Origin of the sequence: Pseudoalteromonas sp. SG43-7, from assembly GCF_014164295.1 — a bacterium.
GTDB classification, from domain to species: domain Bacteria; phylum Pseudomonadota; class Gammaproteobacteria; order Enterobacterales; family Alteromonadaceae; genus Pseudoalteromonas; species Pseudoalteromonas rhizosphaerae.
In genome coordinates this window covers 1-57,671 of record NZ_JACJEY010000028.1, presented here as the reverse complement: position 1 = coordinate 57,671, position 57,671 = coordinate 1, and the positions used below count along the sequence as shown (strand labels likewise).

General features: G+C 39.0%; 45 protein-coding genes and 1 pseudogene (1 of these 46 running past the window's edge). 17 read left to right on the top strand and 29 right to left on the bottom strand.

Annotated features, from left to right (window positions below; genetic code table 11):
• The 9 genes from H5200_RS13815 to H5200_RS13775 form a co-directional block, all read right to left on the bottom strand.
• Positions 1-341, bottom strand: the 5' end (the start) of a protein-coding gene (locus H5200_RS13815; protein ID WP_182740150.1) for a PepSY domain-containing protein. 1,279 nt of this gene lie to the left of the window's left edge; the window shows 341 of its 1,620 coding nt (coding positions 1-341); its start codon is at positions 339-341; the stop codon falls past the left edge of the window.
• A gap of 144 nt (positions 342-485) precedes the next feature.
• Complete coding sequence (locus H5200_RS13810; RefSeq protein WP_182718831.1) at positions 486-2,876, bottom strand: TonB-dependent receptor; 2,391 nt, start codon at positions 2,874-2,876, stop codon at positions 486-488.
• Between the two features lie 284 nt (positions 2,877-3,160).
• Positions 3,161-4,156, bottom strand: coding sequence for a FecR family protein (locus tag H5200_RS13805; protein WP_182718830.1), 996 nt, complete (start codon positions 4,154-4,156; stop codon positions 3,161-3,163).
• Positions 4,157-4,300: 144 nt separating this feature from the next.
• Positions 4,301-4,837, bottom strand: coding sequence for an RNA polymerase sigma factor (locus H5200_RS13800; protein WP_182718829.1), 537 nt, complete (start codon positions 4,835-4,837; stop codon positions 4,301-4,303).
• Between the two features lie 152 nt (positions 4,838-4,989).
• Complete coding sequence (locus H5200_RS13795; RefSeq protein ID WP_182761685.1) at positions 4,990-6,297, bottom strand: DEAD/DEAH box helicase; 1,308 nt, start codon at positions 6,295-6,297, stop codon at positions 4,990-4,992.
• A 337-nt stretch (positions 6,298-6,634) separates the two neighbouring features.
• Complete coding sequence (locus H5200_RS13790; protein WP_182718827.1) at positions 6,635-7,786, bottom strand: MFS transporter; 1,152 nt, start codon at positions 7,784-7,786, stop codon at positions 6,635-6,637.
• Between the two features lie 5 nt (positions 7,787-7,791).
• Positions 7,792-9,396: an ABC-F family ATP-binding cassette domain-containing protein gene (locus tag H5200_RS13785; protein WP_259399216.1), complete on the bottom strand. Its 1,605-nt coding sequence runs from the start codon at positions 9,394-9,396 to the stop codon at positions 7,792-7,794.
• 432 nt (positions 9,397-9,828) lie between these two features.
• Positions 9,829-10,431: a hypothetical protein gene (locus H5200_RS13780; RefSeq protein WP_182761684.1), complete on the bottom strand. Its 603-nt coding sequence runs from the start codon at positions 10,429-10,431 to the stop codon at positions 9,829-9,831.
• A gap of 362 nt (positions 10,432-10,793) precedes the next feature.
• Positions 10,794-11,498, bottom strand: a complete 705-nt coding sequence (locus H5200_RS13775; protein WP_064435637.1) for a type 1 glutamine amidotransferase — start codon at positions 11,496-11,498, stop codon at positions 10,794-10,796.
• A 160-nt stretch (positions 11,499-11,658) separates the two neighbouring features.
• Between H5200_RS13775 and H5200_RS13770 the strand changes: the two genes are divergently transcribed.
• Entirely contained in the window at positions 11,659-12,390 is a 732-nt protein-coding gene (locus tag H5200_RS13770; RefSeq protein ID WP_259399215.1) for an AraC family transcriptional regulator, read from the top strand.
• A gap of 77 nt (positions 12,391-12,467) precedes the next feature.
• Here H5200_RS13770 and H5200_RS13765 read toward each other — a convergent pair whose 3' ends face one another.
• Complete coding sequence (locus tag H5200_RS13765) at positions 12,468-13,646, bottom strand: alpha/beta hydrolase-fold protein (RefSeq protein WP_182761683.1); 1,179 nt, start codon at positions 13,644-13,646, stop codon at positions 12,468-12,470.
• A gap of 269 nt (positions 13,647-13,915) precedes the next feature.
• Here H5200_RS13765 and H5200_RS13760 point away from each other — a divergent pair, with 269 nt between their 5' ends.
• The gene (locus H5200_RS13760; protein WP_182718833.1) at positions 13,916-14,368 is read left to right on the top strand and encodes an excisionase family DNA-binding protein; all 453 of its coding nucleotides are present in this window, start codon (positions 13,916-13,918) and stop codon (positions 14,366-14,368) included.
• Positions 14,369-14,777: 409 nt separating this feature from the next.
• Here H5200_RS13760 and H5200_RS13755 read toward each other — a convergent pair whose 3' ends face one another.
• The 8 genes from H5200_RS13755 to H5200_RS13720 all read right to left on the bottom strand — a co-directional run bounded on the left by H5200_RS13755 (position 14,778) and on the right by H5200_RS13720 (position 24,865).
• Positions 14,778-15,782, bottom strand: coding sequence for a transposase (locus H5200_RS13755; protein ID WP_259399214.1), 1,005 nt, complete (start codon positions 15,780-15,782; stop codon positions 14,778-14,780).
• A gap of 171 nt (positions 15,783-15,953) precedes the next feature.
• Entirely contained in the window at positions 15,954-16,421 is a 468-nt protein-coding gene (locus H5200_RS13750) for a type II toxin-antitoxin system death-on-curing family toxin (protein ID WP_182761682.1), read from the bottom strand.
• A gap of 1 nt (position 16,422) precedes the next feature.
• Complete coding sequence (locus tag H5200_RS13745) at positions 16,423-17,436, bottom strand: DNA-binding protein (protein WP_182761681.1); 1,014 nt, start codon at positions 17,434-17,436, stop codon at positions 16,423-16,425.
• The gene (locus H5200_RS13740; protein WP_182761680.1) at positions 17,433-18,824 is read right to left on the bottom strand and encodes a Shedu immune nuclease family protein; all 1,392 of its coding nucleotides are present in this window, start codon (positions 18,822-18,824) and stop codon (positions 17,433-17,435) included. The genes H5200_RS13745 and H5200_RS13740 overlap by 4 nt, the downstream gene beginning before the upstream one ends.
• Positions 18,825-19,038: 214 nt before the next feature.
• Positions 19,039-20,859 carry a glutamine--fructose-6-phosphate transaminase (isomerizing) gene (gene glmS, locus H5200_RS13735; protein ID WP_182761679.1) on the bottom strand — a complete coding sequence of 607 codons (1,821 nt, stop codon included), beginning with the start codon at positions 20,857-20,859 and terminating at the stop codon, positions 19,039-19,041.
• Positions 20,860-20,965: 106 nt separating this feature from the next.
• The gene (locus H5200_RS13730; protein ID WP_145240141.1) at positions 20,966-21,724 is read right to left on the bottom strand and encodes a DeoR/GlpR family DNA-binding transcription regulator; all 759 of its coding nucleotides are present in this window, start codon (positions 21,722-21,724) and stop codon (positions 20,966-20,968) included.
• A gap of 117 nt (positions 21,725-21,841) precedes the next feature.
• Entirely contained in the window at positions 21,842-22,483 is a 642-nt protein-coding gene (locus tag H5200_RS13725; protein WP_259398520.1) for a helix-turn-helix transcriptional regulator, read from the bottom strand.
• A 312-nt stretch (positions 22,484-22,795) separates the two neighbouring features.
• Complete coding sequence (locus H5200_RS13720) at positions 22,796-24,865, bottom strand: winged helix-turn-helix domain-containing protein (protein ID WP_182761678.1); 2,070 nt, start codon at positions 24,863-24,865, stop codon at positions 22,796-22,798.
• Positions 24,866-25,052: 187 nt separating this feature from the next.
• Here H5200_RS13720 and H5200_RS13715 point away from each other — a divergent pair, with 187 nt between their 5' ends.
• The 11 genes from H5200_RS13715 (at position 25,053) to H5200_RS13665 (ending at position 37,850) form a co-directional block, all read left to right on the top strand.
• A complete protein-coding gene (locus tag H5200_RS13715; RefSeq protein WP_169021172.1) occupies positions 25,053-25,247 on the top strand; it encodes a hypothetical protein in 195 nt (64 codons plus the stop codon).
• Positions 25,247-26,359 carry a hypothetical protein gene (locus tag H5200_RS13710; RefSeq protein ID WP_182761677.1) on the top strand — a complete coding sequence of 371 codons (1,113 nt, stop codon included), beginning with the start codon at positions 25,247-25,249 and terminating at the stop codon, positions 26,357-26,359. Before H5200_RS13715 ends, H5200_RS13710 begins: the two co-directional genes overlap by 1 nt.
• 92 nt (positions 26,360-26,451) lie before the next feature.
• Entirely contained in the window at positions 26,452-26,640 is a 189-nt protein-coding gene (locus H5200_RS13705; RefSeq protein ID WP_182718814.1) for a hypothetical protein, read from the top strand.
• Positions 26,641-26,701: 61 nt separating this feature from the next.
• Positions 26,702-27,736, top strand: a complete 1,035-nt coding sequence (locus H5200_RS13700; protein ID WP_169021169.1) for a radical SAM protein — start codon at positions 26,702-26,704, stop codon at positions 27,734-27,736.
• 3 nt (positions 27,737-27,739) lie between these two features.
• Entirely contained in the window at positions 27,740-28,435 is a 696-nt protein-coding gene (locus H5200_RS13695) for a hypothetical protein (protein WP_149982299.1), read from the top strand.
• A gap of 10 nt (positions 28,436-28,445) precedes the next feature.
• On the top strand, positions 28,446-30,560 hold the full coding sequence (locus tag H5200_RS13690; RefSeq protein WP_149982300.1) for a peptidase domain-containing ABC transporter: 2,115 nt from the start codon (positions 28,446-28,448) through the stop codon (positions 30,558-30,560).
• Between the two features lie 36 nt (positions 30,561-30,596).
• Positions 30,597-31,823, top strand: coding sequence for an efflux RND transporter periplasmic adaptor subunit (locus H5200_RS13685; protein ID WP_149982301.1), 1,227 nt, complete (start codon positions 30,597-30,599; stop codon positions 31,821-31,823).
• Between the two features lie 11 nt (positions 31,824-31,834).
• A complete protein-coding gene (locus H5200_RS13680) occupies positions 31,835-32,569 on the top strand; it encodes an ABC transporter ATP-binding protein (protein WP_149982302.1) in 735 nt (244 codons plus the stop codon).
• The gene (locus H5200_RS13675; RefSeq protein WP_182740164.1) at positions 32,563-34,956 is read left to right on the top strand and encodes an ABC transporter permease; all 2,394 of its coding nucleotides are present in this window, start codon (positions 32,563-32,565) and stop codon (positions 34,954-34,956) included. Before H5200_RS13680 ends, H5200_RS13675 begins: the two co-directional genes overlap by 7 nt.
• Positions 34,949-37,318, top strand: a complete 2,370-nt coding sequence (locus tag H5200_RS13670) for a prolyl oligopeptidase family serine peptidase (protein ID WP_182718810.1) — start codon at positions 34,949-34,951, stop codon at positions 37,316-37,318. Before H5200_RS13675 ends, H5200_RS13670 begins: the two co-directional genes overlap by 8 nt.
• 1 nt (position 37,319) lies before the next feature.
• The gene (locus H5200_RS13665; RefSeq protein ID WP_182718809.1) at positions 37,320-37,850 is read left to right on the top strand and encodes a sugar O-acetyltransferase; all 531 of its coding nucleotides are present in this window, start codon (positions 37,320-37,322) and stop codon (positions 37,848-37,850) included.
• 365 nt (positions 37,851-38,215) lie between these two features.
• Here H5200_RS13665 and H5200_RS13660 read toward each other — a convergent pair whose 3' ends face one another.
• From H5200_RS13660 to H5200_RS13635, 6 genes are all read right to left on the bottom strand, one after another.
• Positions 38,216-40,633, bottom strand: a complete 2,418-nt coding sequence (locus H5200_RS13660; RefSeq protein WP_182761676.1) for an ABC transporter permease — start codon at positions 40,631-40,633, stop codon at positions 38,216-38,218.
• 92 nt (positions 40,634-40,725) lie between these two features.
• Positions 40,726-42,027: an ABC transporter permease gene (locus tag H5200_RS13655; protein ID WP_182761675.1), complete on the bottom strand. Its 1,302-nt coding sequence runs from the start codon at positions 42,025-42,027 to the stop codon at positions 40,726-40,728.
• Between the two features lie 96 nt (positions 42,028-42,123).
• Complete coding sequence (locus H5200_RS13650) at positions 42,124-43,155, bottom strand: ABC transporter permease (protein WP_182761674.1); 1,032 nt, start codon at positions 43,153-43,155, stop codon at positions 42,124-42,126.
• Positions 43,156-43,240: 85 nt separating this feature from the next.
• A complete protein-coding gene (locus tag H5200_RS13645; RefSeq protein WP_182718806.1) occupies positions 43,241-45,637 on the bottom strand; it encodes an ABC transporter permease in 2,397 nt (798 codons plus the stop codon).
• Position 45,638: 1 nt separating this feature from the next.
• Positions 45,639-46,343: an ABC transporter ATP-binding protein gene (locus H5200_RS13640; RefSeq protein ID WP_182761673.1), complete on the bottom strand. Its 705-nt coding sequence runs from the start codon at positions 46,341-46,343 to the stop codon at positions 45,639-45,641.
• Positions 46,344-46,356: 13 nt separating this feature from the next.
• Positions 46,357-47,610 carry an efflux RND transporter periplasmic adaptor subunit gene (locus H5200_RS13635; protein ID WP_182761672.1) on the bottom strand — a complete coding sequence of 418 codons (1,254 nt, stop codon included), beginning with the start codon at positions 47,608-47,610 and terminating at the stop codon, positions 46,357-46,359.
• Between the two features lie 224 nt (positions 47,611-47,834).
• On the opposite strand from H5200_RS13635, the gene H5200_RS13630 reads away from it, so the two are divergent.
• Entirely contained in the window at positions 47,835-49,232 is a 1,398-nt protein-coding gene (locus H5200_RS13630; protein ID WP_182761671.1) for a sigma-54 dependent transcriptional regulator, read from the top strand.
• Positions 49,233-49,234: 2 nt separating this feature from the next.
• Positions 49,235-50,551, top strand: coding sequence for a PAS domain-containing sensor histidine kinase (locus H5200_RS13625; protein WP_182761670.1), 1,317 nt, complete (start codon positions 49,235-49,237; stop codon positions 50,549-50,551).
• On the opposite strand, the gene H5200_RS24075 is transcribed toward H5200_RS13625, so the two are convergent.
• Positions 50,548-51,021, bottom strand: a complete 474-nt coding sequence (locus H5200_RS24075; protein WP_259399213.1) for a hypothetical protein — start codon at positions 51,019-51,021, stop codon at positions 50,548-50,550. The two genes, H5200_RS13625 and H5200_RS24075, sit on opposite strands and share 4 nt — an antisense overlap.
• Positions 51,021-51,824 (bottom strand): acyltransferase family protein, encoded by an 804-nt coding sequence (locus tag H5200_RS24070; protein ID WP_259399212.1) that lies wholly within the window; start codon positions 51,822-51,824, stop codon positions 51,021-51,023. The genes H5200_RS24075 and H5200_RS24070 overlap by 1 nt, the downstream gene beginning before the upstream one ends.
• A gap of 182 nt (positions 51,825-52,006) precedes the next feature.
• On the opposite strand from H5200_RS24070, the pseudogene H5200_RS13615 reads away from it, so the two are divergent.
• Positions 52,007-52,870: pseudogene (locus H5200_RS13615) on the top strand (LytR/AlgR family response regulator transcription factor).
• Positions 52,871-52,936: 66 nt separating this feature from the next.
• Positions 52,937-54,211: a LysM peptidoglycan-binding domain-containing protein gene (locus tag H5200_RS13610; protein WP_182761669.1), complete on the top strand. Its 1,275-nt coding sequence runs from the start codon at positions 52,937-52,939 to the stop codon at positions 54,209-54,211.
• Between the two features lie 111 nt (positions 54,212-54,322).
• Here H5200_RS13610 and creD read toward each other — a convergent pair whose 3' ends face one another.
• The 3 genes from creD to H5200_RS13595 all read right to left on the bottom strand — a co-directional run bounded on the left by creD (position 54,323) and on the right by H5200_RS13595 (position 57,562).
• Positions 54,323-55,621: a cell envelope integrity protein CreD gene (creD, locus tag H5200_RS13605; protein ID WP_182761668.1), complete on the bottom strand. Its 1,299-nt coding sequence runs from the start codon at positions 55,619-55,621 to the stop codon at positions 54,323-54,325.
• Positions 55,622-55,701: 80 nt separating this feature from the next.
• Positions 55,702-57,183 (bottom strand): two-component system sensor histidine kinase CreC, encoded by a 1,482-nt coding sequence (gene creC / locus H5200_RS13600; protein ID WP_182761667.1) that lies wholly within the window; start codon positions 57,181-57,183, stop codon positions 55,702-55,704.
• Entirely contained in the window at positions 57,170-57,562 is a 393-nt protein-coding gene (locus tag H5200_RS13595) for a winged helix-turn-helix domain-containing protein (protein ID WP_259399211.1), read from the bottom strand. The genes creC and H5200_RS13595 overlap by 14 nt, the downstream gene beginning before the upstream one ends.
• Positions 57,563-57,671: the final 109 nt, after the last annotated feature.

Here is a 57,671-nt window from a genome sequence, read left to right as displayed (position 1 = left end):
TACTCCCGAACATGGCGACGAGGCTTTTTATATGAAGCCGCTTTGATTACATATGGTATACGCTCACGCGGTAACACAATTGTCCAGTAAGCAGCTCCATTTTGCTGCTCACTCAATGGCTGAATAATATCTTTATCTACCGATAACGAAGATGTCACTTTCATTAAGTTAATGCGAGTATCTGGCATCATCCAGCGGTCTATTTCTTTGTCAAATACAGACAAAGTGCCAGTCCAAAATATTGCAAAAATAAGCCCACTTAAAATCAGCCCCACCCATGTATGAACAGGACCCATTCTTACTCGTATGTTAAGCTTTGCGTTTACTGCTTTTCTACTCATGCGCAAGACCAATTAATCAACCAGTCTCTAAACCATGTCGTTGTTAATGTGCAAGTAACGTCACATGGCATATTCAATAAAAAAGATGGAGTGTTTAAAAAGCTTACAGCCATAATCATTTTTCCAACTCGCTATAAGCCGTAATCAAAACAACACTTTCATGTTCATGAAGTAACTACGTCCACGCTCTGAAAACCTAAAAGCGCCAGTGTCTTCACGTACTTTAAAACGCTTTGCATCTGTAAAATTATCAATTGTGAAATTTAGACTAAGCCACTTATTAACGTCATAACTCAATCCAATATCTAAAGTCGCTAAATCTTTTTCACTTTTATCAACCGAGTTACGATCAAAATCAACTCGGGTAATTTGCCCTTCATAATTCGCTCTTATGTAACTAGATAACTTATCGGTTGGATAATAATTAAGGACAACGGAACCGGTGTGATCAGGAACACCAACTAACGAATTACCATCTAATTGCGCCAGAGTATCGCCAAAAGGGCGCGCGCCTGCAGGTGTATTAATAACAACATTACTGGCATCTATGGAAGAATCGGTATAGGTATAGTTAATTTTCAGCGCCAACTTTTCAGCTATATCCCAATTTCCCTCTAACTCAATACCTTGAATTGTTGCTCCATCAGCATTAAGCCACGTAGCCCAAGCTGGACATTCCTGCGAACCGACACTCCCAGAGTCGCAATACGCTGCAATAACGCCGTCATTGCCATCACTAAAGTAGTAAGATTGCGTGCTGAGTATTTTATTGGTGAAATCGTTGTAGAAAAAAGTTGTGCCAAAACTCAGGTTTTTATTGTTGTTATACATAGCACTAACCTCATAGTTGGTGCTTTTTTCTGGTTTTAAGTTTGGATTACCCATGATCACAAATTGATCATTACCGCCGCCGCGTGATGAGCCCGTAGTTTCATCAATTTGAGTGATTTTTGGACTTTTATAGCCCGTTGCAATACCGCCTTTAAAAGTTAAGTTTTCACTATAATTAAAAACAAAATAAGCACGTGGGGAAGTATGTTTGCCAAAAAATTCATTGTCAGTTAATCGAGCGCCTAACGTTAAATATAACTTTTGGCTAATAAGCTCCCACTCATCTTCAGTAAAAATAGCCCAATCAGTGACCTTTCTTGTGCCAAAACTACCTGAATGACCTCCGCCCAAATCACTATTGGCTTGTTCATCGTTAGTCCACTGCAAACCCGTAGTTATAAGGTGACGACCAAAACCGGTTAAAAAGCGCGCATCGGCAACTTTATTTTCCGAACTTGTGGTAAATTCGTAAGTTTTTGGATAACGATATCTTTCATAACTTTCTTGGTAATATTTGACTTCTAAATCACCCAGCTCAAAACGCTTATTGTAGGTTATACCCCAAGAGTCTCGTGTCCACTCTCGATCAACAGCGGACCGACTTGTTTGTTTTAACACGCCACCAGGATTGCTGGTATAACGCTGCTTTGAGGTTGAAAAATCAAATGTTAAATCGGTATCTTGATTGGCTATAAGGTTTAACTTACCGCCTAAAGTACGCTTTTGAGATTCTTGGTAACCGCCTAAATATTTATCCTCATCTTGCAGTATTTCACTACCCCATAAAGAAACACCCATAGTGTTTTTAATAATCGGCCCAGATAAGTAAAAATCCGCTTGGCGTTTATTCGACATCACACCACTATCAGGTGCTTGAAAGCCATACCCTACGCTGCCGCCCCATTTTTCAGGCGTTTTTTTGGTAATAATATTAATTACCCCACCCATAGCATCACTACCATATAGCGAGCTCATGGGCCCGCGAACAACCTCAACACGGTCAATAACTGATACCGGTGGTATGAAACTGCTATCTAGATCTTCATTATTTAATTCTCTTGGGTTAGCTGTTTCTGAGCGAACGCGTTTTCCGTCAACCAATACCAATGTGTACCCTTTAGGCATGCCCCTAATTGATATACCACTATTAGCACCTGAGCCAACAACGTTAACACCTGGCACTTCATTAGTAATATCTTGTAAAGAACTAAACGGGCGCTTTTCCAGAGTATCATTTGAAAGCACGCTAATACTTGCCGGTGAATTTTTGATTTCTTGAGAATATCCTGCAGCAGTCGTTACCGTTATTGGCCCTAAAGACAACGGCTGACTGTTAGTTTTGGCCTTTACTTTCTCTAACGTTACCGCATTTGTAGTGACAAACCGGTAACGTATATTAGTGCCAGACAATAAAACATTAAGCGCTTGAGCTGGGGTCAAATCACCTTTAACTTCAGCAGACATATACTGTGCTGTCGGTATCCCCGTGTATAAAACCTGAACGTTAGTAATAGCAGAAAAATCAGTAATAGCCTTTGACAATACTTTAGCTTCAAGATCAAATTGATAGCGTGCTGCGTGCTGGTGAGCAGTATTTTCAACTTGCGGTTTAACTGCAGTATTAGCCTGCAGTGAATGACTGGCTATGAACGCCAAGGTTAGTATTGAAAACAACCCAATACGTTTATTAACACGAAAATCCATTAAGCGCCCTTTAGTAAAAGTAATACGAATAATTTACACCTACAATTAAGACGTATCTCACTCACACTTTCCCCCAGTGCGGTTAAAAAAAATTATGCAGCTATTACAGCCAGAAAGAATTTAACTAGGGTGTGCGCTATTTGAAAGGTAAGAAAGAGGAGAAAAACTAACGCTTATTTAACCTGATCTTTAGTCAAGTTATTCACTAACACATTAATTTATTGTATTAATATTCGTTTTACTCTCAAGCCGGAGATAAATTTATTATTCGAAGTTCAGGTTCTTTAGTGCAACATGACTAAATAATCAGTTAGGCGAGTTTGTTTTAACGCTAAGGTTTCAGTGATCATTTCCAACGCAGCATCGGGGTCATTAATAGAAAACACACCACTAATCTGCAAATTATTAACTGAATCATCAGTAATAATTATTTTCCCTTTACGATAACGATTCAGTTTAGCAACAACCTCACTAAGCGCAGCGCTATAAAAAACAAGCTGCCCACGCTGCCAAGCATTAACCACTGCTGCATCAAATTCACTAACGGCGCCAATGCCCGTTGAAAAAAGCTTAGCTTGTTGATTTGCAGATAAGTTTTTCCTAAGTTTTCTAGCTTGATTCGACGTCAGTGCAACGCTTCCTTCAAACAGACTGACAGTGGCTGAGTCGCTATACAAACTAACATTAAATTGAGTGCCAGTAACAGTGACCGTCCCTTGTGTTGTATTTACCACAAAAGGGCGTTCACTATTTTTAGCAACATTAAATCTAGCCTCGCCTTGAAGCAATACCACTTCCCGTAACTGTTTGGTATAATTAACTTTAATTGCGCTATTAGTATTAAGGATAATTTCGCTATTATCATCCAGTTGCACAACTTTTTGCTCACCAACGTTACTGTAATAGTCACTTTGTAAGCGCAGCGGCCAGTTTTGTTGCCAACCAACACCTGCTATAGCAACAAAAAGCGCAACACTTGCAACGGCTGCATAAAATGGCCGTGATACACGCTTAATGAAGGTTTTTTGAACGGTTGGCTCTAATATTAAATCGTTTTCAGATAGTTCCGAGTGCGTCAGTACATCCCATAACGAACTCATATCATCGTATGCTACCCGATGTAAAGGGTCTGCAAGTAGCCAAGTATTGAACTGTGCTTTTAACTGACAGCCTTGTGATTCTTGAAGATCACTGTCGTGCATGCGGGCATGCCATACTGAAGCTTGCTCTAAGATAGCCTCCGGTATCTCAGCTGTATACTTACTTGCCATCTCAACCATACTGATTAAGCCTTACAAAAATACAACTTAACAAAAAGCAAATACCAATCAGAAAGTTTATTATAAAAATAACTTTTACTTGGTTGACCAACTTGATAAATGCGTAGTTAAAAATCGTTAAAATGGGTGAATAAATAAAAAAACTCAAACCTGTCGCCCCGCCTCTCGCAAGCATTGACGACAATGAACCATAGCTTTTGCAATGTGCTTTTCAACCGTTTTAATACTGATACCCAATATCTGCGATATTTCTCGCATTGTTAGTCCTTGCCTGCGATACAGTATAAATACTTCTCGGCATTTGTCTGGTAATTCGGCTATGGCCTGCTCTAATACAGCCAGTTGTTGTTTAGAAATTAATACATCAGTATGTGTAGGGGAAGGGCAAGCCACTTGCTCACATTGCCTTTGCTCTTGAGGCGACACTATTTGCGCTTGCCACTGCTGGGCTGTTTGTTGTTGACGAAATTGATCTACCAGCAGATTACTAGCCATGCGATATAAGTAAGCTTTTGGGTTACTGGGTAACTCAATATGCGTATTAACAGCACGTAGCCATGTTTCCTGAACGACTTCCTCTGCAACGTCAACAGAACCCGCACGCAAGCGAATGTGTTTTACAAGCTCACCATAATAAGTCTCAACGGCTTGTGCTAAGGTTTGAAAAGGAAATGAAGCCAAGGTCTACTACTCACCTTAAATGCAATGTTTCGTCAATAAACGCTAATAATAACTTTTTGCATTAGCAGATGTAAAGAACTCCAGCAATTAAAGGCCATACATAAGCAACAGTAGCTTACCCACTTATGCTTATGTATTTAACTATTTTGGCATTACTTACCTTTGCCTCGCCAGCCGCTCCATACATCATCTATATCATCGGCTTTATTTCTGTTCTTTTTCTTACCAGTACCTTCAGGCTTGGCCATTGGCTTGTCATTTTTAAGCGCCTCGGCGGCATCAAGGTTGGCTTGGTTTACGGCAAAGCCTGTTACTTCTTCACGCTCTAGGCGTAGTTTGTTTTTCTTTTCGATAATTTTAAAGTGATGAAAGTCTTCATAATCAATCAGTGATAACGCTAAACCTACTTCACCAGCACGGCCACTTCGGCCAATGCGGTGCATGTAATCAGCAGGGCTACGCGGTAAGTTAAAGTTAATCACTACTGGCAGTTTGGCAATATCTAAACCACGGGCGGCAATATCCGTGGCTATTAGTACTTCTATTTCGCCATCTTTAAACTTTTCGATTACCCGAGTACGTTCACTTTGGCCTTTATCGCCATGGAATACTTGCGTGTTAACGCCACGTTTTTCGAGCTTACTGGCTAAGTGCTCACAATCTTTTTTAGCGTTTACAAAAATCAGTGCTTGGCGCCATTGCTGCTGTTTAATTAAATGCGCTAAAACCGTGGTTTTTTCACCTTTATTTACGGTAAACACACGCTGTACTAAAGTGCTTTCGTCTTTGTTTTGAACTTGTATTTCAACCGGATTAGTTAACAGCTCTTGGGTTAATTGCTTAACTTGCTCTGGGAAAGTCGCAGAAAACAACATGGTTTGCTTTTTAGCAGGCATAAGCGCTAATAAATTAGCCAACTCTTCGGTAAAGCCTAAGCTTAATAAGCGATCGGCTTCATCAAGCACTAAGGTGCTGACTCTATCGAGCTTAATCGCATTACTTGAAATCAAATCAAGTAACCGCCCAGGGGTTGCCACGATAATATCGGCGCCGCCACGTAATGCCTGCATTTGCGTATTAACCGACACCCCACCAAACACCGCAACGGTTTTTATTGCGCCATTAAAATTTGCAGAATACGACTTAACACTATCAGCCACCTGCGTTGCCAGCTCTCGCGTTGGCACTAAAATCAGCCCTGTTACAAAATTACCTTTGCTAGCAGCTTTTTTAGCACCTTGCTCTAAAAAGAGTTTTTGTAATATAGGCAATGCAAACGTTGCTGTTTTACCTGAGCCGGTATTTGCACCAGCAATAAGGTCACTGCCCGCTAATATACTTGGTATTGCCTTAGCTTGAATTGGCGTAGGCTGGATATATTCCAGCTCGGTTAAACGAGCCAGTAGCTCTGGGATAAGGCCAAGTTCGTTGAAATTACTAGGATTTGCGGCTGAGGTCATAAAAGGTGCGGGCTCATTACTAAAAATAGCCTGCAATTTTAGCGTATTTATTGCCCGTTAAGTAGAGATTAGTGATTTAAATGTAGTTTAGGTAACAGCTGAGCGCTTCGAGCTACAAATTACGAGCAGGTTTGTGATTTTTGTAAACTCGGATTTATCCCGCGCTTTTATTATTATGTTTAGAATAATCTTTTTAAACAAAGTATTTGGCTATGTTCCCAAGCTTTGTTGCAAAATAAAATCTGTAAGCCAGTAATTTGAAATTCCAGCCCCTTTAGAGCGGAGCTGGATTAAGTTTATTGATCTTTATTTATGTTAACTCCAGCGAATATCATGCTTACTTTTGGGCTTTGCTAATAGGGCGCAACACGACAATGGCCATTCCGAATAATAAGGTAGCAAGAATTACCATTCCTATTGCTCCAAAACTGTAAGCAAACCCTGCGATTCCAGACCAAATAGCGACACCAATATGCATCATGGTGATTCCCATAGACATTAATACGCCACGATGAGTTACCGATAATTCAGCGATATAGCTTTGTAAGGCCGGCGATCCGATCCCACCTGCCATCGACCAAAACGCTAACAACAAAAGCAGAATAGCCCAATGCTCTGTGGGATAAGAATAAAACCCGACACTAACAAGCAAACATACAATCAAAGCAACTCTCATTATTTGACGTCCATTGCCAAAACGCTGCATCAAACGGGGCATCAACATATTGCCAATCACACTTATTACCCCCAAAATGGCATATAAGCTCCCCACTAACCACATTGATACATTTAAGCTGTCACGTAAGTGCTGGCCAATAAGATTAAACAAACCAATACCGCCACCGAGACCAAAGCACATAGCAAGCAAGGCGCCTGCCGCACCTGGAATCGCCCATATTTTAACAGGTTGCTCTTTACTTATGTTTTGTGGACTCACCTTTTCAACTGGTAATTTGTTAGCAGCTAGTATTCCAAGTAAAGCAGCTACACACCAAGCACAAACTCCAAGAACGATAAATGCAGCGCGCCAAGAAAGCCATTCAGCTAAAATAGCTCCCACTGCAGGGCTCGCTATCATACCCAGAGTAAGGCCAGCTTGAACCCAAGCAATCCGTTTTACAGCATCTGCACCTGAAGAATCAGCGGCAATTGCAAAGGCAATAGGTAGCATACCTGCACTGGCAAGCCCTGTAAGTACTCGGGTCGTTAATCCCCATTCAAATGTATCTACTAATCCGGTCGCAATCGACGCAGCACCAAATAGCAATGCCGCAGGTAATAGCACCCACAAACGACCATGGCGATCAGATAATGCTCCCAATACAGGTGCAACCATTGCCAAAGCCACACTGTAAGCTGTAATAAATAAAGTGACCCGCTCTGGCTCAACTCCTAAATCGTTACCGATTGGAATCAAGATTGGCCCTAGCATCAGTTCATCCGCGCCCACTAAAAAAGCAATAAAGAATAATAATATTTTTAATAACATAGCATTTAACCTTTCACTACTTCTGCATATTGGGTATTAATAATAGATTGAATGTCCACTATTCGGTCTGGCCAATCAGCAACAAAGCTCTGCTCGTGTGAAACGATAATCACTGTTCCAGTGTATTCCATCAAGGCTTGTTTAAGTGCAGCTTTTACTTCCATATCTAAATGTGTTGTCGGTTCATCAAGCACTAATAAATTAGTCGGTTTTAATGCTAAAAAACATAGCTTTACTTTAGTTTGCTCACCACCACTTAGCGATTCAATGGGCTGTATTGCTAATTTCCCCGCCACACCAAAACGCGCAAGCTGCTCTCTTGCGGTCTTATCATCCAACCCATCGCACACCGATTTGAGCAAATTTACCGGTGTCGCTTCAGGATAAGACCAATACAACTCTTGCTCAAAATAACCCAACTGCAAAACAGGTGATAATGCAATCACTCCCGATAATGGTGCTAATTCTCCGACTAAGGTTTTTAATAACGTTGATTTACCAATACCATTAAAACCTGTAATCACCACTTTTTCGCCACGCATAATAGTAAGAGAAATCGCTGGCAATAATGGCCTAGAGTAACCAATTACCAGATCCAATGTTTTAAGCATCTCTTGCGCATTAGAGGTTGAGCTTCTAAACATAAACGTTATTGGCTTATTTTGCTTAGGAGGCACCAGCCGTTCGATACGTGTTAGTTGTTTTTTGCGCCCATTAGCAATGCTGGCATTCACTCCAGCTCCATTTTTTGCAATGAACAGCTCCAACTTATCGATATGCTTTTTTTGAGCTTGGTATTGCTTAATATAAGCCGCATCATCATTGGCTTTCTGAGCCATAGACTTTGCCACATTACCTTTGTATTTTCGGATAGTTTGTCTATCTATATCGCATATATTAGTTGCGATACTATTCAAGAAGGCTTGATCGTGTGAAACCACCATAAACGCACCTTCAAACTCATTTAAGTACTCTGTTAGCCACTTAATATGTATAACATCTAAATAGTTAGTAGGCTCATCCAACAAAAGCACATCAGGTAAAAGTAATAATATCCTCGCCAACATCACCTTATGACGCTGTCCACCACTTAATTTAGCAAGTTGAGTCTGCATTCCAAATGCCGTGATCCCGAGCCCTTCAGCCATAGCATTAATTTTATTATCGATCACATAAAATGACTGACTTTCTAACTTTGTCTGGATCATTGCAGCTCGATTAAGCTGGCTTTGCTGAGTACTTTTTTTTGAGCAAGCATAAATATCTAACATTTGCGCTTCGAGTAAATACAGCTCAGAAAATGCTGTTCGCAAATAATCATATACCGAGAGCAAATCATTCATTTGAGCATGCTGATCAAGATAGCCAATTTTAATTGCAGGTTGCCAAATAATATCGCCCTCATCAGGTAATAACTCTGCTTGAAGCAGTTTAAGTAGGGTGCTTTTACCTACACCATTTGCACCGGTTACACCAACATGCTCACCAGCTAAAAGAGTAAACTCAGCATTTTGATATAAAGCTTTATCACCAATGTGGTAAGTAACACTTTTTAAATTTAATAAACTCATTGTTTTTACACCAAAAAAACGAGGGGCGGTATATGACATACCGGCCCCTCGTTTCAAGAATCATCGAAACTTTGTTTATGATTTTTTCTAACCATCAAAAACAAAAAAGGCCGACGATGAAGTTCATCGTCGGCCTTTTTCTGTAATGATCAGATACAACTACCCCTCCCTTATTTTAGAGGGATCACGTTATACCTGATGAAGATTCAGAAAACATCAAGCTCCGAGCAACACTTCATCGTGATAGTGCGCGGAGCAAAGCCTCCTGACAAAGTTCTTGAATAAGATGTAAAACATTACAGATAACTATAAAATTGAATAGTGCGGATTCTAGCTAAATATCTTTTTTCGGTCAATAGTTGAGCTGCGACGTATCCAAAGTATGCCTCTTTTACAACTGCCGGCTTTGGTTGATCCCGGTTCATTTTTGCTAATTTACTTTAAAATAAGACATACAAGCTCACACCAATGCTAGGCCTGTGTTTTTATCAATGGGGTATCTTGACTTTTTAAGAACTCAACGGCCTTTGCTTGATATTCTTTAATAAAAGATTCTGAGGTTAATTTTTCTACCGTTGATAAAGCAGACTTCGCATATCCAACAACTTTACTAAAAGAGCGAGGGTGCTCTTTTCGCATTTGTTGTGCTTCCTTAACACCAAGTTCAAAAAATGCTGTTATATCGATTTTATCACTTGAAGAAAAACCTCTGTTCTGGAAGTTGATCCCTTCAAGAGAGCCCTTTACATCCATAACATCCCCCCAAAATGTTCCTCTGAGGCTTTCTGTGTTACCGCTTGCTCTTTGTGTGTCCGACTCAAGTTTTCTCACCGCATCAACTATCCCTTTGAATTCATTGATCGACATATTACTAAAATCAAAGCCTTCAGGATTAAGCAGCGCACTATAGGGTGAGCTTTTTTGTGCTTCGCCAGTAAATGCAGCAATCGCTTCTGGTTCTGCCTCTACCTCTTTTTTAGCATCTGTCACTTGCTGCTGAGGAGCTATCGGCGCTTTGGGTTGATTTGTGGTAGTAAGACTTACCGCTTGATGAATATTAAAATTGATTGTCATAAAAGTTCCTTTTTTAGTTGTTCTGCATTCAAGTATTTCTGTATCGGCTGACTTACTTATTAGTTTAGGACTTATTTTGGGTACTTCACCTAAATCATTTTGCTAGACAGATATCGCCATATATACATTGTAGCCATGACGAAAAAAGCCTGTATTTCTGGCACGTTTATTAGCTACTCTGTAGGGGTTAGTGGTTTTAAAAATGGCTTTGATGAAAATATTCGACCCACTAGTTAGAACGAAGCGACGTTGTTCATTGATTTAGCTAGATAAAAACCATAGCACGACGGCTAAAGTAACTCTATCTGACTTCAGGTTAGAGAAAAACGATAGAAACAGGCAGCGCAGCACATACTTTTGAGCTAATAGGTATTTACTAATTTATCTAAAAATAAATAGATCTTTTGGTTCATAGCATCATAGTCATGAGCAAGTAATACTTCTGGCTCCTCAACAAAGCGGTATTTTGCAGTTTCACTAAGATCATCATGCTCAATTAGCAAGGCTACAACCTCTTTAGTTAGCTCCATATGACATTGAAAACCAAATACTCGCTCATTATAAGCAACGATTTGCCTTGGGCAGCCCTCGCTATATGCGATGATCTTTGCATCAGGTGTCAGCCCCGGCATATCATTGTGCCAATGACCGACTTCTAACACTTTATCGAAGTGCTCAAACAAGGGGTGCACTAAACCTGCTGGTGTTAAAGTAATTGGAAATTTACCAATCTCACGCTCAGGACTATGTTCATAATGAGCACCTAATGCTTCACCAATCAACTGAGCCCCTAAACAAACGCCAAGTACAATTTTCCCAGCAGCAATCGCTTTTAAGATTAGGGCTTGCTCACCTTTTGCATCAAAATAAGGGCATTGTTCAATTGTTGTATTAGGACTTTGAGGGCCACCCATTACAATTAAAATATCAATATCTTTAATCGCATCTAACAGAGGGCTACCTTCATACACCTTAGAATAACTAATAGTATAACCCTGCATTCTAGCCCAAGTTTCGTATGCACCTGGCGCTTCAAAATACTCATGGATAATAAAGTGAATATGCATTTTTTTGCCTTTTAAATAACAGAGGCTCACGATGATATACCAAATCAGAGCTATGCGTTTTATACTAACAGACACAAAACATCGATAAACCGCCACCATGCAAGCTAACGAGCTAATCCAAAGTTATACTCATAAACAGCTAATAACAAAAACAATTCATATGCCTGCTGGTTACGTTGATGATTTTCACTCACACCCATGGCATCAAATAGTGTTCCCATTTAAAGGTTTACTACAATCAAGCATTGGTGGTAAAAGCATAATCGTGCCTCACAATGCAATGCTATACATACCCGCAAACACGTCTCATAAATCTGTAGCAGTCACGAATACTGAGTTTTTAGCCGTTTATCTTAATCCTGATGTATGGGTAGAGTATGCAAGTGAAGCTAAATCCTGCCTTGTAACTCCATTCATTAAACAGCTCATATTGCTCTTGTTTGAAAATGATATGAGCCAACAATCAGAATCCAATACTACTCATTTATTACTCGTGCTCAGAGATCAAACTGTCATGGCTAATAGTTATGACATCCCATTATTACTGCCAACCGATAAACGCCTGCTAGCAATTTTCAAACAACTCAAGCAACAACCTGATTTGTCATTCACGCTAAAAGAATGGGCTAAAAAAGTAGGGGCATCAGAACGCACTTTATCGAGAGTTTGCGCAAAAGAATTTAATCAATCTTTCTCATTGTGGCGGCAAAATATAAGACTCGTTTTATCTTTACAACTTTTGGATTCAAAGAGGTCGATTCAAGATATTGCATTAGAGTTAGGCTATACCTCTGATTCAGCTTACATTTACGCATTTAAGAAATTATTTAATCAGACCCCGAGTAAATATCGTCGCGATAGCTTAGCTCATAACTTAACGTTGAAAATTTAAAAAATCATTTAGAACTACTGGATGCATAATAGGACTTTTTATCGATAAAATATCGAAAAATTAAGTACCTGCTTGTATTACAGGTTTTTATTAAGCTGAGCTTCTAGCCGAATGCGTGTATCTTGTAAGTAATCTACATAAGGGTATGAGCCGTCTGCAATCGCTAAAGCAGATTCCACCTTTTCAAGAGCTTGGCGAGTATCACCTTGTATTTCATAGCCATAAGATAAAGCTGAAAGCGCATCGACTGATTTGGGGTGGTTTTTTATATTGTACTTAAACACCTCAATAGCACGGGTAAACTGCTTGCTGCCCGTTAAGTTATAACCGAGTGATCTAACAGCGCGATCTGGGGGCGATATCTGCTCACCCCATTGTTGAGATAAGTTTTGATAATAAGCATCAATAGACGCTACATCGTCAGTTAAAGCACTGATTGGCATTTGTTTAGGTAAAAATAAGTTGTGATAGGCATTAAATGCCCCAGCAACGGAAGTCAGGTTATGCGACACACCATCAAACACATCACTAAAGAAGCGTAGCCCCTGCACTTTATGCGATTGTATAGCTTGCTGCAATTCATCGTACCTTTCGCGCATGATGCCGGCTTCTTCGCCAATATTGATGTAAACGTAACTGTTAAGCTCTTTCGTTTTAGCTATAAACGACTTTGTGCTTTTTACCGATGCGCCATAGTTCCACCAAACTGCAGGGCTATAAGCAATATGCGCTTGGAATAACTCAGATTTGGCCTGCAACGCATATAACGCAAATACACCACCCGCAGATGCGCCAGAAATCACTTTATAATTATGCGTACGATAATTCTTATTAACTAAAGGAATGAGCTCTTGTTCAAAGAACGCTAAAAACTTATCAGCACCGCCCCCTTCACCAACTGGGCCCTGTGGCTCCTTGTTCACGGTAGGATACATATCTCTAAGTCGATTAGTGTTTTCAATAGCGACAATAATAACCTCAGGCGCACGATTATCATTTTGTAAACGCTCAATAACAGCACTGGCAAGCGGTATATTACCCGCTCCATCTAAGCGATAAATAACTGGATATACCTTATTTGGCTCAGATTGATAGCTTTTAGGCAACTGAACTACAACTGTGCGCTGTTCGTTTAAAACAGCCGACTTAAAGGTATGTGTATGCACAGAGTAATCAGCACGTTGCTGTTTCGTATCCGATTGTGCAAAAGCACTCAGTGAACTAAAAATAAAACAAATGGCAGCAAATAAACGCATGACTAATCCCTTAGAGAATAATGAGTTATTTAAGCTAACAGAGTTTTAAGCATAAAAAAAGCGCATTAATTGCCTTTTATTAATTGTGAAATGAGAACTAGGTATTTTAAGTAATGGCTAGAAGTTTCGAGCTACAAGTTGCAAGCAGGTTGGTACTGTTTATCGTCTTTAGTTTTGTTTTCGAATATTTCGAATGTTGACTTTATTGCGAATATTTCGGATACTTACTGCATTGTACAATTTGTACTCGTCAATGTAAGAGAGAAAAAATGAACACAGCTACTAAATTACCCAGCGCTGAAGAAATAGCACTCGCTAAGCTTGGTAGCCAAGAGCTATCAGCTGTTATACAAGCCAATGGCGAGGCGCAAAGAATTAATGTGGTTGATCAACTAGGTAAATCTCATGAAGTAACGATTCCTGCAAGCGCATTAAATATGATGATCGAAGTGCTTACTCAATTAGGGCAAGGTAACTCCGTTAGCATCACCCCTATTCATGCTGAGCTAACAACGCAAGAAGGTGCTGATATGCTGAATATGTCACGCCCAACATTTATAAAACTCCTTGATTCACAAGAAATCCCATTTACTCGCACGGGGAATCGAAGGAAAGTCGCTTTTGCCGATCTTATGCAATATAAACAACGCCTAGAAGAGCAGCGTTTAGCATCACTTGCTGAATTATCTGCATTAGATCAAGAAATGGATATGGGCTACTAATGTCATCATATACGGTAATCTTAGATGCATGTGTTATGTACCCTGCTCCACTTCGTAGCTATTTGATGTACTTAGCCAATACACCATTATTAATAAAAACGAAGTTTATTTTTTAAAAATGGCCTCTTACTTTATCTCTAAATGCTTTACCAAATTTAGAATGATCATCAAGCTCATGACGAATCCTGCCCGCAACAAAGAAGGTAAAAAAAGACAAACACATATTTTGTCAGAAAATTTAGCACCTATGCCGTTGTGGGTAACCGTATCATTATTTTTTTGCACACTGTTAATTACAGAAGTTAGAATTGAGTGGCTTGGAAGGAGTTTTAGGCAAATAAGGGCAAAGCTAGGTCATCACTTTGTTTAATAGCGTGTTTTTTAAACAAACCAATAAAGATGCAACTGTTCAGCCTGCGCCTTTGTACCATTTTACATCGTTGCTGGCGGCTTGTTGCTTTAACCGTTGTTTGCTGCCTGCAAAATTTGAGTACTGCTGCCTAAAATGTTGAATTGATTCAAACCATTGCGCTTCTTCTATATTCAACGTCAGGAGCACTTTTGGTATGCTTTTGTTGATATGCCCTTTTTTCTTTGGATCTATGTGGCGGCCACTCCAGTCGACTAATTCAATGTAATCCAGTAAGGCAAAGGGGATCGTGCCTTTAATATGATTACCACCAAATGGCTTTAGCTGTGCTGGTTGACTTTCATGTTGAACAGTATCTTTTTGTTTGAGGGGTTTATTTGCTTTAACCGTGTCTGTGGTAAAGGCTTTGAAATGCGCTATACGTTCTTGAATTGAGGTGAAATCACTGTCTTCAAGCGTATCGGCTATATTTGCTCTGATGGGGTTCAAATCAACGTAGACCATGCAACTGAGTACTGCGGTTTCATCTAATAATGCTTGTGATTTATAGCGCCCTTCCCAGTATTTGCCCGTGCAGTTATCTTCTTTATTGGCTTCGCGGGCAATGTACTCATTGAGGTTTTTCATATACCAGCTGATATCATAAAGCCTTGCACGCCATTTAGCGATGATCTCATTGAAAAAGAGCAAACTCGGCTTATCTAACTGCTCACCATTTAAATAGCGGTCGACTAAAACATGGCCGTTATAAAGTTGATACCAGCGTTCAATTACTTCATCATCAGACCAATCTAGTGCTTGACGTCTATTGACGTTCACAACAAGGTGGTAGTGATTGCTCATTATCGCGTAAGCAGCAATTTCTATGACGAACACGCTACTTAATAACTTAATTCGCTCTACTAACCACGCCCTACGGTGATCAAAGTTTTTACCTGTGTATTTATCATCACCACACAAGAATGCGCGTCTCACGCATCGTGAGATTAAGTGATAATAAGATGTGGACGCTAAATCAATCAGCTTTTTCCTTGCGCGAGTCATAAAATACCAACCTTATTTACACTGTATGTAATAACAGTAGTTGATACTATAGTTTTTGCCAAAAAAAATTGTGCCAGTCCTGTTTTACTCGCTATTTTACTCGTTTATTTTAATATCTACTGACTATTATTCTCAACTTTCAAGGGGCTGTGATTCAAAACAGGTATAACTTTATTGATCCTGCTTTAATAATTCAGCAGTTTCTACAGCTTCAAAAATAGCTAGTTTAATACCTTCAGAGTAGTCATCTTCATATAAAATGGAGATAATTATTTTATGTAGCAAATCTTTATCAATCACATTGTCGGCTACCCAAACGGCAATGTTCTCCATATCTCTTACAAAACGCTTCACGATATAGTCAAAACCATTTAGCTCAAGAAAATACGCACCTAAAGCTAGCGATGAACGTTTATTACCATCAGTAAAGGCATGATGCTTGTTAATAGAAAAAACCAAATGGGTTAGTTTATCTTCTATTTCTGGGTAGTAGTCATCATTTTGGATATGCTCAAGTGGACTTTCTAATTGCCCGATGTCTTTTGTGCCAGACAACCCCCCTGAGTTCTCAATTACCCAATCGTGGGTATGTACAGCATGGCCTATATCAAAATATAGAAATCGCATAGTGTCCGTCATATCAACGATCCTTCAAGCGTTTAAATACCGCTAGCGTATCAGGATCACTTAGTTGCTCTTCTAACGATTTACTCTTTTCTCCCAGAAAACGCTCAAAATCCCCTTCTGGAACAGACTGAATATAAGCTTCAAGTTTTTCATGCAGAGCATCTCGAAAGCATAAATCACGACTAGCCATTTTAGTTCTAGCATCCAAAATCAAAGGTCTGAATAGAGGGTGCTTCTCAAAACCAAGAAATAATCCCTCCGCTTCTTTTTGAGTAAGTTTCTGCCCTTTAGCTTCGCTAGCTTTTTCAAGTTCATAAGCAATACCCGATTCAAAACTAGCAATAAGGTTAAGTACCTCTGAATACATTGTTTCTCGGATATTATCTTTTGCTGCTAAATTCAAAACCTTTTTATATTCAGTCGCATTTTCATGGAAAATACTTTTATAGATTAAATTAGTGAAACGGGCATATTTCCAATGGTTACCTTCCACAAAATTATCTAACGCATTTGTAAACTGACGACGATAATTTTCTTCTTGAAATGCAGCTAGTAAATAAGTTTCATCTCGCTGATTGATATGCTTGGTATGTCCACCAGCACGTTCAGCCATGACATCTAGAACAATATCAAGTACTCTGGAACGAAGCAGGCGTGCAGGTTCACTTTCGGTTAAGAGCATTCCAAGGTTTAGTACCGCCCGAAATGTAAATACACCTAGAATACTCGTTTTGGTACCGTCATAGATGTCGGTACCATAGTTCAATGCCTTGAATTCTTTAAGTTTGGTACCTTTTAAAAGATGATAACCATTATTTTTAAGTTCATCAGCATAACTAGCCAAATAACGCTCAATTGTACGATCACTAATATCAAATAGCCCCATAACCTGTTGCTTAGTGAACACTGTTTCCTCTTGAAACAGAACGCCTCCTAAAGCGAGGTGTTGCTCAGCCTGCTGTAAAGCATAACGATTGTTGAGAATATTTTGGCGATCGTGAAGTGATTCTGTTAAATCTTTATTCATAACTTATCCTTTTCTTCGTTAGCATCACTATCATTCAAAAATCCATGTAATTGTTTAAGTTTGAGTAACAACTCATCGAAAGTGATTATTTGTACATTTTTAGAATTACGACGATATAGCTCAAATGATTTTCGCTCATCTTCATCACTTGGCATGGTGCCGATGATCAAAACACAATGAACGGCATAAGATTCTATATCGTAAATTCTATTATTATTTTTTATCGACGCGATATTTTGTTGTAGTTGATAACACTGATCTAAAACTTGAGTTACAGAGCCCGTTAGCTCGGTTGATGCACAATACACTGCACCTCGGTAAGCTGTTTTATTAAGTAATACTGATGAGGGCTTTTTAATCTCTATAAGCGCGAGGTTATTGCTAACGCCATTCTTAATTAAATAATCGGTAATCTTTTCGCCATCACCAGACAAGCGTTTACCGCCAACACTGGCTTGATCTGATATTTTTATCGCTGGGTAACCAAAGGCAAGGCTCAATATAAATGGGTTTTCATTAAATAAGCGCTGCCATGTATCTTCCTTGGTTTTTTTAGTCAGTAACTCCTCATAAGAAGAAATTAGCCGTTCTAAAGAAACAAGTTCAATATCATTTTTTAACTTTGTTAACGTTACAGGATCAGTTTGTTTAACCGTCGATTTGTCTTCCACGACTAAACTCATTGCAGCCTGTTTATCGGTATCGTTTATCTTAATCCGGAGCATTTTACTAATAGCATCATTATCCGTGGGTAGTATTCTTTGTTCATTTCCCAATCGATAGGCTAACAAGTTATATATTGTCGCTGTTTTAGTTGCTTGAGCTGCTTGTCTCGCTCTTCGTGTGATACGGTCACAATTACGGCGCATTTCATCAAAATCACTCGCATTTAAATTAAATAAGTCGCGATTAAAGTCCCAACCTGTTTTTTCTTGTCCAATCCATATTTGATTAAAATCTGTTTGCTCTTCTATTGCCGAAATAATAAAGCGGTAATCTTTTATTAAACCTAATCCATAGCGTAGGTCTTTAATAAATCCACTTGGTAAGAGCTGTAAGCAATTAACAACCTCCTCTTTAGTATAAGGCGCTGAATTATAGCCAAAATCAACGTCCAGTATAATTGATTCAATCTGATCGTATTTTTGCTTTAAATAATTAGGATATGTAGGTAAGGTAATAATAGGGGTTATGGATATAGTTCCATCTTGACCGCTAAAAGTTGCGATACTTTTTCGATGTTGGCTAGGTTTTTCTGTACCTTTACCGGCTATTTCTAATTCAGCTTGAGTTGGTAGAAAAAACACTTCTGTACAGTTTGGAAAAACTTCTTCGAGTTCAATGTTTAGTTTTTCTGGGCTGAAATTTTCGGGTAAAAACCTAGCCATAGTATTTCCTTATAGCTTACCTTTAAAGTCTGAGTTCTACGATTATTTTGGCGCGGGAACACGAAAGTCTTTCATTAATAGGCTTGAGTTATTCTGGTAAATTCAGAATAACTCAAGCCTAAATAGTATGAAACTATTTTGTAAGATATGAATCTTTATTATCCAAAGTGATACTTTCTTGTCAATTTACACGGCCAATCATAACACTTTGATTTTATTCAACCGTAACTGATTTTGCTAAGTTACGTGGTTGATCAACGTCGGTGCCTTTAATGACCGCTACGTAGTACGAAAGTAACTGTAGTGGGATTGTATATACAACTGGCGCTATCACGTCATCAACATGATTTACGTTGATAACACGCATGGTTTCGTCTGACTCAAAGTGTGAGTCTTTATCAGCGAATACATAGATGATGCCGCCGCGAGCACGGACTTCTTCTACGTTTGATTTAAGCTTTTCAAGCAATTCGTTGTTTGGTGCTACAACAATAATTGGCATGTCTGCGTCAATCAATGCTAATGGACCATGTTTAAGCTCACCTGCTGCATAGGCTTCTGCGTGAATGTATGAAATCTCTTTAAGCTTAAGTGCGCCTTCCATTGCGATTGGGTATTGCGACCCGCGACCTAAAAACAGTGAGTGGTGTTTATCAGCAAACTCTTCTGCAAGGTCTGCAATGCCATCAGCCAATAGTAGCGTTTCTTCTAATTTAGCTGGAAGCAATTTAATAGCGTTAACAATCGTACTTTGATCTAAGCCTTTCTCTTGCGCAATAGACGCAGTAAGCATTAACAAACCAACAAGCTGTGTAGTAAATGCTTTAGTAGAGGCTACACCAATTTCAGCACCGGCTTTGGTCATAAAGGCAAGGTCTGATTCGCGTACTAGTGATGAGCCAGGTACGTTACAAATGGTCATTGATGCCATGTAACCTTGCTGTTTTGCTAAACGCAGTGCTGCTAAAGTATCAGCCGTTTCACCCGATTGAGAAATAGTAACCAGTAAGCTGTTTTCATGTACAAACGACTGGCGGTAACGGAACTCAGAGGCAATTTCTACGTTACAGCTAACACCTGCAAATTGCTCAAGCCAGTAGCGGGCAACCATACCTGAGTGGTAAGACGTACCACAGGCAATAATTTGTACGTGTTTTACGTCTTTAAATATTTGCTGAGCGCTTTCACCAAAGGCATCAATCGCTACGCGGTCGTCGTTTAAACGTCCTTCAAGGGTGTTACGTACAGCAAGTGGCTGTTCGTAAATCTCTTTAAGCATGTAGTGACGGTATTCACCTTTACCTGATGCATCTTGTGTGATGTTTGATTCAATGACTTCACGTTCAACGGCATTGCCGTCTACATCAAAAATTTCCACACTGTTACGGGTGATACGCGCTACATCACCTTCTTCAAGGTAGATAAAGGTACGAGTTACTGGTAATAATGCTAATTGGTCAGAGGCAATAAAGTTTTCGCCAAGACCTAAGCCAATAACTAATGGACTGCCTGAACGGGCAACAATAATTTCGTTATCGTTGGCTTTATCAAATACTACTGTACCAAATGCGCCATCAAACTGCTTAACCGCAGCTTGTACTGATGCAAGTAAAGTGGTGTGTTGCTGGCGAAGTTGATGAATTAAATGCACCATTACTTCGGTGTCGGTATCTGATAAAAACTCGTAACCATCGCCTTTCAGCGCTTCACGTAAGCTGGCGTGGTTTTCAATAATACCATTGTGCACTAAGGCAATTTCGCTGTTTGAAATATGCGGGTGCGCGTTTGCTTTCGTCACGCCGCCGTGAGTTGCCCAGCGAGTGTGTGCAATACCGGTAGTACCTTTTACGCCAGCTTCATCAAGCGCGTTTTCAAGGTTAACTACTTTACCCACTGCTTTTACGGTATTAAGTGTATTACCATCTAAAAGTGCCACACCAGCTGAGTCGTAACCACGGTATTCAAGGCGCTTAAGGCCTTCAACTAAAATTTTATTTACTGGGCGTTCTGCAACTGCCCCAACTATTCCACACATAATTTCTCCTTTTGTACATGCCAAAGCGTCAACTTTGGGTTTGTATGTGTTGTTTAATATTTAAATGAACATCACAGGTGTTGTCGGCCTGTAATAAACACGAATTTTATAGCTCAGCGCAGATCAACTGCACACCACACGCTTGTATTGCTTGGCGAGTATCGAGTGCTAAGTTGCTGTCGGTGATAAGCGTAGTCACTTGCTGCCAAGGTAATTCTAAATTAGGGATTTTTCGGCCGATTTTTTCTGACTCCACCAGCACTATAACTTCACGAGCAGCGCCCGCCATAACTTGGCTTAGGCCTACAAGTTCATTAAAGGTAGTGGTACCACGCTCAACATCAATGCCATCTGCACCAATAAATAGCTGATCAAAATCATAAGAACGTAAAACACTCTCTGCAACCTGCCCCTGAAACGACTCAGAATGCGGGTCCCACGTACCACCGGTCATCAAAAGTGTTGGCTCGTTTTCCAGCGCCAATAAGCGATTAGCCACTTTAATTGCATTAGTCATCACCACTAAACCGCGCTTATTACCCAGTTCAGGGATCATTGCTGCTGTAGTACGACCACTGTCGATAATAATGCGGTTATGATCTTTGATTAGTGCTGCTGCGGCTTTTGCAATCGCCACTTTACGTTTTGAATCAATATCATCGCTTACAATTTCTTGCGGCAATGCTATCGCGCCACCATAGCGGCGCAGTAATAGTCCGCTTTTTTCAAGCGCTGTTAAGTCTTTACGAATGGTTACTTCAGAGGTTTGAAACTGCTCAGCTAAAATATCTACGGCTACTTCACCTAACTCATTAACTTGAGTAAGAATAAGGTGACGACGTTGCTGGGTGTTTCGTTTAGTCATTAAGCAAACCATTTAAGTTTCGTTTCGAAAGTTATGGGATTTTAAACGAAACTATAAAAATGGCAAGGTGTAGATCAAAAAAAGCGCAATATGCGCTTTTAATTGGTCAGGGAAATTTTATTGAGGATTTAGCAATTCTCCACTCAAAATACATTTAACAATGGCATGCTGTCGGTTTGTACTGTTTGTCTTTCTAATACAATTTGTTAAATGGAAATCAACGGTTCTTTGGCTAATGCTGAGTATTTGGCTGATCTCCCAAGAGGTCTTTCCAATAGAAGCCCAACGAATACATTCTTTTTCACGTCGCGTAATTTTTACAGCCTCAAGATTTGTTGAGCGTCGATAAGCTTCAAATATTTCAACTAAAAAAATTCGCCAATAATCCCCTAGCATTTTCACTTTACGAGGTTCAGCGCCTAAATTTGACAATTCCAACACTAGACAAGCAAATTTATTTTTATGTAAACCCGTAGGAATTATTAATACCGACTCAAAGCTGCCAATTAACTCACTAAGCTGAATTGCTCTTGTTTCATTTAAGCAATAATGAAGCAACCCCTTACGGGAATGAACATCATTCAAAAAAGAGTCATCAAGTTCACCGAAATAATGAGTATTAAACTTAAATAAATCAGAGAAATCAAAAATAATAAACCCTGCTTGAACATAGCTATAACAATTTTTTATATCTTCAAAAAAACCATTAAAGCTATGTATTGAGTTTATAAGCTCAATTCTAGAATGTAGTTCATTCATATTTATCATATGCAAAACTCGATTTAGACTCATCTTTACAGAGTATAGGAAATACGACACAAGAAGAACTTGGCGAGTCATTACCAATAATTTGAGTGTTAATACCTATGTACGAGTCAGCGGAATATATTACTGTTAAGAAAGTAAAAATAGCTGTATAGATAAATGATGCCTTATATATATTATTCATCGTGGTGTAGCCCCTAATTCATGTTGTAGTTATATTGTTCACATTAAATTTGAGCTACACGATAGATTTTATCAATAATAATGAGATAACTTTTCTATAACTTTACAAAAACAAAATATAACCTATTGAATGTTAATGGAAATAATTTCACTAGTTCTACCACCTAAACTTTCAACGATAATTAAACCATTCACCTTGTCCACATAAAACCTTGGTCTAATCACACTAAAGTCAAACGTTTTTGACTTTAGGCTAGAAGTATCCACATCATTTAAGTCTATTTCATAGAAGGTTGTATTTATCAAATTATGATTACTCCATAATACTTTACCGTTTATTACAGCCCAATTCGTGTTTGTCTCAGTGGACATGCTTACCGGCATTGGAGTCATCGTTTCTTCATTCGCATCAAACCGTGATAACCTCCCCGTATTATCACCTAATACATATCCCCCTTCAAATTGTCGAATAAAGCGGTAACCTTTAAAGATAAGGTTTTTAGTTTTTTCTTCAATAACATACTCAAATACTTGCCATTCACCATTACTTTTTCGCGTATATAGAATGGATTTTTCATTTAATGAAAGAGTAACATCGCCAATCAACTCATCAGCCTTAGAGAGGTATGTCAGGCTATTATCAAACGTATTAAGAATTGTTATGCGGTCTTGAAGCTTTAATAATACATATTGTCCAGACAGAGAGGCGCCGAGCAACTCTAGTGGGTTTTCAGTGCTCATTAGTGTTGCTTTTTTCGTAACCTTACTTTTTTCATAAAAAATTAAGGAGCTAACACCTCCCTCATTTATTACCGTCCAGATTTTGTTACCTAAAGGTTGATACGCAATAATGCTACTATCTTGCTCAGGTTGTTTTTTTTGAATCATTTCAACATTTTTAAAATCACTTAATGGCAGCTTTTTCTCTATCAGAGTATTGATAATATCATTATCTCTGATAGCTAATAGTGTATTTGGGGTTACTCGTTCTAATGCGATAAGGCCTTTGTTTTTATCGATAATAATATTTGAATCACCTGTTTTAACATTTATTTTAGCTAGCTTTTTATCATCTAATAAAATGATATGCTCATCATCAAGCCAATGAACATCATAGATAGTTGTATTTTGATCATGGTGAAAAAGAGTTCTGCCAGTCTTTAAATCGTGTACTCGAATAGAATTACGCTTACTACCCAAATAAATTCGCAGTACAACCAACTTACCAGAGTCTGGAGAAATATCCGCACGACTATCATGAAATCCTTTTTGAGGAACAGAAGTAATCTCTTCAAGCAAGCCTTTTTCAGAGTTGAATTTATAGATAAGTAATGCACTTTGCTGATCTTTTTGCCCAGAAAAATAAATTACGTCATTTTCATTTTTGTCGATAAACACATCTGTGATGAAATAAAAATCAGCTACTAACGTACCTACTCCATGCGCTTTATTTGTTAGATCTATCTGCTTTAATAAAGCAATATCACCTAAATTATCGGAAAAGTACAAGCGCTCCCCATCATTAGAGAAAACCAAACCTGTAGGCAGGGTTGTATTATCTACAAGCACCTCTATAGTCTCTGTTTTCTGGTCTTTTAAATAAATATGATAATTCTTTTCATGACTTAATTTACTAGTGAATGCAATGTATCGACCTTCACTGGAGGCTGCAAAGGCTTTTTTGTCTGAGACGACAGTATTTACCACCCTAGCAGTAACTGAAACTTCATCGACATTGTATTTAAATAAAAGATAAGCTAACGAAAGAAAAAGAATCGCTATTGCAATAAGGTAAAAATAGACCTTAGCTTTTTTAACATTCTTGTGCTCTGTTTTTTCTATACTTGTTTGTTTTTCTTCTATAGGGGAAGGAATTGTTGATACAGGACAAATTAATTTATATCCACGTTTAGAGAGCGATTGAAGATACTTAGGATCTTTATAATCATCATTCAAAATTATGCGAAGTTTACTTATAATTCGCCTTACTGCGGCATCAGAAACACAGCGGTCTTTCCATAAGTTATCATGCAATTCATCCATTGAAATATAACGCTCATGATGCTCAATAAAATACATCAATACGGCAAATACTTTTGGTTCAAGTACAACTAACTGCTCATTAATTTGAAGAGACATCTCTTCAGTGTCCAAACAGTACTCACCAAATTTAATCAACATAGCATTTGCCACTTACAAACCTTAACAGTCCCTTAACGTTCATTATAATAACGTACTGCAATAGTAATTACCATAAAGTTAATGCATTGATTTAAATGAAAGTTACATTTTGGTTACGTAGATATCATCGCTTAATTATTGCAAAAAAAAAACGACCTTATACGCTCAATTTTAACCCCAACATTATAAGGTACAAGCAATGCAGAACAGCATAAAAAATGAAAAACATGCCATAGCAGCCCACAGAACAAATGATGGATTAATAGAAATCACCAATCTTGAGTTACTTGATGCGTTTGTTGGAGGATTTATAAGCCCTGAAGAAGTTTATTGTCACGTGAGTGATAATGATGAGAAATCTACAACCACGACAAGCCAAGAAGGCATCAGTTAATGAATACTGAAACTTGCAAGCCGTATAAACCAAAACTGAAGCGTTTGGGTGAAAAAAGAGCTCTAATCTCTTTATCGAACCTCGAAGACTGGTGTGAAGAAATGTGCCTTGCGTTTGATAGGGATGTTCTTAATCAAAACTCAAGCTCCAACAAAACCCTACATTGGTTGTTTAATGCCTATCCTCTTATTTTAGCCTACCAAGGAAAAACACAAGAAAGTGAATTGTTTTTACACAGAGTAATAACTTATTGGTCAGATAAATTTTTACAGGATAAAAACAATCAAAATCTTATCAACTTAATAGATCCCACAATCAACTTATTACGTCTTTATAAACTGACAAATAAACACTCAGCATTCCTAAAGCTGATGGGTGAAGCCGCTATTCTAGATAATACAGGCAAAGCAAAACTAGGGCCTATAAGTGTAAACAAAGAAATACTAGGTGAGCAATGGAATACATTGTATGTAGCTACACTCGATGAAACTTTAAAACATTACCTCTTAAAATCAAAATATAATGAAGTTCTTAAACTTAAAGAAACGATACCGCAATATTACAGGGAAAAAAATTTATATATAGAAGCTGAAATTGTAGCCCTAATCAGCTTAGAAAGATTTGAAAACGCAATGCAACTTTGCTGGCGTCAAATAAATAAAAGTACGTGTATAAAAAGTGGCGTATATAGCTATCGTTTATATGAAGCTTTCAAATCTATGGGGCTAGCAGTTAAAGCTGAAACAGTAATGAAACACTTAATTTCAAATATGGAAAAGACCCCCTTAGATTCTTTGTCTAAACTAAATTTCTCTTCATGTATTATCGAGGAAAAAAAGCTATCTATTGAATCTCTATTAGTAAAAAAAACACTGAATCAATATGAAAATATAAAAGATGAATTTAATTACGGGATGACTCTTTGTAATTTGCAATCTAATCACCCAACTAATCAAAATAAAGAAAAAATACTTAAACTATATGAGAAAACGGATTATAAAATATTAAAAAATAGAATTGAAATTTTATTTAACATCAAAAACAAAAAAAAACCGACTTCGAACGTTTGGCTACCTAAAATATCAAACCATTTAAATGAGATTATTGTATAAACCTCGTAGTTATTACAGTTATCTATTTCTTTTTTTAAGCTCATACTAACTTCACCCCATTAAGGGGAAACAACAATTTAAAGGAGCATAAAATGAGCAATAAATTTGAAAATATAGAAAGTGAAGAAATCAAGCTAAATGAGTTAGGTGAAGTAGAGCTAAGTGAAGAACTTACAGATGCTGTTGCAGGCGGTTTCTCTCCAGAAGAAGAAGACGAAGAAGGTGATACAGGCTGTGGTAACACTATAAATGGCAGCTGTGCTGCTCAAAAAGAGCTGTAACTATCACGCAGACTACTTCTTCATAAAGGTAGTCTGCGCAAGCAAAACAATAGGGGGAAAAATGACAACTTCAATAGATCAGATTAAAGGTTTTTCTAAACAACAATTAGTAAACAGCCTCAGTAATGAAAAGTTTCAACTCATTATTTTTCCAACAGAGCAATGCAACTTTCGCTGTGTATATTGTTATGAGGATTTTAAAATAGGAAAAATGCCTCGTTGGTTAGTTGATGCAACTAAAGTTTTAATCAAAAACAAAATGCCTAAGTTAGAGTTTTTATCTTTAAGTTGGTTCGGCGGTGAGCCTTTATTAGCAAAAGAGATACTTTTTGAAATTGCTGAATATAGTCAGTCATTAGCTAAGGAAAACGGCTGTAAAGTCTATGGTGATTTAACAACTAACGGCTTTCTCCTTGATATAAAAACATTAACAAGACTTGTTGAGCTAAAGCAAAATAGCTTTCAAATATCCATAGACGGTGACAAGGAATCACACGACACAACTCGCTTAACTCGTAACGGGAAAGGTAGCTTTGACAAAATATGGGGACGCTTATTAGCTGCATCTGCAACAGATCTTGATTTTCATATAACCCTAAGGATTCATATTACCGACTTAAACCATGAAAGTGTTTTAAGCTTTTGTGAGCGTTATGATAAAGAACTTAAGGAAGATAGTCGATTCAGATTATTTTTTAAAGAAATTTCTAACTTAGGTGGTGACAATCAAGAAAAAATAAATGGCCTAATATCAAGAAAATCTGCAAAAGTATTAGCAAAAGAGCTCACAGAACGTTATTCAGGTAATAGCAAAAAAATAAATGAACTAGGTCATTACATCTGCTACGCAGGAAAGCCTAATTCATTAGGAATTAGAGCCAATGGTAATATCAATAAGTGTACCGTTGCTTTAGATGATGACAGAAACAATATTGGTAAAATTAATCCTGATGGCACACTAACATTGAACAATGAAAAATTTAGTACCTGGATAAAAGGCTTTACGACTCTTGATAGCTGGCAAATGGGTTGCCCGCTAAGCTATATGAATAACAATAGTGTTGTTGGTGACATTGCTATTAAAAAAGTTAGCTAGCTTATGTCTATTGTTAATATGTTCAGAAAAGAAGCCCTTAGAAATCAGTACAAGTCTAGTGATATAGGGAAGTCGCTTATAAAACAGCCTAAAATTATAAATAATTCTATTTCAGCTTTAATCGCAATTTTCGTATTTAGCTTTTTAGTTATTAATGTTCTAACTTTATCAACAAAAAGAAGTCTTGACGCCAAGGTCTCATCTGAACACTATACCCCGCTTATTTATAATGAAGTAGTGGTTATAAATAAGCACTTTGCGATAGATGGTGAGAGCGTTAAAAAAAATCAACAGCTACTTACTATCTCTAAGTTTGATAGTAATAGTAAGTTAGAAAAAGAGGTTATTCGCTCTCCTTCCGATGGTTTGTTTTTTCATTCTTTAATCGAAAAAAATATAATACAACCATTTGAACCTCTTGGTTACGTTTTAAGTACCACTTCAGAAAATGAGTTATCTTTTTGGATTTCTAGCAATAAAAATATGAGTATTAATGTAAAGGATAAAATTACCTTAATCGTCAATAATGATGAATTAAAAGGTATAGTCACTATGGTTATTGGTAGTAATAAAAATAATAAAGAACAAAAAATACATTTAAAACTAGAAACTAACAATTATTCAAAACTGTCACCTAACGCAGATATAAAAATACTACTCACTCAGCAATCAGAAAAAGCCCTTAACTTAATTAAATAGTGAAATTTAAATGCGTCTCACAGACTACATTGACTTTAAACCATCAAAACTACCTCTTTTCTTACAAAGTGAAGTAGCTGAATGTGGTATCACATGTATAGCTATGATTGCTTTTTATCATGGTTATAAAGTAAACATGCTTGCTATGCGACAACGTTACCCCGTTGGTACTCAAGGAATAACAGTTAAGCACATTTTAAAAATTGCAGATGATATTGGCCTATCTGGGCGAGTATTAAAATTAGAGCTTGGACAGCTATCTAAGCTAAGGGGACCTGCAATATTGCATTGGAACTTTAATCACTTTGTTACGCTTGCTTCAGTAAATAGAACTGGCATTGTTATCCATGATCCCGCAAAAGGAAAAGTTAAACTAGATTGGCAACAAGTCTCTGAAGCATTTACCGGTATTGCAATCGAGTTAACTCCAACACCTGCATTTACTGTAGCCGATGAACGAGTGAAGATGCCGCTCAGAGCATTCATTGGCAATATTGAAGGACTCGCATCCTCATTATTTAAGATATTCGTTGTCGCCTTGATTCTGCAATGCTTCCTCTTAATATCCCCCTACTATATTAGAATTGTGATAGATCATGGAATTCCACTCTCCGATAGTGGAATGTTAATATGGTTGCTAATCGCATTTATTGCCGTCACCTTACTAACAACTTTTAGCAATATTATTCGCTCTGCTGCAATTTTATACTTAGACAAAAATTTGGGCTTTCAAGTAAAAGCGAACATCCAGCGACACCTATTACATTTACCCCTTTCGTTTTTTGAATCTCGCCATGTTGGCGATATTAAATCTAGGTTTGAAGCATTTAATGAAGTCCAAAGAATGATAAGTCGTGGTTTTATTTCTGCCATTGTCGAAGGCTTGCTAGGCATAACAACTTTAATCATTATGTATACTTACTCACCAGCTCTTGCTTTAGTATCTTTATCATTCCTCTTATTCACATTATTGCTTAGGTTATATTTAACCAACAAAGAAAATAAGCATTTAGAGCAAGTTTTATCTAAACAAGCAAAAGAAAACAGTCATTTTTTAGAAACTATCAGAGCAATTATGCCCATAAAATGCTATGTAAAAGAAAGTACCCGACTTTCTTCATGGCTCAATTTATTTGCAGATACTACAAATGAAAATATTAAACGTGAAAAGGTCACGATTACTGCAGAAATTAGCCAAGATTTAGTAAGTAAAATAGAGTATCTAATTGTTATATTTATTGGCGCGACATTAATAATCAATAAAGAATTTACTATAGGGATGTTTATTGCTTTCCTAGCTTATAGACAACAATTTTCGAGCAGCACACAAACTCTGGTAGATCATATATTTAAGTTCAAGTTAGCCTCAACTTATTTACGGAGAATGTCTGATATAGTGATGCAAAACCAAGAGCAAGAAAATACCTCACTGACAATAACCAAAGAACAAGCAAAAGGCCACATTGAAGTACGCGACCTGCATTTTCGATATTCAACATCCTCTCCTTGGTTATTTAAAGGAATAAACTTTAAAATTGATGCCGGAGAATCGGTGGCTATCATAGGTCGCTCTGGGTTGGGTAAATCATCGCTCCTAAAATTAATGACTGGATTAATCAAAGCAGAGCGAGGTGATTACTTGTTAGATGGACACTCGATAAAAATGCTTGGCATGAGAAACTTTCGCTCAATGTGTGCAACGGTAATGCAGAATGATCAATTACTAAATGGTTCCTTAATTGAAAATATCTGCTTCTTTGAGCCAAAACCTGATCTAGATAAAATCACAGAAGCCATTAAAGGTGCTGCTATATGGCATGAGATTCAAAGCATGCCTATGGGTTTACACACTCAAGTTGGTGATTTAGGTAGCTCATTGTCAGGTGGTCAAAAACAAAGATTGCTTTTGGCAAGAGCGCTTTACAGTCAACCAATCATTTTATTTTTAGACGAAGCAACAAGCCACCTTGATGCTGCTACTGAATTGCAAGTAAATAAATATTTAAAATCAAAAAAAATAACTAGGGTCAGTGTTGCTCATAGGCAAGAGACAATACAAGCAGCAGATAGAATAATTGATCTCGAAGAATTAATTAAGAACCAAACGTTAGCCCAAGCTGTGTGATTAAATACCATGGTAAGAATAACAAAAGGAATAACTATGAAATTTACATCCAAACTAATCTATCAAGGGTTGATAGGTTTATCTGTCGTTATGCTTATCTCTGGCTGGCAATTAGGCTTTGCAGATAATGCCGAAGTTATATCAAAAGACTCTGTCACCATTGCGAAGGTTGAGCGCGGTGATTTTTCAATTAAGGTTGATGGCTATGGTTCATTGCAATCAATCAATAAACGACTTCTCACAGCCACAAGTAATGCGGTGGTTGACGAAATAAAACTAAAAGCGGGTGCTGTGGTTAACCATGACACAGTGATCCTCACTTTAAATAACCCCGAGCTAGAAAGTAAGCTCCGCTTGGCGTTAGCAAAGCTTAAAAATGCCAAAACCCAAAAACGGCAAACCGTATTACTGCAACAGCGTGAGTTGTTAAATAACGAGTCAACCGTGTCAGAGCTAAAAGCACAATCTGAAATAGCCATGCTGCAAGTTGAAGCAGAACGTACACTGGCTAAATCAGGTATTGTATCGGGGATCAGCGCGAAGAAAAATGAGCTCGAAGCCAAACAGCTATCAAAGCGTATTAACCTTGAAGAATCTAAGCTTGATAAATTAGCACAGATGCAAAAAGAGTCGCTTTCAATTCAAGATGACTTAATAGCCCAAGCGCAAGACGAGTTTGATGTCGCCAAATTAATGGTAGAGCAACTTTCAGTTAAAGCGGGAATGAATGGTGTTATTCAACGCTTGCCTTTAAGTTTAGGGCAAAGTGTCAGTGCTGGCTCTGAACTGGCACTAATAGGGAGCCTCTCCCCTCTAGTTGGTGAAATAAAAGTACCGCAAATTCAAGCTCATTTAATTCAAATAGGTATGACAGCCCAAATTAGCACGTTGAATGACCAGGTGCGCGGCCAAGTAGTGCGTGTAGATCCTGTGATCAGCGACGGTGCTGTACAAATTGATATTGAGCTCGAGGTTTCTGAATCAGACACCATGAAACCCATGCAACAAGTAGATGCGACTATTTTTGCCGATGTACAAAAAGAGGTGAATTATATAAAACAACCAACAGGTGCAAGCGAAGGCAGTCATGGCTCATTATTTAAACTCACAATGGATAACAAAGCCGTTAAAGTTGAAGTGCAATATGGCAAAGCATCTGGCCAGCTCATCCAAGTGTTGTCAGGACTTGAGCCTGGTGAACAAGTCATTATTTCTACATTAGATATCCCCGCTGAAACAACAACAATAAAAATTGCTGGTTAAGGAAGAATAATATGAATACTGAAATTTTAAGAGTTAATAACCTAAGCAAGTCTTTTTCTAATGGCGAACAAGTCAGTCAAATTTTAAAAGGGATTAGCTTTACCGTGTACGACGGCGAGTTTATTTCTATTTCTGGGCCTTCTGGTTGCGGCAAGTCAACACTCCTTAACATTATGGGGCTGCTCGACACCCCTCAAAGTGGTGAATATTACATTGACGGTTTACTCGTCTCTGATATGGACTCAAACCAACGTGCGAAAGTACGCGGTAATCGCATTGGCTTTGTGTTTCAATCGTTTAACTTAATTGATGAAATGACCGTACTTGAAAATGTCGCTTTACCATTAAAATATCGGGGAGACTCGCTATCTTCACGTCACGCAAGAGCGTTAGATTGCCTAGAAAAAGTAGGTTTGGCTGATAAAGCTGATTTACATCCGAATCAAATTTCTGGTGGTCAACAACAACGCGTATCGATTGCACGCGCACTAGCTGGCGATTCTGGCATCATGCTGGTCGATGAGCCCACAGGTAACTTAGACTCAAAAAACGGCGATGCAATCATGGCGTTAATAAAAGATCTTAATCAGCAAGGCACCACCATTGTATTGGTTACCCATGATCCCCGTTATGCCGATATGGCTACGCGCAATATCCAGTTAAGAGACGGTACTGTAGTTGCCCAAAACGATGAACTCGTGCCAAGCACACCTGCAAATGTAGAACAGGTTGCTCAGTCATGTTAAAAACTGCCTACAATACTTTTAAACGTGCCAAACAATACTATTTCACCACCGTTTTTACACTGGCACTTACACTGTCCATGGTGCTTAGTTCATTTAGCTTGGTTGATCTAGTGTTTTTCGCCCCACTACCTTATCAGCAGAGCGATAACTTATATTTGCTTGAAGGCACAATTAATTCTAAAGGTTATTCAGGGCCCGCTAGTAACTCAAAAATAATGAGCTACATACAGAGTGAAAATACCGTTTTTACTGATGTTGCTGCTTACCATCGATGGACTGACTACAAGCTACTAGATAAACCAACAAGACCTGCTGTGGACGTAATACTTGCCACACATAATTTATTTGATCTACTCGGCGTACAACCCAAACTTGGTCGGTTATTTAACAAAACAGAAGCACTCGGTACTCAGCAAATGTCGGTCGTATTAGGCTACCGCGCTTGGCAAACCCACTATAGTGGTGACCCGAATATTGTTGGTAAAAAAATACAGCTCAATCAACGTCGCTTTACCGTTGTTGGTGTCGCCCCCGATGATCTTATATTACCCACTTATAGCAATATAAATGATGCAATATGGCTTCCTATTGATGCAGACGAAGCTTTTAACCCTAAAACATCTAACGGTTTCATGGGCGCGTATAAGAGTGTTGTTAGATTTAAGCCCACAGCCTCAGAGCAAGAGATCACGGAACAATTAGCTGACTTATCACTTAAAGGTGCACAGTTACATGCCGCTGATATTTTAAAAGATTTTACTGTCAATGCGCGTGTTATTGCATTTAATGATGCACTTAGGGGTGACAGCGGTAAAATTGTATTAATGCTATTATTGGGTGTGTGCTTATTAATGCTCATTGCACTTATCAACCTTTCTAGTATGCAGCTCGCTAAAGCCATTACGCGCATCAAACCCCTTGCAATCAGCTTTGCATTTGGGGCAAGCAAAAAACAACTAATTATTGAAACGTTAAAACACAATATTTTACTTATTAGTATTGCAGTGTTACTTGCTTTAACACTTACTCAAATCGGCTTTATCGTTATTCAAAACCTAGCAGCTGACGCCATTCAACGTTTAGACACGCTTTCTCTTAGCTTTAATACTTTGTTATTTTCAGCTTTTCTAATTATTAGTATTGCCTCACTCTATTCATTTATAGAACTTAGTGTAGTGAAAGAGCAAAACTTAATGAGCAGCCTACAAAGCAGCGGTAAAGGCACGGGCAAGCAAATGAGTTCAGCCACCAGCCATTTACTTGTTGGTCTGCAAATTTTGTTTTCGTTTTTAGTATTAACCACTGCTAGCCACGTAGTTTTAGTAACACTTTCGGAAGCACTCAGAGATAACGGACTGGATACAGAAGGTAAATATTCATTAACAATAAACTATAGTAATGTCGATAAATCCGGCGAACGTATTAATTTACACAAAGCAATTAACCAAAGGTTGCTGGCGCTTAACAATGTGAGCAGCTTAGCTGTGTCATCCGAAATGAGGCTGCCAAAAACGGTTAATGTCAATCAAATATATAACGAAGCTGGACAGTATATTGCCCAAGCACGTAATAGCTTAGTAACTGCCAATTACTTTACTGAACTTAACTTAACGATAACGGGTAATGGCTTTGCCAAAGGGGATGAACAACTCGAAAACCCACCGATCATTATCAATCAACGCCTTGCAGATTTACTTAATAAAAACAGTAATGAAGTACTAAACAGTAAAGTGAGTTTTGATAATAAAAAATACTACTCAATCATAGGTATTGTCAGCAACACCTATGTACCGGGCAGCCCTGAAAGTGAAGACTTTGAAGTTTTTACACCTAAAGATTACCCTGGTTGGCAACAATTTACATATTTGATTACTGTTGCTGATGAAAATAATGCAATTGCCCATATTCAACAAGCAGTATTAGAAGTAGATCAACGATTAGACATTAATAACATAGCCTCTTTAACAAGTATGTTTGATGAAAAAAGGCAACGTCACTTAAATGCAGCATGGCTGGCTATTGTGTTGGCATCAACATCGCTGCTGATGGTGTGTATTGGCATAAACGGTATTGTTAGCTATTTAGTTAAAGTGCGCAGATATAGCTTAGGCGTAAAACTTTCTATGGGGGCTGACAATTATAGGTTACTAAAAGAAAGCTTATTAGAACTCATGCAACCCATAATAATGAGCTTAGTGTTAGCCTTTTCGTTGGCATTTTTAATTATAGGCTATTGTATGTCATTACCTGGGGTTGACTTGCCTATAGACTGGTGGTTAACAACGGTCATTTGGCTGGGTTTATTAGCGATATCAGTACTTGCCAGCTTTTTTCCGATCAACCAAACGTTACGACAAGATCCAATAAAGGCATTACGAAATGAGTAAACTTTATCTTATTATAGCGTTATGCTTCATTGCCTCATCATCCGTTGAAGCTATTGAAATAGATAATAGTAAGTGGGCTAATCTCATAGAGTCTACAGGGCAAGAAACTATTTCATTATCACCAAATGGGGAGCTGGTTTTATTTTTACACCAAATTGAATACCCATCTATTGAATATTTATCTCAACAGCGCGTCGCATTAGCTGGTCTGGATTTTTATACTGATTTATCGAGCAGAGTTGATACTGAACAATATAGCCGCGCAACTTTATTTAATCTTGCAACAAACGCTAGAGAAGAAATTAAGATTCTAGAAGGAGTGATTGTCGATTTTAATTGGTCTCCTGATGCTAAAAAAGTCGCATTTTTAATTCAGCAGGGTGCCAATACAAACCTATGGTTGTACGATATAAATAACAATGTATCTAACAAACTAACAGATCTCAATTTATCCACAAGTCTTGGCGGAAGACATCTGCGATGGCTACCTGATGGCCAAAGTATTGTCGTCAAGCAGCGAAATTTGCCAATAAAGACATCTGAATATATACGTAAAAAACCCAATTTGTTGTCATCTGAGCTGCAAAAAGATCAAGGGCGGACCCATCAAAGCTTATTAATAAATGACGAGATGAAGAATCAGTTTACATCTATCAATCAAACCAAATTAGTGAAGATAGACCTCAATGGTAAAGTTTCTACATTAACTAAAAGTGGCTTATTTAATGATTTTTCCGTCTCTCCTGATGGTAAGTATTTACTGTATTCGATGCCACCGAGTGAGCTGTCATCTTATTTACCTTATAAAAAATGGGGGAGCGCTTATAATATCGTTAATATAGAAGAGCCAACTACCACATACAGCTTACCCAATTTAAACGATAAAATTAATCTACCTAAATCTAAAGATAGCGTACCTATTGGCGCTAGGTTAGTTAAATGGCTACCATCAGAAGACTCAACTGTGACTTGGGTCGAAGCGAGTGATAGAGGTGACATGTCTTTAGCTCAAACTTACCATGATCACATCTACAAACTGGTAAGTCCATTTGACGAGAATAAAAAACTGGTGCATCAAGTAAAATGGAGAATTCACGATGTATTATGGGGCGTTTCAGGAATAGGTGTACTTCAAGAATGGCGCTATGATAGCAAACAGGCAAGAACTACCTTAATCAACGCCGAAACTTCTGTGAATTATTTAATCCATGAAAGAGATTATCGTGATAAGTTCAACGACTTTGGTGATCCACAGACTCTCCGTACGCCTGAAGGATATGAAGTTTTAGTTGAACAAGATAATTATTTATTTTTCTTTTCCTCAGGACAAAGTAAAGAAGGTATAAAGCCAATAGCTCAATCCTTTAATACATCGAATCACGTTGTTGAAACTATATTTTTAAGCAATGCTGACAATATAGAAATGCCCCTAAGAATCGCTAATGACACCTTAATAATAGAAAAGCAAAATAATACAAGCGCACCTCAATACTACGCATTAACGAGTAAAGGTTTCAAAAAACAGATTTCACTTTTATCAAGCGAAAATAAAAATAGTTTTGTTAACCAGCCACTTACTATCAATTACAACAGAAGCGATGGATTAAATCTGGTTGGAACGCTGCATTTACCTAACAATTATAAAAGGAATAAATCAGATAAAATCCCTGCTATTTTATGGATTTACCCCGATGAATTTAAAAACAAAAAACTGAGCCAGCAAAATACAGTACGCACGAATTTATTTAGAGAGTTTGATCCGCTAAGTCCCTTGGTATTTCTTCATGACGGTTTTGCCGTTTTCGAATCTCCCTCAATGCCAATCACTTCATTTAATGGGGGAGAGCCTAACGATGACTTCATTAATCAGATTCGTTTAAATGCCGAAGCTGCAGTCAATGCTTTAGAAGATACTGGCTCTATTGATATTCAAAGATTAGTTGTTATGGGGCATTCTTATGGAGCCTTTACTGTGGCTAACTTACTCGCGCATACAGATCTATTCAAAGCTGGTATTGCTCGAAGTGGTGCTTACAATAGGACTCTTACCCCTTTTGGATTTCAGGGTGAAAAACGTAATCTATGGCAAGCAAAGGAAACATATATTAATATATCCCCTCTAATTTATGCGGACAAAATAAATGAGCCTTTATTGTTAGTTCATGGTGAAAGCGATCAAAACTCGGGCACTTACCCAATGCAATCAATGAGAATGTATCAGGCACTAATTGCTAATAAAAAGACGACTCAGCTAATTATGCTTCCGTATGAAGGACATACATATCAAGCTAAAGAAAACCTATCTTACTTGCTCGTTCACCAGTCTGAATGGGTAAAGAAATGGCTAAACACTTCTGAATAATATGCTAAAACTATTTAATCCACGCCAAAAAGAGCTGCTTGAGCAACGCAAAACCGCCCATGAGACTTGCCGCTTGTTTAACAAAAGCCCCAGCAAAGGTAATTTAAAACGCATTAAGAGTTTATTTACTCAATGTGGTGAAGGCGTGATTATTGAGGCAGGCTTCCACTGTGACTATGGCTCGCAATTTGAAATTGGTGATCGTACTTTTATAAACATTAATTGTACGGTGTTAGATGCCCCCATTAGTGAGGGGGCAATTACTATTGGCAGTGATTGTTTAATTGGCCCGAACGTTCAACTATTGGCCGTATCTCATGCAGTCAATCCAGCCGAGCGACTCAATAAAGAGAACTTTGCAGCACCGATTACTATCGGTAATAACGTGTGGATTGGCGCGGGAGTTATTATATTAGCTGGCGTTACCATTGGCGAAAACGCTGTTGTGGGCGCAGGGTCGATAGTGACCAAAGATGTGGCTGCGAACACTGTTGTTGCCGGTAACCCTGCTGTAAGAATTAAAGATATTTAAACTTTACAGCTCAAGTTTGCGAGCAAAAAGCTCGGTTTAAATTCCTGTCGCGGGATAAACCCGCTGCTACCTATCCCCCTCAAATTGTAGGTCGTCATTTATGGCGACAAGAGGCCTCAAGATAAACAAAAGGCCTTGGTGGGTGGTTGTAACTAATTTCTTAACTAACCTGAACCCTGGTTAAGAGATGTACTTACTGTATTGATATTAAAAAACAAATGTATTTCTCTGTCTCCAGCCGGAGACTTTTAGTGATAACAAGGCGAATTTACGCGTCAATAGCGGGCCTATTGCAAGTAAATTCAACGCAGTTAGCGTTAAAAGTAGCCGCTGGAGATAGATTTATTATCCAGAGTTGAGGTTAACTACTCATCGCGTAAAACAAGTGACGGTCGTGTACTTGCAGCTTTATAAGCAAGGCTTGCTACTGTGAGCCAAGTAATAGCTGCTATAACCAATGCAGCCAAAACATAAACCCAGATAGGCTGTCCTATACGGTCGTTAAAACTGCTTAACCAGTTATTCGTTAACCAGTAAGCTAGGGGTATACTTACGAGCAAACTCAATAACACGAGCTTTAAATAAGACACGCTCACGGCTGTTACTAACTGAGTGACTGTTGCCCCCAAAACTTTTTTAATCGCCAACTCTTTTTGCTGTGAAAGCACAGTTTGAGATACTAAGACGGCAAGGCTAATAACAGTTAGCGAAGTGCTCAAAATTAATAACCATTGTGATAACGTTGTTATCCTCTGCTCATTTTTATAATTTTTTGCATAATCATCGCTAAGCCTATTTACTTCGACATCAAGAATTGCAAAGCGCGATTTTAATAAACTGGGGATCTGTGTTTTTAAATCCGTAAAAGAAGCGTTATCACTTAGCTTTATAACTATATTGCTATTACTATTAGGCAAGTAATTTCGGCCAAGATTGAACGATAGCGGTGTCATTTTATGTTTAGCCGAGCCAACTTTTACGTCAGCGACAACACCAACAACCGTGGCATTTAAGTTAGCATCACCATTGCTAAGCGTCATACCGATCACATCCTGCACGGACTCATACCCAGCTAATCTCACCATAGATTCCGTCACTATTAGCGCAATATGCTCAGAACCATCCGCATGCTTTTCAAACCAATCACTTTGATGATCGCGACTAAAGTCTCTACCGGCTAACAATTTAAGTCCCAATGCATCTACCACATCAAAGCTCGTTACAACTGAGGGTGCAACACCATCAACTACCTGGCCATTTGGCCAAGTTAATTGCACACCGCCTCGCACTTGTTCTGTAAGGTTTATGTCAGTTGCACTGAGCGAAGCAACGCCAGGTAAATCGGCAATTGCTGATATAACACTAGTGTTATCTTTATCAAAAAGTTGTGTAGTTGGAATGTTTTTAACTATGAGTCTATTTTTGGTTTGATAGCCCACATCCATGTTAGCAACAAACTCAAGCTGCAACTGAGCAATAACAAATACAATAAATATGAAAGTGGCTAAACCTGCTTGAAAGCTCAGTATACCTTTGACAAGTAACCCCAAATGATACTGATAATGTGTTCTTACCAATAGTTTTACATCAACATTTGCAACCACTAAGCCTGCATATACGCCATTAAATAAACCTATCACAAGGGTTATCAAAATGGCCATCAACACCATTGATTTGTTAAGCACAAACGAGATATGCGACTCAACGAGCTGATTAAAATAATCATGACTCAACTCCACAAATGCCAAAGATAACACTACAGCAAAGCCAGTAAGCACAATTGACTCAACTATAAATAGGAGAAACAATTGACCTCGACTGGCACCTATCGCCTTCTTAATCGCTATTTGCTTGGCAGCCTTGCCAACACTGACTAAATTAAAGTTGATAAAATTACAGGTTATTTGCAAAAAGATAATAAAAATAAGTCCGCAAGCAATGGCAACCGCAGTGATTGACCCAGGCGCTTTCATTTCATAAGTGGAGCGACCTTTTAAATAAATATCAGTGATATTTATTAATTTATATTGCACTGTTTTATGCTCTGCTGACTTTGTTGTTAAATATTGCTCAAACAACTTGTTTTCAAGCGCAGCAATATCTGTGTCGACTGCTGTTTTTATATAAACGTAACCATGGGGTTGTTTCTCAAGTATGGTTGGAAAAGCGGTCAATACGTCAAACGCAAAGTGAGTTTGCGCAGGTAAGTCTTTAAATACAGCGCCTATTGTGTAGTTTTGTTCATTTGCACTTAGCCGCTTACCTATCACATTAGTACCAGCAAACAGCCTGATAGCTTCAGATTCACTGATCGCGAGTTGATTAGGCGTATTCAACACCACATCTATATCACCACGCAGAACATCTAAGCTAATAAAGTGAGATAAGTTATTTGATGCAAAATATACGTTTTTTAGCTTCACTTTAGTGTCGCCATTGCTTGTGCCTACATGGCTTACTTCTGTATTAAAGTGGTGACCTACATACCCCATAAATTCAGCAGGTATTAAACCAAACACATCTTCAACATCAGTATCGTTTAGCAATGCTTGCGCCACCGCTAAATCCCGCATCGGCATTAATGTATCGAAACCAAAACTTGTAAAGTCTACGTGTGCCCTATAAACCTGCTGTTTATCCGGCTGCTTACTATCATAAGAAAGTTCATACTGCACAAATAAAGCCAGCAATATTACTGCTGCTAACCCAGCACTATAACTAACAAAGTGGAGCCAAAATAATCGAGTCGCTTTTGTTCTTATTGAGATAATTAATTGTTCCAAAATGATCATCCTTTTCAGTTTGCTAATTGCTGCTAAAATTTAACTACGTACTTTGGCAGCGTTAACATTTTCATCTAAAGCATCACTTTTTATTATTCATAACGTAAAGTAAGTGATGGTCGTGTACTTGCGACTTTGAAAGCAAGGCTTGCGACGGTCAGCCATGTGATGGCGGCAACGGCAACGGCGGCTAAGGAATACACCCAAATACTTTGTATTATGTGTTCATGAAAACCTGATAACCAATCTGCCAGAGTGAAATAAGACACAGGCCACGCAATCAAACAGCCAAAAAACGTCAGCACTAAAAATTCTTTTGCTAAAGCATTAACAATACTGATGCGGCTTGCACCGAGCACTTTTCGAACAGCTACTTCTTTTTGCCTTTGTTTTACAATAAAACCCGTTAAACCAAACACACCTATTAAAATTAGAGCCATCGATATCAGGCTACCAATCTGCACTACTTCTGCCAAACGCTGCTGCTCTTGATATAGCGCTTGATAGTTATCTTCTAAATAGGAAATCGCCACCGGCGCTATATTTAAACGCGCACGAATAAATTCGGCCAACGCTTTTTGGGTTGAGTGCGCACTTGGTTCTGCAACTTTCACAACCAGTGAATACCTGCCGCCAATACCTAAACCACAAACAAATACCACAGGTGCGCCTTGATAATTAACTGGGCCAACTTTTATGTCTTTAACCACACCAACAATAACGCCTGTAGCACGAGAAACGGGGCCTGCTGCAAACGTAACCTGTTGTGAAACAGCGCTTTGTGCATCCTTAAAACCAAGCACAGACAATGCAGATTCAGGCAAAATAATACTGGCCTGATTGGTTTCTTTACTGTACCAATCTGATGCATGCTCAATCGAAAAATCTCGACCTGCAACAAGTTGTAAATCCAGTGCCGCAACCACATTACCGCTCACACCCGCCAAAGACATAGATAACGGATTACTCGGGTCTAGTTTGTCTTCAATAAAAATGCCGGCATTGGTTGATTGAGTAATATCAAAGTCCATTGCGGTACTGGCTATCACCTCTGGTATCTGTTGCAATGCGTCAAAAAAGGCAAATTGCTGCTCACCGTATAAGGTACTTGCGGGCATATCATCAATCACTAGTTGCTGCGATTTGCCATAATTAACCGGCAACGACTGCAAAAATGCTAACTGCTTCGCCAAGGTTATCGCGCCAATCAACAGGCTGATTGATAAGGTAATTTGTACCAACAACAATGATTTTCTAATCCATACACCTTGCCGACCTTGTTTAAATGCACCACTTAAAATGGCTTTGGCATTAAAATTTGCCATGTAAAAACTCGGATAAATACCCGACAATACGCCAACCACAGTGGCCAACCCCATGACAGGCCAAATCACATCATGCCAACCGTTAAAGGCAATGGGCCGGCCTATTAGTTGATTAAAAAAAGGAAACGCCAGCTCAACAAAAACACAAGCAACAACAAGTGCAAGCTAAGCTAACAAAACCGACTCACCCATAAATTGAGTGATTAGCTGCCTTTTACTTGCACCTAACGCTTTTTTCACCCCGACTTCTTTGGCTCTATTAGCAGCTTGCGCAACGGTAAAATTCACATAGTTCACACATGAAATAAGCAGCAGTAACCCACTCATCAGCGCACAAATCATCACCGAACTCATTGCGCCACCTACTTTCATGTCTTGCGCAAAATTTGGCCCTAAATGAATATCCTCAATAGCTTGCAAACGGTAGTAAATGTTTTTCCATTGCCAAATTTGGTTAAATACTTCAGTAACCTGCGCCGCGATTTTGCCCTTGTCAGCCCCTGCAGACAAAGCAACATAGGTGTGTGCAACATTGCCACCAATATGTTGATAGGGCGCAAAACTCATTAAAGATTCAAAATAAAAATGACTATTGATGGGTAAATCTTCAAATACGGCAGCCACGGTAATCAATCGATTGTTATGCTGTAATCGAATGGTTTTACCTATAATATTTTTAAAATCTGTAGTATTAACTCTCTTTTTCGAATCAATATCTGAACCAAATAAGCGCAGTACCTCGCTGCGAGATAGCGCAATTTTTTCAGGAGCGTTTAACGCATCCTGTAAATTACCCGCCAGAACATTGATATTGACCAACTGCGTAATATTAGGGGTGACCGCGACATTTGCGAGCAGCTGAAACGCATTTTGCCCAACTAATACTTTATCGTCGCTAGCCATTTGCGTTTTAAACACATAAAACACATCGTCAACACCTGCAATATTAGCTAGCTGTTGATACGCTCTCGGCGTTGTTAAAATGTATTCATTGTTATTTTCTTGAGCATGCATCACTAACCGATAATGGTTATTTACATTGGGCTGATTGCGCTCAAACGAAAGCTCATTGCGAATAAACAACCCCATCAGAATGACAATCGCCATTCCTAAGCTCAAACCCATAACGCTTAAAGAAAAATGCAATTTGTGCTGAGCAAATGAGCGAATAGTTGTAATAAAACTAAGACTAAACATCACATAACCCTAATATTAAGTGAGTAACCACCTTACAAGCGATATTGAGTCGCTTTATAAGGTGACTTTGAGTATCACAATGTTATTACTCATATCGCAAAATTAAAGACGGGCGAGTACTGGCGGCTTTAAAAGCAAGGCTTGCCACGGTTAACCAGGTAATTCCAGCAACAACTATTGCTGCTGCGCCATATACCCAAAACACTTGCTCAATGCGGTCGTTAAAGTTAGCCAGCCAATCACCCACTAGGAGATAAGTGAGTGGAAAAGCAATCGCGACACTTAGCCCAACTAACACTAAGAACTCTTTGGCTAAAATATTCACAATACTGAGACGCGATGCACCAAGCACTTTACGGATCCCCACTTCTTTTTGACGACGAACTGTCGCAAAAGAGGCTAAACCAAACGTCCCTAAACAGGTTAAGAACACCGCAAGGCCAGTAAAAATAAGCACCACTTGTGAGATACGCTCATCGCCTTTTAATAGCGCTTTATAGTTATCAGCTAACAAGTTGATTTTAGGTTGATAAATATTCGATACCTCTGCCAATGCAGTAATCACTTGTTGCTTGATATAAGGTAATTGTTGCTGATTAACCGTTAAGATGACTTCTGAGACAGGTGCCAAATAGTTAAAGCCACATAAAAACATAATGTTAGAGTTTGCATCTTGCACATTGCCGACTTTCACATCTTCCACAACACCTACTACTCGCATGTCGACATTGCGCCCTGTGTCTTTAATTGTTTTCCCTACAATATCAGCGACATTGCTGTAGCCAGCCTGCTTAGCGACTGTTTCGGTTATAATCGTGCCAACAGTGGTAACCCCATCAATACGTGCCGCCCAATCACCCGCAAATTCTTGGCTAAAATCTCGACCCGCTAACAGTTTTAGTCCTAACCCTTTGACGACATCAAAGCCAGACCCAATCACAGGCGTAATCCCTCCTGATGATTCTCCATTAGGCCAAGTCGGTTGTAGGGTGTTGTTAATTGAAACCGTTAAACGGGTGTCAATAATGGTTGCTTGCTCAACGCCATCGATTGCAGTCAGACGATTAATCAGTGCGCTGGGCTGTTTGGTAAAGACTTCTTGAACTGGGAGTTCAGAAATAACTAAACGCTGCTGCGTTTGATACCCTAAGGGCAAGCTTTGTAAGTACGCTAATTGATTAAATAATGTCACTGACGCAATGATCAAACCGATTGCAAGCGAAGCCTGTAGAGTCAACAAACTTTTACGCACCCAAATAGCGGTATTTCCACGCTGTAAATCGCCACTTAAAACACGCTTTGCGCTAAATGATGAAATAAATAACGCAGGATACAAGCCTGCCAAAACACCAACCGTCAACGCAACAACCACAATAGCCAAACCAAATTCAGAGGCATAATTGACAACTAAATCACGACCCACCAACAGGTTAAACTGTGGTAATAAAAACTCGACCAAAACACATGCAATAGTCATCGCCAACAATGCAACCAACACTGACTCGGCTAAAAACTGAGTGACCAACTGGGCTTTACTTGCGCCAAGGGCTTTGCGTACACCCACTTCTTTGGCACGTTTTGCCGATTGCGCCACAGTCATATTGATAAAGTTAAATCCAGCAATCAAAATAAGCAGCACACTCAAACCAGCACAAATCATCACAACTTGTTTGGCTCCGCCTGCTTTCATTTCAAATGGCGACTTCGCGGTAAAATGTAAGTCTAATAATGGATGAAGTTCTATGGAGATTTTTCCTGACATTTCTTCATAAAAATACTGCTTAGAAAGTGCATCAGCCAGAGCGATTGGATCGGCCTGTGGCGCTAAGCGCATATAAACATAGCTACTATTAATCATCAGGTTATTTGGATCATGTTTTACATAAACGAGGTTTTTAAATGCAAAGTGAGTATTGCTTGGTAAATCTGCAAACACCGCCCGTACAGTATATTGCCCTTGTTCGTGCTGTAGCGTGTTACCAATAACATTTATTGTACCGAAAATACGCAGTGCTTCAGATTCACTAAGAGCCAAGCTCTCAGGTGTACTCATTGCATTTTTTAAATCACCAGCCAATGTGTTTATATTGATAAAGTTCTCAATATTTGGCGTTGCCCCATACAAGTCATTAAGTTTAAAACCCTGATCCCGATACTGCACGTCAACCATAGCTTCTCGAGTCAGCGATACCATCGTCAAACCAAACACTTCTTCAACTTGACTATATTCAGTGGCTTTTGCCGCTTGAGAATAATTAAAAATAGGAATGACTGATAAGCCCAACTTTGAGAAATCTTGGCCTACACGGTAAACACGTTCAGCGTGAGGCTGCTGACTATCGTACGATAGCTCGTTTTGTGCAAATAGTGCCACTAAAATAGCCGCAGCTAAGCCAATACTTAATCCTAAAAGGTTTAGGATAAAGTGCTGTTTTTGTTGCTTGAATGATCTTAAAGCAGTGACTAAATAATTAATAAACATATTAAGCAACCTCAACAACGGCTTGCTGCGCAACATTTGCTTTATCAAGCATCACTTGGCCATCCAATAGGCGCACTAAGCGATCAGCATAGGTCCCCTCTTTTTCTGAGTGAGTCACCATAATTACCGTGGTGCCTTCACGGTTTAATTCGCGTAGCATCGCCATCACTTCATCACCGTTTTTAGAATCAAGGTTACCGGTTGGCTCATCGGCTAAAATTAGTTTGGGATTAATCACTAATGCACGCGCAACGGCTACCCGCTGTTGCTGACCACCTGATAACTGCTGAGGTAAATGCTCACCGCGGTGATCAATACCTACGCGTTTTAAAATAGCTTCTACACGCTCTTTACGCTCATTTTTTGATATTTTTTGATACTGTAACGGCAACTCTACGTTTTCATATACAGTTAGCTCATCAATCAAGTTAAAGCTTTGAAATACAAAGCCAATTGATTCTTTACGTAGCTCTGCTAGTTGCTTTTCGCTATAGCCTGCAATGTCAGTTCCCGCAAAATCAAAGTTGCCTGTGGTCGGTGAATCAAGCATACCCAGAATAGAAAGCAGCGTTGATTTACCACAGCCAGATGGCCCCATAATTGCTAAAAAGTCACCTTCGTTTACGGTTAAGTTAATATTACTCAGCGCTGTTGTTTCAATATCTTGAGTACGAAATACGCGGCTTAAATTAGTTAGTTTGATCATTGTGTTATTATCCTTAAAATTGTAGTTGCTGTGCTTTGTCAAAGTTGCTGTAGCTTGAGGTAATCACTTGATCCCCAACATTGAGCCCTTCAAGCACTTCAAAATAGTGTGGATTCTTTTTGCCTAGGCGGATATCACGGCGCACTGCTTTATCACCGCCTTGTTCGATTACATAAACCCAGTTACCGCCCGAGTTAGTAAAAAAAGCCCCGCGTTTAAGCATTAAGGCATTGTTATTGTCATCCCCTAGCATTAACTCAATATCAATGCTTTGCCCGCGCTTAATGCTTTTGGTATTACTGGGTAAGTCCACTTCTACTTGAAATTGTGACTGCTGTACGCGGCTATCAATTTTGCTCACTTTGGCATTCACCGTGTCGCTTTCAAGCTCAATCATTACAGTCATGTCACGCTGCACTTGGTTTAAATAAAATTCATCCATGCGCACCACTAATTTATATTCATTAGGAATATCTATTTGGCCTAACCGCGCACCACTGTTTTTAGATTCGCCAATTTCCACATCAAGTTCGCTTAAATAACCCGATACCGGTGCTTTGATTAATAAGTTGTCAAGATTTCGACGCGCAAATTGCAGATTTTTTTCGAGCATTTTAGCGCTATCAGAAAGCTGTGCCACTTGCACCTCACGGATTGAGTTTTCTTGCTTTTGGCGCTCAAGGGTAAGCTCTTTACGAGCTTGGTAATAATTTAAATCTTCTTCCAGCTCAGCAAGTTGCTCCTGCGCTAATACGCCACTTTTAACCAAAGGTTTAGTTTGTTTTAATCGACGAGTTAAGTGGGTAATTTTTAATTCGATTTCTAATAAGTCGCGGCGTAAATTCAAACGACTGGTTTCCATCGTCATTTGCGTATTACGTAAAAAGTTAAGCTGCTCGGTAACTTGAGCTTCTCGGCTCATTACATCAAGTTGTAAGTTAGTGTTGCTTAAGCGCACTAGCGGTTGGCCTTTCTCAACATATTCGCCTTGCTCTACTAATCGCTCTTCTACTTGACCACCGGCGATGGTATCAAGGTAAATGCTGGTTTTTGGCACTACTTGACCACGTAAGCTTAAAGCATCTTTAAATGCACCTTGTTTAACCGTGCTAACCGTCAGGCTGCTACGATCAATATGCTGGCTACGGCCTGTATCGCTGCTTTGTGTAAAACCATATGCAGCCGCTGCAACACCTAAAGCAAGCGCAGCTAAAGTGAATTTTTTTAAATACTTTTGCGTAAATGAGCGTTCTATTTTTTTGTCCATGTCGGCTACCTTGATACAGGTTTAATAACTAATTACCGATAGTTATTACAAACGCTGTGCCAGTTTTATTTAACTAATAAATTCAATAGGTTAATTTTTAGTTTGATTGTTCACATATTTGTAGTGTCCGCTAATAGAACACCTTGTTATTTTATAAACGTCCATTTATGGACACTGTCCCCTTTTTGTTTTAGGCTAAATAAAACTCTATAAAAATAACAATCATGAAACACACAGGCTCACTTTTAATTGTTGATGACAACCCAGATATTCTCATCGCCGCACGGCTGTTGCTAAAACAGCATTACCAAAGCGTTAAAACCACTGACAACCCATTTGATATTGCTGACATCATTAACGAGCAACGCAAAGTTGATCAGCCAATTGATGTGATCTTACTCGATATGAACTTTACCCAAGACTCCATCAGCGGCAAAGAAGGCTTTTATTGGCTGAAAAAAATCATCGAGCAAGATGCAAATATTGTTGTATTACTAATGACTGCCTACGGCGATATTCAACTTGCAGTAGATGCAATTAAAGCGGGCGCCTCTGATTTTATTGCTAAGCCTTGGCAAAACGAGCAATTACTTGGCGCCGTTGCCGCCGCGTTTTCACACGCAAAAGACAAACAGCAAGTGGGCAAATTAACGCGGCAAAAACAAGGGTTAAACCAAGCCTTAAACACGCCTAACTTTGAATTTTTAGGCCAAAGCAATGCGATGCAGCAGGTGTTTAGCACCATAGAAAAAGCAGCTCAAACTGATGCCAACATATTAATAACCGGTGAAAGTGGCACAGGGAAGGAGTTGACCGCGCATGCCATTCATCAAGCAAGTATGCGCCACAATCAAACCTTTATGAGTTTAGATATGGGTGCTGTGGCACAAAACCTATTTGAAAGTGAGCTATTCGGCCATAAAAAAGGCGCATTTACCGATGCCAAAAGCGATCGAATTGGTAAATTTGAGCTCGCCCAAGGCGGTAGTTTATTTTTAGATGAGCTGGGTAATTTACCCCTAGAGCATCAAGCTAAACTGCTTGCCGCATTACAAAACCGCAAAATTACACCTGTTGGCGGCAGCAAAGCGATTGATATTGATATCCGCCTAATTTGTGCCACTAATGATAACCTTGATCAAGCTGTCGCCGAGGGGCGTTTTCGCCAAGATTTGTTATACCGAATAAACACCGTTGAAATTCGCTTACCGGCTTTACGTGAACGCAGTGATGACATCCCAATGCTAGCAGATTATTACCTCAATCATTTCGCACAAAAGTACAAGCGCAACTTAACCATAAAAACACATGATATGAGCTTACTTTGTCAATATGCATGGCCAGGCAATGTCCGCGAGCTTGCTCATGCTATTGAGCGGGCTGTTATTTTAAGTGATGGCGATAATCTTGATGTTAGCTCAGTGATTGGTAGTGCTGGTGCTACTAATCATACAACCACCAATGACAACGAGGCATACGACACCTTTGATCTTGAGATGCTCGAGCAGCGCACTGTGCGTGCAGCGCTAACACATTACCAAGGTAATGTTAGCCATGCGGCCAAAGCCTTAGGGTTAACGCGTGGTGCTATGTATCGCCGTCTTGAAAAGTATGGGCTATAACAATGCGCCCTCATTTATTATTAACTATTAATATTGTGGCACTTATTAGCGCCAGCGCACTCGTTAGTTATCTATTACAAAATAATGGGCTTTCAGCAACTTCGCTGTTAATTATATTAGTCACTGCGGCCTTGATAACGCATATTTTTACGCTCTTTAAGCGCCAACAAAAACAAGCAGAAATGGTGATCCGCGCCTTAGCCAATGGCGACAGCACCTTAGGTCTTGGCCAACAACATCCAATGCTTAAGCAATTTGAGCAAGTAAAAACGCAAATGCAAACAGCACGCTTTAATGCCGAACAACAAGCGCAGTTTTTGCAAGCACTGCTTATTCATGTTGATTTAGCGGTTATGGTATGTGACGACAACGGCAAAGTGATTGAATCAAACCCAGCAGTCAGCAAACTACTGGGTAAAAGCTTCCAGCATCTACGAGAATTAGGCGCTGTTGGTGAACTAATTTTGAACGCCAAGAACAATATGCGCAGCACCACCTATTGGCAAAATGGCGAGCAGCACGACACGCTTTCTATCCAACTCAGTATCGCCGAAATACAAGGCAAAGTGCGTCGCGTAGTAAGCCTACAATCAATTCATGACCAACTACAACTCAAAGAACAACAAGCGTATAAACGCCTAACTAAAGTACTTACGCACGAAATTGCCAACTCTATTACCCCGCTTTCATCGTTAGCTGATACGTGCAGCAATTTACTGCCACAAGAACTGTGTTTTATTGATATTGAAGATAAACAAGACTTACAGCTTGCACTAAGCACCTTAGCATCAAGAACGGCACATTTAGGCGACTTTATTGCTCGTTTTCGCCAAGTTAGCAGCTTACCTAAACCTAATTTAGCGCCTGAAAATTTAGCCGATATGCTAGCGCGTATTGTCACCTTGCATCAACAACAGTCGCGTGAGCTGCAAATCAATATAGAACTTACAATTAAAAGCCAGCAATTAGTGATGCTAGACAGTAGTCAAATAGAGCAAGTATTAGTAAATCTTATAAAGAACGCATTTGAAGTGCTAAGCAGCAACAAAAAATATAACGCGCAAAGCCCCGCTCAGCCAAACATCAAGCTCAGCTTGGCACAAAACGCCAGCCAACAACTCTATGTTGAAGTGAGCGATAATGGCCCAGGCATCAGCGAACATGTGGTGGATATGATCTTCGTACCATTTTTTACCACTAAACAACAAGGATCAGGTATTGGCTTGAGCCTATCAAGGCAAATTATGCTCAACCACGGCGGTGATTTAATTTATGTACCAAAACCACAAGGCGCATGCTTTAGATGTGTGTTTGGTTAAATTAACTTAAAGATCAGTGGGCTTACCAATATAAGCCCGTAGCAAAAGCCCGCTTTAACTTGCCATGCTTTATATTTACCTGTGACTTTAATCCCTATAAATGGGCTTAATAGATCGATACGACGCGCACCAATAAACACCAACCAACAAATAATGAAAGTGAGGCTGAGTATAAATAATGGCTCCACCAAACCACCTAATTGCAGTTCAGACAAATAAAAGGCTAAGCCAATAATCACACTTTGATGTAATAAATAAAAAGGGAATACTGCACAGTTTAGTAAAGCCAGTTTAGGGTGATCGTGATTCAAAAAACGTTGTGCAAGTGCCAACATAAATAATACACCGACTAATCGTTGCGCGGTATACAGCATATCCATGCTGGTAATTTGCCATTGGCTAGCAGCAGGGTTTTGCCAAATCGTGTTGTAACACAGCACAACAACTATATAACCTAAAGTGAATACCACTAATAACGCCTGCCAGTGACGTAGCAGCTGGCTATAAAATGCAGGCTGCCAAGCAAGTAACCATAAAGTAAGAACAGCGCGCCCATGGGGTATCTAAATGTGTCGCTCGGCCAGCTCAGTTTTAAAATACACAGCGGCAATAGCAATACAATAAAAACAATAACTAACGATCGCTCACATAAACGCGTGATTACTGCTTGCACATGAGAATGATGAAACAGTGGCATTGCCAACACCAGCAATAAAGTAAATTGCCATAACGAACGTAAATACCAAAGGTGGTTTACATCAACATGTGGCCAAATACCTGCTTGGTAGTGATTAAATAAAGGGTTAGTTAAATTAAAGAACTGCTGGTAGAACTGCCAAAAGCTCATAGCTAAACCAACCTCTTGGCTCATTTGCGCATAAAGCTGAATAGGCACTATAAACCAAATGCCAAACAATAAAGGCAGTAATATTTTTACACTTCGCGTAGTTAAAAACATACCTAGACTAAAGCGCGCAACAATAAAGCGCAGCGCCACACCTGAAATAAACCAAATTAATCCCATCCGCCATGGCGACAATAAAAGCATGACGTTTTCAATACCGCTGGATAAGTACTGACTTTTAAAATGAAAGCCCCAATTTTCACTGTATAACATGCCGGCGTGGTAAAAAATTAATAAGCCAAAGGCAAGTACTCTCAGCCAATCTAAATCATAGCGGCGCGGTGGTAATTCAACGGCTTGATTAAACACACTGAGCCATGGCTTTAATAACGTGCGCATTGCGTTTTTAATTGCTTTTTTAAGTGTCATAGTAGATTTAGCTTGCGACTAATTAATAACAACTATGAACAACACACTGCGTTAAACAATCAGAAAAGGCTGACAAAACAATATGTAGGGATAAGCGGTGGATATCAGGGATGATAAGTTTGGTGATTGTTCGCTATGTTGGTAATCTAAATACGGTCTTTTAAAGAGTAACAATAATAATGATCACTTTAACGCACTTTCAGCGCTACCAAACTTGGTATGCGGCATTATTTTTATGTAGTTATATTTTTATAAACAACACCATTAATGCCAGCTCAAACATTATGGAAGCCCAGCGTGATGGCGTACTCCCATTTATGATCTGGGAGCCGTTTGTATAGGAATATTCCAGCGCTATTGGCACCTTGTTGTTGTTTCCCGCTTTAGTTTGGCTATTAAAAACCCAGCCTTTTAATTGGCAAAAAATCCCCCGCTCATTACTGCTATATCTGCTGGCAAGCATTGCTTTTTCGTTATTGCATATTGGCATTATGGTCACCATTCGCAAGCTCATTTACACCGTACAAGGCATGTATTATGACTTTGGTTTGGTCTGGTTTGAGTTACTTTATGAATACCGCAAAGATTTGTGGGGATTCTTATTTTTGATTGTTGTTATTAAAACCTATCAATATGTCGTGAGCCAATTAACAGGTGAAGCAGCCCCGATCAGTCAAGGCGAAGATACTGCTGAACATGTAAACTTAGACAGGCTACTGGTAAAAAAGCTGGGAAAAGAATTTATTGTTCGCGTAGCAGAAGTAGATTGGCTTGAATCAAATGGCAATTATGTAAATCTACATATTGGCGCTCGAATTTACCCTTTTCGTGCAACCATGACACAACTTATAACTCAGTTAGAACCACAAGGATTTTGCCGCATTCACCGTTCTCATGCGGTTAGGTTAGACGCGGTTGAATCAATCACGCCATTAGCAAGTGGAGATAGTGAAGTAAAACTTACAACAGGAAAAATACTTAACTTATCGCGTCGCTATAAAGATCAATTTAAGGAACTGTTAAATTCAACTACAAGTCATTCTTAACTCACGCTATGTTAAGCTAGCCTGATTTAGGTTAACCGCATTTATATTTTCGGAGTAGTTTAGTACGTGCCTTTAAATCGATTTATCCGCATTCTGCTATTAATTGTTATTTTATCTGGTTGTGAAACCACACCTGAGCAACCACCTTCACAGCCAGCAATTAAGGCAGAACCGACTACATCTATTGTTAGAAAACCAAGCGAACCTAAAGAACAAATAGTCCCATTAAGTGCTAAAGAACTTGATGATGTGTGGCAACGGATCCGCACACAACTTACATTTGCCAATTCTAGCCACCCTGATGTACAACAACGCATTGCATGGTATTTATCTCACCCAAACTATATGGATGAAATTAGTCGCCGTGCTGAGCCTTACCTTTATTATATAGTCACAGAGGTTGAAAAGCGGAACTTACCCATAGAATTAGCGCTAATGCCGCTGATTGAAAGCGACTTTGATGCCAGTGCCTATTCGCACAAGCATGCATCTGGGCTTTGGCAATTAACGCCTGCCATTGCTAAGTACTTTAAGGTAAAAATTAGCCCTTGGTACGATGGCCGCCAAGATGTGATCGACAGTACCCGCGCTGCTCTGGATTTTATGGAGTACTTATACAAACGCTTTGATGGTGATTGGTATCACGCTATAGCAGCCTATAACTTAGGTGAAGGCCGTGTACTTAGAGCGATCAGCAACAATAAAAAGCAAAGTAAACCAACTGACTTTTTCAGTTTAAAACTCCCTCAGCAAACCAGTCAGTATGTACCTAAACTACTTGCTGCGGCACAATTATTAAAAAGCCAAAAAATGGCGTTCCCTGCAATAGCAAATAAAGATGCAATTGCCAAAATAGCCATTTCTGGCTCAGTTATTTTAGATAATAAAGTCCAATGGCAACAGTTAGAGCCCTTAAACTACGGGGTCATTCGCTTTCCGGCGATTATTGATGCACCGCATCTCGTCGTTCCTGCTAGTGAGCAAAAGCAATTTGAGACTATGATTGCTGATCAAGATTCTAACGACTACAGCCAATGGCAACATTATACAGTTAAGCGTGGCGATAGTTTGAGCGTGATCGCTAAGCGCTACAAAGTAACTTTAAGCCAACTAAAAGCATTTAATAATTTGAAAAATAGTACCATACGTATTGGTCAAAAATTAGTGCTACCGCAGTTAGCCGATACGCAAATAGAGCATAAGGTTAAATCTGGCGAAAGCTTGTGGAAAATAGCCAACCATTACAAAGTCAGCATCACTAAGCTAAAACAATGGAACAGCCTTTCAAGCGATCGCTTAAAAGTAGGCGATAAGCTAACCGTATTTTTATCAGCAAGTTAATAACATGAACGCTGTATAATAAGCCTATCTTCAGCGGCTATATGCAATGCTAACTGTGTTAGGCCTGAATAATTAAAGGGCTGCAATCATGCAGCCCTTTGCAAACAGAGATTAATCATCAACTTGTGATTTAGTGTGGTACCAATTTACTGTGCGGGTCAGCATCATAATCAAACTCAGTACTGCAAACACCAGTAAACTGCCCATCAACAATGCGTAATCTTCTGCGCTTAATAGTCCGTAAAGTAAGCTGTATAAAAACAGAATAGCAATCAGAAACAACCCACCATGCTTAGTATTTTTCAACATTCCGGCCACATAAATACTCAGTAATAATGAAGAAGCTAATGCTGATAGTAAGTAAGCAAGGTTAAATCCTAGGTGCTCACCAAGTGATATCAACAATAAATAAAAAACGGCCAATGCTAAACCGACAAAGCCATATTGCACCGGATGAACAGGTTCGCTGCGAAGCACTTCGAGTAAAAAGAAGCTGGCAAATACCAATATCAGCACTAAAATTGCGTAGTTACTGGCACGATAGCTTTTTAAATAATGATCAACACCATCAACAAGATTAACTCCCATGCTACGTTGCTTAAATTGCTCGCACTGATTTTGAAAAACGCAATGTTGAAACAGCTCTTTTAAGTTGGTAGCAAAGTAATTTGTTTGCCAGTTGGCAGTAAAGCCTTGCTCTGAAATACTTGAGTCGATAGGTAAGTAATCGCCAACGAAACTTGGATGTGGCCAATCGGCTTGCATGCTAAGAATGGTTTCTTTGCCGATAGGAGCAATAGCTAGTTTACGCATTCCTTGTAGATTTAAATCAATTTGATAATCCAACGTCTGTTGCTCAAGTAAAGCACTAAAATCGAGCTCAATATTAACGCCTTCGGGTAATTGCGCCAGCTTAGTGCCAGGCTGCAACGCATATTCTTGGTTATTTATGCGCATTGTACTGCCCTGACCAATACCGCGAATATCTTTAATCGCCATCACCATATGCACCTGTTTTATCTTTTTACCGGCTAATTCATTTAAAGCCTCGGTATTAAATTGGCCTGCAAAGTGATTCTCGGAGCGATATAGTAACGCCTTATAAATACCTCGGTATTTTTCAAAAGAAGATAATTCACTGTTTATTGTTAATGTTTCAGGTAGCAATAACAGCGTTTTTAACTGTTCAGTGGTGTTGCCTTCCACGGTGTGAGTTTCTATAAATTGCACTTGAATAAACGGCCCAATGACTTGTTGCTCACCGCTGCTGCTTTTAGCAATATCAGCTTGCACTTGTTGCTGATGTTCTGCACGTTCATCAATTAGGTTTTGGATCATAAAGATAGGCACTAATAACAGTACAATTAGGCCTATGATGATCACCAACTTCGTTTCAATTTTTTGTTTCATTATTATCTTTACTCCCTATTTAATATAGGAACTAGAGTAATCGACAAAAGTGGATTTTAAATGGTGCTTATATGGAGTCTTTATGGAGTTGGTAAAAACAGCTTAACGGATACGCCCTGCGGGGTATTATGGATGTCTAATTTTCCTTTATGCAACTTAACCACTTGTTCTACAAAGTTAAGCCCAAGGCCGGTACTTTTTTGTCCATTACTTCTGGCAAGCGAATAAAAACGTTCGGTTACTCTCTTTAACGCATAATCAGGTATCTTCGGGCCAGTATTTTCGACATTAATACAAAGCTCTCCTGCGGTTTGTGTGACCGTAATATTGATTTTCCCCTGCTCACATACAAAATCCAACGCGTTTTCAAACAAATTATACAAGCCTTGCTGTATTAAAAATTGATCCCCTACAAAGGCAACTTTGTTATCGCATACAACTCTTAACTCTACTTGTTTGGTCATTAGCCTGCTGATACAAGAGGCTTTTATCTGCGCTAATAAAGCAGGTAAATCAATTAATTGCCGCTGTTCAAGTTCTGGGATTTGCTCAAGCTTTGTTAGAGCTAACAACTTATCAATCAATTGCTGCATGCGCGTAGCTTCGGTTTCAATATTCTGAGCAAACAACTGTTGTTTATCTATCGTGGTAGGGGTTTGTAATATTTCACTGGCTCCTTTGATTGCTGACAATGGACTTTTTAACTCATGCGTTAGAGTTTGCACATAGTTTTCTACGTAACGCTTACCATCAAGCTGACGACGCATATTTTCAAGGGCATCACTGAGTAAGCTATATTCATAAAAAACTCTAAAGGTGGGTTTACTGGTTTTTTCACCGCGCCCCATTTTATCAGCATAGTCTGCAAGCTTATATAACGCAGTATTTATACGCCACGCGATTAACGCACCAATGATAAGTGCGAGTACACTCATTAACGCTAACCAAGTTAATACCCGATACCTAGAAATATCAATAAATGGCTGTACAGAACGGTTCGCTTTAGCAACTGTGACACTGCCAATTATCTCATCGTTATACATGATTGGTGCAGCAACATGCATTACTGTTGATAGCGGATCATTAGGGTCTAATGCAGTTGAACGTGCCCCGTACTCACCACGTAAGGTGAGGTAAACGTCATTCCATTTAGAGAAATCATTACCAACATCCTGCTGCCATGAATCCAGCACTACAATCCCTTGTTGATCGGTTATATAAACTCGATGATTAACTGATTTTTTTTCAACACCCCAAATAGCAGCATCGGGATCACGCAAACCATAAAAGTTGATTTGCTTAGCAAAAGCGCTCTGTGCAATATCGCCGTTCGCCATTGGGTTGCTTGCTATTACAGCCAGCATGTTTGCCATATCGACCAGTGTTTCTTCACTCGCTTGGCGTACCGTTGGCTTGATCTCTCTCATAACTGTTGAGCTAACCAAGTAAGCGGTTAAAATCACTAATACAAAGTAGAGTAAAAACAGCCTCAGTCCAAGCGGGATCTTAGGCCATCTTTTAAGACGAGCAAATACCGTATTTGTTGGCTTAGGTAGATTCATAGTAATAACCAAAACCACGTTTAGTATGAATACATTCCGGAGCCGATACTGTGCGTAATTTATTGCGAATAGCCTTGATGTGACTATCTACATTACGAGCATAGATAGCATCTTGGTGATTTTGCGCCGACAACAATAATTGCTCACGGGAGAATACTTGGCGAGGATGGCTAATTAACTTATCCAGCAATTTAAATTCCAATGCTGTGAGAGCCAATGCTTGGTTTTGGAAATGATAATCAAAATTTTCGGCATAAAGGCCTGAGGCTTGTTCTGAAGAGATGGATACTTTACTCGCAGCTTCGCTATGTCTAATTCTAAGTTTAACCCTTGCAAGCACTTCTCGCGGGCTAAATGGCTTAGTAATACCAATCGGCATAAAGATTAAGTCAATTTTATCCAGTCTCTAGAGCATATGCTTTTAACCGTATCAGGAACAGAAATGAATTTATTCCACGCTTGCGAAACCTGTTCGACTATTTCTTCAT

Excerpts from the sequence above, each read along its gene's own strand:
- H5200_RS24070 (WP_259399212.1), bottom strand. The coding sequence starts at position 51,824 with ATGACACTTAAAAAAGCAATTAAAAACGCAATGCGCACGTTATTAAAG.
- H5200_RS13635 (WP_182761672.1), bottom strand. The coding sequence starts at position 47,610 with ATGGACAAAAAAATAGAACGCTCATTTACGCAAAAGTATTTAAAAAAA.
- H5200_RS13710 (WP_182761677.1), top strand. The coding sequence starts at position 25,247 with ATGAATACTGAAACTTGCAAGCCGTATAAACCAAAACTGAAGCGTTTG.
- H5200_RS13760 (WP_182718833.1), top strand. The coding sequence starts at position 13,916 with ATGAACACAGCTACTAAATTACCCAGCGCTGAAGAAATAGCACTCGCT.
- H5200_RS13630 (WP_182761671.1), top strand. The coding sequence starts at position 47,835 with ATGAAACACACAGGCTCACTTTTAATTGTTGATGACAACCCAGATATT.
- H5200_RS13770 (WP_259399215.1), top strand. The coding sequence starts at position 11,659 with ATGCCTGCTGGTTACGTTGATGATTTTCACTCACACCCATGGCATCAA.
- H5200_RS13695 (WP_149982299.1), top strand. The coding sequence starts at position 27,740 with ATGTCTATTGTTAATATGTTCAGAAAAGAAGCCCTTAGAAATCAGTAC.
- H5200_RS13740 (WP_182761680.1), bottom strand. The coding sequence starts at position 18,824 with ATGGCTAGGTTTTTACCCGAAAATTTCAGCCCAGAAAAACTAAACATT.
- H5200_RS13690 (WP_149982300.1), top strand. The coding sequence starts at position 28,446 with ATGCGTCTCACAGACTACATTGACTTTAAACCATCAAAACTACCTCTT.
- H5200_RS13810 (WP_182718831.1), bottom strand. The coding sequence starts at position 2,876 with ATGGATTTTCGTGTTAATAAACGTATTGGGTTGTTTTCAATACTAACC.
- H5200_RS13730 (WP_145240141.1), bottom strand. The coding sequence starts at position 21,724 with ATGACTAAACGAAACACCCAGCAACGTCGTCACCTTATTCTTACTCAA.
- H5200_RS13775 (WP_064435637.1), bottom strand. The coding sequence starts at position 11,498 with ATGCATATTCACTTTATTATCCATGAGTATTTTGAAGCGCCAGGTGCA.
- H5200_RS13685 (WP_149982301.1), top strand. The coding sequence starts at position 30,597 with ATGAAATTTACATCCAAACTAATCTATCAAGGGTTGATAGGTTTATCT.
- creD (WP_182761668.1), bottom strand. The coding sequence starts at position 55,621 with ATGAAACAAAAAATTGAAACGAAGTTGGTGATCATCATAGGCCTAATT.
- H5200_RS13780 (WP_182761684.1), bottom strand. The coding sequence starts at position 10,431 with ATGACAATCAATTTTAATATTCATCAAGCGGTAAGTCTTACTACCACA.
- H5200_RS13640 (WP_182761673.1), bottom strand. The coding sequence starts at position 46,343 with ATGATCAAACTAACTAATTTAAGCCGCGTATTTCGTACTCAAGATATT.
- H5200_RS13715 (WP_169021172.1), top strand. The coding sequence starts at position 25,053 with ATGCAGAACAGCATAAAAAATGAAAAACATGCCATAGCAGCCCACAGA.
- H5200_RS13670 (WP_182718810.1), top strand. The coding sequence starts at position 34,949 with ATGAGTAAACTTTATCTTATTATAGCGTTATGCTTCATTGCCTCATCA.
- H5200_RS13790 (WP_182718827.1), bottom strand. The coding sequence starts at position 7,786 with ATGTTATTAAAAATATTATTATTCTTTATTGCTTTTTTAGTGGGCGCG.
- H5200_RS13725 (WP_259398520.1), bottom strand. The coding sequence starts at position 22,483 with ATGAATGAACTACATTCTAGAATTGAGCTTATAAACTCAATACATAGC.
- glmS (WP_182761679.1), bottom strand. The coding sequence starts at position 20,859 with ATGTGTGGAATAGTTGGGGCAGTTGCAGAACGCCCAGTAAATAAAATT.
- H5200_RS13705 (WP_182718814.1), top strand. The coding sequence starts at position 26,452 with ATGAGCAATAAATTTGAAAATATAGAAAGTGAAGAAATCAAGCTAAAT.
- H5200_RS13625 (WP_182761670.1), top strand. The coding sequence starts at position 49,235 with ATGCGCCCTCATTTATTATTAACTATTAATATTGTGGCACTTATTAGC.
- H5200_RS13645 (WP_182718806.1), bottom strand. The coding sequence starts at position 45,637 with ATGTTTATTAATTATTTAGTCACTGCTTTAAGATCATTCAAGCAACAA.
- H5200_RS13700 (WP_169021169.1), top strand. The coding sequence starts at position 26,702 with ATGACAACTTCAATAGATCAGATTAAAGGTTTTTCTAAACAACAATTA.
- H5200_RS13795 (WP_182761685.1), bottom strand. The coding sequence starts at position 6,297 with ATGACCTCAGCCGCAAATCCTAGTAATTTCAACGAACTTGGCCTTATC.
- H5200_RS13650 (WP_182761674.1), bottom strand. The coding sequence starts at position 43,155 with ATGTTTAGTCTTAGTTTTATTACAACTATTCGCTCATTTGCTCAGCAC.
- H5200_RS13805 (WP_182718830.1), bottom strand. The coding sequence starts at position 4,156 with ATGGTTGAGATGGCAAGTAAGTATACAGCTGAGATACCGGAGGCTATC.
- H5200_RS13785 (WP_259399216.1), bottom strand. The coding sequence starts at position 9,396 with ATGTCATATACCGCCCCTCGTTTTTTTGGTGTAAAAACAATGAGTTTA.
- creC (WP_182761667.1), bottom strand. The coding sequence starts at position 57,183 with ATGAATCTACCTAAGCCAACAAATACGGTATTTGCTCGTCTTAAAAGA.
- H5200_RS13680 (WP_149982302.1), top strand. The coding sequence starts at position 31,835 with ATGAATACTGAAATTTTAAGAGTTAATAACCTAAGCAAGTCTTTTTCT.
- H5200_RS13595 (WP_259399211.1), bottom strand. The coding sequence starts at position 57,562 with ATGCCGATTGGTATTACTAAGCCATTTAGCCCGCGAGAAGTGCTTGCA.
- H5200_RS13675 (WP_182740164.1), top strand. The coding sequence starts at position 32,563 with ATGTTAAAAACTGCCTACAATACTTTTAAACGTGCCAAACAATACTAT.
- H5200_RS13750 (WP_182761682.1), bottom strand. The coding sequence starts at position 16,421 with ATGACGGACACTATGCGATTTCTATATTTTGATATAGGCCATGCTGTA.
- H5200_RS13765 (WP_182761683.1), bottom strand. The coding sequence starts at position 13,646 with ATGCGTTTATTTGCTGCCATTTGTTTTATTTTTAGTTCACTGAGTGCT.
- H5200_RS13755 (WP_259399214.1), bottom strand. The coding sequence starts at position 15,782 with ATGACTCGCGCAAGGAAAAAGCTGATTGATTTAGCGTCCACATCTTAT.
- H5200_RS13665 (WP_182718809.1), top strand. The coding sequence starts at position 37,320 with ATGCTAAAACTATTTAATCCACGCCAAAAAGAGCTGCTTGAGCAACGC.
- H5200_RS13745 (WP_182761681.1), bottom strand. The coding sequence starts at position 17,436 with ATGAATAAAGATTTAACAGAATCACTTCACGATCGCCAAAATATTCTC.